We start from the raw sequence: 57,671 nt of genomic DNA, 5'->3' as shown, positions 1-57,671 counted from the left end.
CCGCATGAGTTTTCAGGGGGGCAGCGCCAGCGGATTTCTATTGCGCGTGCATTGGCGACGCGCCCGCGATTATTAATCTGCGATGAGCCGACATCGGCGTTGGATGTGTCGGTGCAAGCGCAGATTCTTAATTTATTAAAAGATTTACAAAAAGAGCTGCAATTAACCATGATATTTATCAGCCATGATTTGCCGGTTATTCGCCAGATGTGTGATCGAATCGGTGTTTTAAAACATGGGGATATGGTTGAAATTACCGAAACGGAGCAATTGTTTACGCATGCCGAGCATGAATATACGCGCCGTTTGATTGAATTAATGCCTATTTTTGCACAATCGGAAAGCACCGCGACCCCAGCGTAGTGCGATTCGATAATTGATTGACTTAACTATAAATAATGAATAATTAAAAAGAGGAGACTAAGATGAAATTAACGACAAAAATGAAAACATTAACCCTAGCGATTGCGATGAGCTTCAGCCTGCAAGCAGCAGACTTAACCATTGCGTATGACTCTGATCCCGTATCAATGGATCCAATGGAGCAGCTATCAGGCGCCACATTGCAAATGTCACATTTGCTGTTTGACCCGCTTGTCCGCACGAACAGCCAGTTGGAGTATGTGCCGCGGTTGGCCGAACGCTGGGAAAAAGTCAGCCCGACCGTGACGCGGTTTTATCTGCGTCAAGGGGTGAAGTTTCACTCAGGCAATGATATGACGGCCGATGATGTGATTTGGAGCTTTAACCGCTACCGTGAATCAGGGGATTTCAAAGCCGTATTTGAACCTTATGCTGAAATGGTTAAAGTAGATGACCATACCGTCGAGTTAATCGCCAAAGCCCCTTATCCTTTGGTCCTTGCAAATGCGACGTATTTGTTTGTGATGGATTCGAAGTTTTATACAGGACAGAGTGAGGATGGTAAGGCCAAAGATGCCATTGAGAAAAATACGGGCTCGTTTGCCTCAACTAATGTATCAGGCACAGGGGTCTTTAAACTAAAAAGCCGTCAACAAGGCGTAGAGCTTGTGCTAGAAAAAAACCCAGATTATTGGGGTGAGTCAGGTAATGTTGAGAATGTGAAATGGGTACCAATCAAAGAAAACGCCACCCGTTTGGCCGCACTCTTATCTGGTGGTGTGGATTTGATTTCTCCCGTCGCGCCAACCGATTTGGATCGCGTTGAGCAAAGCGACAATCACCATTTGTTAACGCTGCCTAGTGACCGCATTATCACGGTGCAACTGAATCAAAAAGTCGTGCCTGAATTTAAAGATGTGCGTGTGCGTCAGGCGGTTATTCATGCGATTAATAACGAAGGTATTGTCGATAAAATCATGCGCGGATTTGCAACGCCAGCGGGGCAAAATAGTCCTGTAGGTTACGCGGGGCATGATCCGAGTTTGACGCCGCGATTTGATTTGGATAAAGCCAAAGCATTAATGAAAGAAGCTGGTTACGAAGACGGCTTTACCGTGACGATGATTTCGCCCAATGATCGTTATGTTAATGATGAAAAAATCGCACAAGCCATTGCTGCCATGTTGGCGCGAATTAATATCAAGGTCGAGCTAACTACAATGCCCAAAGCGCAGTATTGGCCTGAGTTTGATAAATGTGAGAATGGTATTCAGTTGATTGGTTGGTCATCCGATACGGGTGATTCGGCGAATTACTCTGAATACTTGACGATGACGCGCGATGCTGAAACGGGGCGGGGGCAATATAATTGTGGGCATTACAGTAATCCTGAGATGGACGCACTGGTTAATGCCGCTAACCAAGAAACAGACGCAGAAAAACGTGCAGCGTTATTAAAGCAAGTGTCAAAAATCGAATACGACGATGCGGCGTTTGTGCCACTACACTGGCAAAATCTATCTTGGGGTTTGGCTAACAAAGTGACTAACTTAAAAGACTACGTCAATTTGAAAGAATTCCCCTTGTTAGGCGACTTGATTATTGAAGAATAATGGAGGTGATTGCTGGGCAGTCTGTGCTATTTTTGATGGTCTCAGGCTGTCTGGCAATCAATAAATTATGATAAAGTTTCTTTTTGCAAGGCTGCTACAGGCTAGCATCGTGATGCTGGTTATTTCGTTTATTGCGTTTGCGGTACAGAGCAAATTGGGCGATCCCGTGTCTCAATTGGTCGCCATTACCGCTTCTGCTGAGGAAAAAGCCACTATGCGCGATCAATTAGGGCTTGATGACCCATTTTTGATTCAGTACGGGCGTTTTTTGAAAAATGCAGTCCAAGGTGATTTCGGTACCAGCTACTTTTTTAAAGAACCGACAACAAAAGTGATTTTAGATAAGTTGCCTGCGACACTAGAATTGGTCTTTATCGCGAGCCTATTTATTGTGTTTGTTTCGATACCGCTGGGTGTTTATACCGCAATTCGACCAAATAGCGTGCTGACAAAGTTTATTATGGGGTTGAGTATTGTTGGTATTTCGGTGCCCGTATTTTTGACCGCTATCCTGATGATTAATGTGTTTTCACTCTATTTAGGGTGGTTGCCTTCTTATGGGCGTGGCGAAACCAGTGATACGTTTGGTTGGCAATCGGGGCTATTTACCGTGGATGGCTTGAAGCATTTGATTATGCCATCGTTGGCGTTGTCTTCGATTATGCTGCCACTATTCATTCGATTGGTGCGTTCAGAGATGATAGAGGCATTGTCCTCAGAATATATACGGTTTTCGTATGCCAAAGGTATCAAAGAAAAAACCATCTGGTATAGTCATGCGCTTAAAAACACCATGTTGCCGGTGATTACTGTTGGCGGTGTTCAATTAGGGATAATGGTGGCTTATACCATACTGACTGAAACGGTCTTTCAGTGGCCAGGGGTTGGGCTGATGTTTTTAGAAGCTGTCAATCGGGCGGATATTCCCTTGCTGACGACGTATATTATTTTTGTTGGGTTATTATTTGTGGTCACCAACACCATTATTGATTTGATTTATGGATTAATTGATCCACGCGTCAATTTGTTAGGAGGTAAATAGTCATGAGCGCTGGTAGCAATGTCATGTCGCAATTTTTCCAATCTGATTTTTTTTACTATTTTCGGCAAAATAAAACCATTATCGTTTCATTCTCCATTTTTTTACTAATGGTGATTGCCGCTATTTTTGCGCCTTGGGTCGCGCCACACGATCCTTATGATTTGGCGTCGATTGACATTTTGGATTCACAGTTACCGCCTAGCTGGATGTCAGGCGGCGATGGGCGCTTTTGGCTGGGCACGGATGAGCAAGGGCGTGGTATTTTTTCAACGATTATTTATGGTCTTCGTACTTCTTTGGCGATTGGTTTGTTAGCCGTTATTTTGCAAATGGTGGTAGGGATTGTCGTTGGATTGTTTGCGGCTTATTATGGCGGCAAACTCGATAGTTTATTGATGCGGTTCGCTGATATTCAGCTGTCATTTTCGACATTGATGGTGGCGATTGTGATTTCAGCAATTTTTAAGACGCTATTTGGTGCACAATTTTACAGTGAATATGCGCTACTACTACTGGTGTTGATTATCGGTATTGCTGAGTGGCCGCAATATGCGCGCACCATCCGTTCGTCTGCGCTGTCTGAAAAGAAAAAAGAATACGTCGAGGCGGCCAAAGTCATGGGATTTAAACCATTACGAATTATGTTTCGTCACATATTACCCAATTGCTTATCGCCCATTTTGGTGATTTCAACCGTGCAAATCGCCAATGCGATTATGAGCGAAGCGGCGTTGTCGTTTTTGGGGCTGGGTATGCCTGCCGAAAAGCCATCGCTGGGTTCGTTAATTAGTAATGGATTTGACTATATCCAGTCGGGTGAATGGTGGATTACGCTATTCCCAGGTTTGGTGCTGGTTTTGGTGGTGTTAATCATCAACTTGTTAGGTGACTGGCTGCGCGACGTGTTTAACCCCAAACTTTTTAAGGGGTAGTTAGCACACACACGTTAGCACACACGCGAAAGCACACATAAACGGTATGTAAAAAGCCGCAAGTTTTTGATGCTTGCGGCTTTTTATTTGATTTTTTGTTATGTGCCTTGCTTGTTATGTGCCTTGCGCTAAGTGATTCTATGGGTTGTTAATTTCAGCGTTTTATTTGTTGTGTTGGTGGCGCGATAATCTAGCGTGACGATTACTGGGCGTTTTCTGGGCGATTACTGAGGAGTTACTGCTGGGCGGTTCCTGAGGTTGCTTCTGACGCGCTGTTGTCAGGGGTATTGTCTTCGGGCGGGCTGTCTTCGGGTAAGCTGTTTTCAGGTGGGCTATTTTCAGGCTGACTTGTTGCTTCGCTATCAATCGCTTCGCTGCCAGCTTCATTACTGGTGCTTTCATCAACCTTCTCGTTGACGCCCTCACTCGCTCCCTCATTTGCGCTTTCATCCGTTTCTTGGTCGGCTGCCGCTGTGCTTGTGTCGGTTGCATCGTCATTAGCTGCATCGTCAGCGGCATTGCTACTATCACTATCACCGCTGTCATCGCTGTTATCATCAACAGGACGACCAGTAATGTACTGTACAACGAGTCGGAAGTCTTCATCGCTCAGCGTCACAGCACCGCCTTTGGCAGGCATATTGCCTTTGCCTGCAATGGCGCTGGCGACTAAATTGTCAAATCCGCCGATATCACTAATACGCTGCTCCCAGACGGCCGCATCGCCAAATTTTGGTGATTCTAATAGACCGGTGGTATGGCAAGCCGCACAGACAGATTGGTATGTTTCTTCGGGTGGTGGTGCGGCCGCGGCAACGAGGTTGGCTTGCCCCTCGCCAGGCAGGATGACTTTTCCAATCGGTTGCGTACGTGTCTCTTGTACTTGGAGATTTGTCGCATCTTCTAGTTCGGTATCGCCTAACCAAAAAAGGGCAATGGCGATGCCGCCGACAATTAAAGCCACTGGCATCAACAATGCCCAAAACACCATTTGTAGCTTAACTAGAGAAGAGACCGCAGGTTTATCACTCATTTTTTTATTCTCCAAAATGAATTCGTTCGTATCATTACATTACACTATATTTAACCATAAAATGCCAATGGAAAATAGTCCTTTTTGGCGTTGTTGTGCCGACAAAGCACAATATCACACGCAAGCTATTTTTTATATCCGTGTTATTGCCTGTGTTATTGTGATTGACAAAGTAGCGCGCCATTACCATAATGGCGGTTTAGGTGGACGCTAAAGTGGGGCTGCTATCGCTGTTGTCGTGTTGTTATGGCGGTGTTATGGCGATGTTGTGGCGGTTGTTATCATGCAGGGGAATCTGCGTAATTATCAGGAATTAATATGAACCCTTCGGTCTATTGGCTTATGCTGTGTTATGGTTTAGGGGTGACTGTCGCGGTTGTTTCTGTGACGGTTTCTGGGTTGATTGGTGCGGCACTGGCGCCGAATTTATTTTGGGCGACGTTGCCTTATGGGTTGCAATTTATTGGCGTGATGTTATCGGCCTTTGGTTCGTCTGCGTTGCAGGCGCATTTTGGACGAAAGCCTATTATCATCGGGGCTTGTTTGTTGCTCGTTTTGGCGGCTGTTTTGGGTGGAGTCAGTGTGGCCAAAGGTAGTTTTGTCCTGTTGTGTGCAGCCCATTTTTTAGTCGGCGTATTTTTAGCAAATAGTGCATTGCTTCGTTTTGCCGCATTGGATTTGACGCCCAAAAAACTACACGCCAAAGCCCTATCTGTTGTGGTGTTTGGTGGCACATTTGCGGCCTTGCTCGGGCCATTCATCTCGCGTAATGTCGGCAGCCTGTTGGCTGGCATGAACCCGTATATTGGTGTGTATTTGGCCATCGGTGTGATTGGTATGTTGCTCACGCTGTTGATTGTTTTTATCCCGTTTGTGCGTTATCAAGCCAACCCCCTGCCCAGTGATGAAGGTATTCAATCAGTGACGCAAGCATCGACATCAAAAGCAGCGGTAACGCCGCCCGTCACACGACAGGCATCGTTACAAGGAAACGCCGTTTTTTTGTTTGCAATTACCTGCGGCGGTATTGCTTATGGATTAATGAATATGATTATGATCAACAGTTCAATACAGATGAAAATCCAAGGATTTGATTTTAACTCAGTGACTTATTATATCCAAATGCACGTGCTCGCGATGTTTTTCCCTTCGTTGTTTAATATGAAAATACTCACCTATTTGGGTGTGCGGCGATTTATCATACTGGGATTTGGCTTTCAATGCCTCGCCAGCGTGGTATTTATTGCGAATCAAACCGCTGTCACGTTTGCAATTTCGCTCATTGCGTTGGGGTTGGCTTGGAATATCCTTTATACCGCTGCGTCTTATATTGTGGGGGAATTGTTTTCTGAAGGGGCGATTAAGTTCAAAGCGCAAGGCATTAATGATTTGGTGGTTGGTGTTTTTTCGGCAATGGGTGCGCTGTCTGCAGGTATGTTGTTACAGCTGCTGGGGTGGAATTGGCTACAAGGATTTGCGATTGTCGTGACACTTGCTTTGGTGCTGTTTTATTGGCGGGTCGCTAAACCGCTGGGTCAGGTGTCGGGGCAGGGGTCAGAAAAGGTATCGCCGCAATCGGCTTAATTGTTTAATTGTGCGCAATCAGTGAGGAATCAACGCGTAATCGGTGTGTAATCAACGGCTAACCTTTGACGTAATCAAGGCTACCCTTTGAGGTTATTAGACAAAAATTGTTTGACGCGCTCTGATTGCGTTTCATGGAAAAACTGATGCGGCGTGCCAGCTTCTTCGATTTTCCCTTGGTGTAAAAAAATAATCTGATCCGAAACTTCGCGGGCAAAGGCAAGTTCGTGGGTGACGATAATCATGGTTGAGCCTTCAAGCGCAATGTCTTTCATGATTTTCAGGACTTCACCAACGAGTTCGGGGTCTAGGGCAGAGGTGGGTTCGTCAAATAACAGGACTTCAGGATTCATCATCAAGGCGCGCGCAATCGCGACGCGTTGCTGTTGGCCGCCAGATAATTGAATCGGGTAGTGGTTAGATTTTTCTAGCATACCGACTTTGGTCAGTAAGGCTTGTGCACGGTCGATGGCATCCGCTTTTTTTAGTTTGAGGACTTGTATTGGTGCTTCGATCATGTTTTCCATAATGGTCAAATGAGACCATAAGTTAAAGCTTTGGAATACCATGGCCAAATTAGTACGAAAACGTGCCAGTTGTTTTTTGTCGGCCGCCTCTCTACCGTAGCGTCCATTCTTGAATAAGAGGGATTCACCATTGAGTATGATGTCACCTGACTCAGGCCGCTCTAACAAGTTAATGCAGCGTAAAAAGGTAGACTTGCCAGAGCCCGAAGACCCCAAAATACTAATGACATCACCCCGATACGCATCCAAGGAAACCCCTTTGAGTACTTGTAGGTCACCAAATGATTTATAGATATCACGAGCGGCAAGGACGGGCTGGTTATTTTCTTGTTGTTGTGTCGCACCAAACATAGCTTTCTTTTAGGGTTAGATTTATAATAAAGTGATTATATGATTTTTTTATTGTTTTAGCTATCCTAACATGGTCGACTGACTGAATTCAATAAAAAATTTAAATTAATGCGCATTAAGACTAAGACATAATCTTAATTGTGGTTTTTTTTAGCTGTTTTCCATTGGGTTAGCCTGTGAATGAAAAAGAATTACTCCTGAACTTGTTAGACAAACCATCGGTTACGCCTGATGATGCGGGCTGCTTTGACGTAATAGAAAGCTATTTATCTGAATTTGGTTTTCAAACAGAAATCGTCACCTTTGGTGCGGTAAAGAATCTATGGGCCGTACATGGTAATGGTCAGCCATTAACGGTCTTTGCGGGGCATGTTGATGTAGTGCCACCAGGGGATTTGTCAAAATGGACAACGCCACCTTTTGCACCAACAGAACGCGGTGGCTATCTGTATGCTAGAGGTGCGGCAGACATGAAAGCCGGCGTTGCGACAATGTGTCTTGCTGCGACAAATTTTGTAACCCAATATCCTGATTACCAAGGCAGTATCGCTATCATGCTCACCGCCGACGAAGAAGGTCCCGCGCATGATGGTATTAAACAGCTCATGCCGTATTTAGTCGAGCGCGGCGTGAATATGGATTATGTGATTTTTGGTGAGCCTTCATCGGACAAGGTGCTTGGCGATACCATAAAAAATGGGCGGCGTGGTTCTATGCACGTTCATTTGACTATTTTGGGGCAGCAGGGGCATGTGGCTTACCCTGACTTGGCAGCAAATCCAATTCATGCCTTAGGCCCAGTGATTACGCGTTTAGCGGATGAAATTTGGTGTCAAGGCAATGAATATTTTCCTGCAACGAGTAAACAAATTTGGGAATTATCTGGCGGTGCCGGCGCGTCAAATATTATCCCAGGAGAGGCAACCATCCGATTTAACTTTCGCTTCTCTAACCAGTTAAGCGCAGAGACAATTATCGAACGCGTGCATACCTTGGTCGCAGAGACGCTGCAAACGCTCGCGACCAATACTGGCAAGCGCTACACCTACGATTTGTATCATGAATTGGCGGGGGAGCCGTTTTTAACCCGCGAAGGTGACTTGACGCAAGCGATGCAAGCGGCTTGTCAGTCAGTATTAGGCCAGTCGCCTAAGTTATCGACAGGCGGTGGGACGAGTGATGCACGTTTTGTCGCACCATTTGGGCCGCAGGTGGTGGAATTCGGGCCAGTCAATGCGACAATTCACCAAGTAGACGAGTGCGTCAAAATCGATGATTTACCGCGGCTGACCCAAGTTTACCAACGAGTATTGATGACGCTTTATGGCAAAAATTAATCTCATTATCCCAGCGGCAGGCACAGGTCAGCGCATGCAGTCTGAGCAACCAAAGCAATATTTGCAACTCAATGGTCTGAGTCTATTGGGGCATTCGGTATCGCGTTTTCAGGAATGGGCAAGTCAATATCAGCATACGCTAAATACGGTGGTGGTATTACCCAAAGGAGATACCTTGCCTAGCGAGGTGGTCGGGGTGGTAACCTGTACGGGTGGTGCTTCGCGTGCCGATTCGGTTTTTGCGGGGTTAAAGGCGCTTGCGTCACTTGATGCCCTCAGCGAAGATTGGGTGATGGTGCATGATGCCGCTAGGCCACTCGTGTTAGCGACAGATATTGAACGGTTGTATCAAACACTGGTGGCGGATGAGGTCGGCGGGATTTTGGCAGAGCCGATTACCGCAACCGTCAAGCAGGCAAAGGCAAATGTCATTGAAAAAACACTAAATCGAGAATCGCTTTTTTTGGCGCAAACGCCACAGATGTTTCGTTTTGGCTTGTTAATGCAAGCGTTAATCGATTGCGACCGCAGCCAAATTACCGATGAAGCCGCAGCGGTTGAAGGCTTAGGGCTTTGCCCAAAGGTTGTTTTAGGCAGTCGCCAAAATATAAAAATCACCGTACCAGAAGACTTGGTTTTTGCACAAAGTTGGTTAAAACACCCGAGTGAGGATTAAATAATGCGAATAGGACATGGATTTGATGTACACCGTTTTGGCGTAGGCGATAAACTGATTATTGGTGGGGTCTCGATTCCGTTTGAATCGGGATTTGTCGCGCATTCTGATGGCGATGTGTTGCTGCACGCAATCTGTGATGCGTTGTTGGGTGCGGCTGCGTTGGGTGATATTGGGTCTCATTTCCCTGATGATGATGCGCGTTATGCGGGGATTGATAGCCGTGAGTTATTACGCCAAGTCAATGACAAAATTAGCCAGCAGGGGTATCGCGTTGGTAATGTTGATGCCACCATTGTTGCACAGGCACCCAAAATGCAACCCTATATTTCGGCTATGCGGCACCATATTGCGATGGATTTAGGCTTGGTTGATAGCGTGGTGAATATCAAAGCAACAACGACAGAACAATTAGGCTTTGCAGGCCGCCGAGAAGGTATCGCCGCACACGCTGTTTGTTTATTGTTTGCACAATAACGTTTGGCGCGCAATAACGTTGGCGCATAAAATCGCGCAACCGACATTTTCTCGATACGCAAATCGTAGTGAAAACGACACGCTTTGCTTTGCTGTCTTGCCAGTCAATTATATTGTGCTAGCATTGACGTAAGCTAAGGAAAAATTGATAAGTTTAATGCCAGCTGCGCTAATTGCCAGCGCAGTGGTTTCGGAGAGTGTCTATATGATTAAAAAATTACTCGTGGCTAACCGCAGTGAAATTGCCACCCGTATCTTTCGCAGCGCAACCGAATTAGGGATTAAAACGGTCGCCATTTACACCTACGAAGATCGCTACGCATTGCATCGATTTAAAGCAGACGAAGCTTATCAAATTGGTCAGCCAGGCGAACCCATAAAAAACTATTTAGCGATTGATGCGATTATTGCAATCGCGAAAGAAAACGGCGTGGATGCCATCCATCCAGGCTATGGTTTTTTATCCGAGAACCCTGATTTTGCCAAAGCGTGTGCTGACAATGGATTGATTTTTGTTGGGCCTGAGGTTAGCGTATTGACAGCATTAGGGGATAAAGTCAGTGCGCGCCAACTCGCACAAGCGGCGGGGTTGCCGACGCTAGAAGGCAGTAAAGCAGCCGTGATTGATTTTGCTGATGCTAAGGCTATTGCGGCGGTACAAGGCTATCCGCTGCTCATCAAAGCCGCACACGGCGGTGGCGGACGCGGAATGCGGATTGTGCGTAGCGAAGACACGCTAGCGCAGCAGCTACAAGAGGCACAGTCAGAAGCCAAAAAAGCATTTGGCAACGCTGCGGTGTTTATCGAAAAATTTATCGAAAAAGCCCGCCATATTGAAATCCAGTTATTGGGCGATAAACACGGTAACTTGGTGCATTTATTCGAGCGCGATTGCTCGGTGCAGCGCCGCCACCAAAAAGTGATTGAAATTGCCCCTGCACCGAATTTGGATAGTGTGTTACGGCAACAAATCTGTGACGCAGCGATTCGTTTAGGTCATCAAGTTGGCTATACCCACGCTGGCACGGTTGAGTTTTTGGTCGATGATGTAGAGAATAAGTTTTATTTTATCGAGGTCAACCCCCGTATTCAAGTTGAGCATACAGTGACCGAAGAGGTGACGGGATTAGATATTGTCAAAGCCCAGATTCTTATCGCTAGCGGTGAAAAACTCTCACACAATGCGATTGGTATCGATAATCAGCAGCAAATTGCCACCCACGGTATGGCGATACAGTGCCGAGTGACGACCGAAGACCCTGAAAATCAGTTTATGCCAGATTATGGGCGCATCGAGCATTACCGCTCTGCATCGGGGTTTGGCATTCGTTTGGATGCAGGGACCGCATTTTCTGGTGCCGTAGTGTACCCATTTTATGATTCATTATTGGTAAAAGTTACCGCAAGAGGGCGACACTTTGAAGAAGCAATCCAGCGGATGGAGCGTGCGTTAAAAGAGTTCCGTGTGCGTGGTGTCAAAACCAACATCCCTTTTTTGCTCAAGGTGTTGGCACACGATACGTTTATTCAGGGGGAATGTAAAACACGGTTTATTGATCAAACGCCTGAACTGTTTGATTTTCCACCTAAGCGAAACCGTGCCACCAAGTTGTTAAATTATCTATCAGAAACTATCGTCAATGGCAATCCAACGGTAGTGGATAAGCCAAAATCCAAACGCCTACATGCGGTTGAGATGCCACAATTGCCTCAAGCCAGCCTTGCTGAGATACCAGATGGCCTGCGGCAACGCCTACTCGCGCAAGGGCCTCAAGCGTTTAGTCAGTGGGTGCTGTCGCAGCCACAGGTTTTTATTACCGATACAACCCTGCGCGATGCGCATCAATCGTTACTGGCAACCCGATTACGTAGCCATGATATGCTGGCTATCGCTGATACTTATGCGCGATTGACGCCTGAGTTTTTTTCGTTAGAAATGTGGGGTGGGGCGACCTTTGATACAGCGATGCGGTTTTTAAAAGAATGTCCTTGGCAACGCTTGACTGACATGCGTGCCAAAGTCCCCAATGTGCTATTTCAGATGTTATTGCGTTCTTCTAGTGCCGTGGGGTATGCCAACTATCCCGATAATTTAGTGGATGCCTTTATCCAAGAATCGGCAGACGCAGGCATTGATGTATTTCGTGTGTTTGATGCACTGAATTGGCTGCCTAATTTGCAGATGGCGATGGAAAGTGTGCAAAAAACTAACGCAATCTGCGAAGCCACAATCTGTTATAGCGGTGACATCATTGACCCCAAACGCACAAAATACACGCTGCAATATTACGTCGATTTAGCTAAGTCTTTGGAGTCAATGGGGGCGCATATACTCGCGATTAAAGACATGGCAGGGCTACTAAAGCCAGATGCGGCCACGCTGTTAATCAAAACACTTAAGCAAGAGATTGGGATTCCGATTCATTTGCACACCCATGATACCAATGGTATGCAAGGTGCGACGCTGTTAAGCGCGATAAATGCCGACGTTGATATTGTCGATGCGGCAATGGCGCCGATGTCGGGGAATACGTCGCAACCCAATTTAAATAGTTTGGTGGAGCTGTTGCGATTGCACCCCAGGGGGAGTGGGTTGCGTGGTGAGGCAGTCGATAAAATTGCCGATTATTGGCGTTGTGTCAGAGATTTTTATACGCCGTTTGATAGCCAAAGTTACCCCGCCACAACGGATTTGTACGAACACGAAATGCCAGGTGGTCAGTATACTAACCTTTATCAGCAAGCGATTTCCTTAGGCTTGGCGGATCGCTGGCAAGCGGTTTGCCAAATGTATGCACGGGTTAACCAACTGTTTGGCGATATTGTTAAAGTAACGCCTAGCTCAAAAGCCGTCGGCGATATGGCGTTATTTATGGTGGCAAATGAATTAACTGAGGCGGATATAATCGATGCATCCCAGCAATTGGCAATCCCAGCGTCGGTTAAGGATTTAATCAGTGGCAAAATGGGGCAGCCTTACCAAGGATTCCCCGAGGCGGTGCAGCGCGCGATACTAAAAAACGAAAAACCACTTGAAAAAAGGGCGGGTGCATTGCTAGCGCCTGCTGATTTTGCAAAATCAAAAGCATTGCTTAATGCATTAATTGGTGAAGCGCCCAGCACAAAAGCGATTTTGTCGCATTTGATGTATCCGCAGGTCAGCGAGGATTTTTATACCCACCAAAAGCATTACGGTGACACTAGCCTATTGCCGACGCCCGTGTTTTTTTATGGGCTGGCCATCGGTGAAGAGATTGCCGTTGATATTGAGCAAGGCAAGACCCTAATCATTAAGCTCATCGCGGTGGGCGAGGTGAACGACAAAGGGCAGCGCAAAGTTTTTTATGAGTTAAACGGTCAGGCGCGAGAAATTATCGTATCGGATGCGGCGATTGAAGCGGTTAGCACGGCTTTTGTAAAAGCCGATGTGCAAGACCCCAAACAAATCGCCTCGCAAATGCCAGGCATGGTCGTTAATGTCTGGGTCGAGGCAGGGCAAGCCGTGAGCGCAGGACAAAAATTACTGAGCTTAGAGGCGATGAAAATGGAGTCAACCATTTCTGCACCTGTTTCAGGCACCGTCAAAAGCGTATGGGTCAAAGCAGGGCAATCAATTACGGTGAATGAGTTACTGATTACGCTAGCGTAGCTGGGATAAAATAAGCTGGGTGTCTAGTAAGTTGGATAGTAGTTGGTTAGTGCTTGGTTAGTAGTCGGTTGTCGGTAGCAAATTAGCACAACGATAGCGACTAAGGTATAATAACACTTTAATCATTACGCGTTTTATGTAGAGGAGTAAAGCATGAGCCAGCCTATTAAGTTAAAATTTTATCCCGTTGATAATATATATCATCTAACAAAACCTGAGGAAAACTCTCAATCAAATTTGTCTTCTAGTGCGTTAGATATTTTTACCGATTTTACGCGGTATCGTCCCATCATGATCGAATCCAATGCGTCACTAGATGAAGCGCAGACTTTAATGGAAAAAAGCCATACGACGTTGCGTCTAGTCGTCAATGAGCAAGAAGAGCTAGTGGGTCTGATTAGTCGGGCTGACTTGTCAGGGACTTTGGTGATGCAGCAAGTTAATCGCGGGCTGAAGCGGGACGAAATTCGCGTGAGCGATTTAATGGAATCAAGAAAAAATTGCAAAGCAATCAGCTACGAAGAGCTAGCTCAAGCAAGCGTCTCTGATGTGATTGATGCCTTAAGTGCAGAAGGTAAGCACCACTGTCTAGTCATTGACAAGCCCAACGGGCTAATTCGTGGCGTGATTTCAGCGAGTGAAATTGCAAAGCTGGCTCATCTGTCGATTAGCATCAATAACCGCCCAACCTTTGCAGATATTTACCAAGTGCTGCAACGATAATACGACCAGCGTGGCTGGGCCTAACTGGGCGTGTTATGCTTATGCTGGTTGGTATTGCTGTAGAAAATAAAGCATAACGCGTCCAGCGACATCCAAATCTTCTTGGCTAACAGACTCATCAGGGTGATGGCTGATACCGCCTTTGCAGCGGACAAATAACATGGCAATGCGTGTCAGTTTGGCCATTGCTTGACCATCGTGCCCCGCGCCGCTAAATAAGTGAAGGGGGTTGTGCCCAGTGCGTTTAACTGCTGCGGCGAGGGCTTGGCTCAAAGACGCGTCGCAGGTGGTTGCCTCAGATTGATAGACTGTTTTTGCGGTAATTTTGACGTTGGCTTCGTCAGCAATCGCTTTGAATTGTGCTTGAAAATGGTCGCTGGCTTGTTGGCGAATTCGTGTTTCAGGGGAGCGAAATTCTAATGAGAACTGTACTCGGTTTGGAATAACATTCACACTGCCAGGCGCTGCGCTAATTTCACCAACGACGCCGACTAAGTCTGTGGTTTGTTTTAAGTAGGTATCGATCGCCACAATAGCTTTGCTGGCTGCGACCAGTGCGTCTTGGCGACTATCCATGGGCACCGTGCCAGCGTGCCCTGTTTCACCTATTATTTCAATGGCTTGCCTTTCTATTCCTGTGATGGCAGTGACGATGCCGACGGGTAGGTTGTGTTGCGCTAATAGGGGGCCTTGCTCGATATGCGCTTCTAGGTAGCCCAGTATGGATTGGGCGTCTAGCGCGCAAGCGGGAATATTATCTGGATTGAGCCCAAATGCTGTCATGGCCTCTGCCATGGTAATGCCATTTTCGTCAACCCTAGCAAGCGATGTCGAATCAAAGCCGCCTGCCAGTGCTTTGCTGCCGATCATTGAGTCTTGGAAACGGCTGCCTTCCTCATCGCCGAAGGCGGCAATCATGACGTGGTATGGTAGCGAGCGTCCGCTGTCATGTAGTGCCTGGATACAACTGATGCCTAGAATGACACCCATGATGCCGTCAAATTTACCGCCTTGTTTAACGCTGTCGATATGCGAACCGATAATCAGTGTTTTGCCTTGTGGGTTGTCACTGTAGTAGTAACCTCGTAGATTGCCAGCATCATCTAGTGTCGTTGACATGCCTGCCGTTTGCATCCATTCGGTGAGTAGTTTAAGCACCGCACGGTGCTCTGGCGTTAAAAATAACCGAGTAACACCGAAGTTTTTGGTGTCGGCATTTGTCGTGCACCGTGCGGCCGCGTTGATTCTCTCTAGCGTGAGTTGGCCAAAATCAAAATCAAAATCAAAATCAAAATCAAAATCAAAATCAAAATGGGTATCAATATTCATTAAGGGTTTCCTTTGAGTAAGCGTTTTAACGGGGCGTTAGTTTGTTTGGGTAGGCTGCGTAAAAATTGTTGATAGGTGCTGCTTTGTGTTTTTTGATAGAGCGTTTGCAGGTCGGTGATAGGGGTTTGGCTGTAATCAACGCGCAAATCAATTGGAAAATGATTGCCGTCATCCATTTTGATTGCTGTTGAAAATAAGCCGCGACTATCTCCACCGATTTCATCTGCGCTGGTTAGGCAGCTTATTAGGCGGTCAAATAATGGACGCGCTATGTTTTGTTGATAAGCGTTTAATATGGCCGGTAGCACCCCGTCATGACTGAGCCAATTGCCTGAGATTGCAACATGATCGTCAATTAAGATGCCTTTTTCAGGTAAATTATCGATGCCCGTATAGCCCCAGCTTTGGCCATGTCGATTCATCACGGTAATTTGTGCGCCTTGGTTGAGGCGGTTATCGGTGATGGTGCGCCCAATGGTCTGTTGAAAGTCTTGTAAATCAGCGTTTTTGGCCAACTGTTGTAGGCACTGCCAGACCAGTGTAGGGTTTGGTGTGCGACCTTGTGAGGCAACAGCGCCAACACCATGAATGCAATGTGGCACAAATTGTCCGACCAACAAGTTGCCCGTGGCGGCAGCGACCGCGATGGTATCGGTATTGGTGTCATAGGCGATAATCGAAAATGTCATCGTGATTTAATTTATCATTAATAATTAGTTTAAAAATACAATTTATCATGATAGTATGGGTAATACAAATTTCTTTTATGCTTTTTATTGATAGCAGAATTTGATAGATATAAACACTAACACAAACCACCAATTTAATACCGTAGGAGAATCATAATGTTGAGAAAAATAGTTCAAAAAACCTTAACCGCGGTTGTCGTGACGATGACGATAGGCGGGATGAGTTTGGTACAGGCACAGATACCCAAAGAGGTCCTTGTTGTCGGTCAGATCGCCGAACCGAAATCACTGGACCCTGCCACCGTAACCGCGGTGAATGACTTTAGAATACTCGTTAACGCCTATGATGGGTTGGTGCGCTATAAAGATGGCACGCTATCCGTTGAGCCAGCATTGGCCGAATCATGGACCATTAGCGATGATGGTAAAACGTATACCTTTACCTTGCGAGAAGGGGTGACGTTTCATGATGGCAGCGAATTTAATGCAGAGGCCGTTAAATTTAACTTTGACCGTATGCTAGATGAAAACCATCCGCAGCATGATACGGGTCCGTTTCCATTGTCTTTTTTCTTTGGCTCGGTTGACAACGTCACCGTGGTTGACCCCTTGACCGTTAAATTTGAATTATCGGAGCCATACGCCCCCTTTTTATCTAATTTGGCGTATCCAACAGGGTTGATTGTGTCTCCTGAGGCGGTTAAGAAACACGGCAAAGATTTCGGGCGCAATCCATCGGGGACTGGTGCTTACCAGTTTGCCGAGTGGGAGAGTAATTCTAAAGTCGTATTGACGCGCAATGAAAATTATTGGGGTGGTGCACCCGCGCTAGAAGCGGTGATTTTTCGCCCGATTACCGATGCCAATACGCGCGTAGCGGAGATGTTGTCTGGTGGTATTGATATTATGGTTGAGGTTCCGCCCGATAATCTGCAAAACTTTTCAGGCTCAGATAATTATGTGATTCATGAGCAAGCAGGCCCGCACTTGTGGTTTTTGATTCTCAATACCAAAGAAGGCCCGTTTAAGTCTAAAGCGATGCGCCAAGCAATTAACTATGCCATAAATAAACAAGCACTGGTTGACAATATTCTACAAGGCACAGCCGAAGTGGCGGCAGGCCCTATTGCCCCTGCGTTTGCTTGGGCGTTCAACGAATCTCTGTCACCTTATCCCTATGACCCTGAAAAAGCCAACGCATTGATTAAAGAAGCAGGTCATGAAGGTGCAGAGTTGACGTTTTATGTAACCGAAGGTGGTTCTGGTATGCTAGACCCTATTTCCATGGGGACAGCCATTCAGTCTGATTTAGCAAAAGTTGGATTAACGGTCAACATTGAAACCTACGAATGGAATACGTTTTTAGGTAAAGTCAATCCAGGTCTTGAAGGCAAGGCGGATATGGCGCAAATGGCGTGGATGACAAACGATCCTGATACACTACCGTATTTGACGTTACGAACAGAAGCGTGGCCTGGCGAAGGCGGTGGTTTTAATTCGGGTTATTACTCAAATGCCGAAGTAGACGAATTGCTCACGCAAGCACGCCAAGAAACCGACCAAGAAAAACGTGCAGCGCTCTATAAAACGATGCAAGAAGTCGTCTATGAGGATGCGCCATGGGCATTTGTTGCGAACTGGAAGCAAAACGCGGTAACGAGTTCAGCCGTTAAAAACTTCAAGCTACAACCATCGTTTTTCTTGTTGTTGCATGAGGTGAGTAAGTAACTGCGATTGATTGCGCGTACTCACATGCGTTGTGGGCACGCGCTTTTATTGGCAAATTAACAGGTGCCTGTTTTTTGTTCGGTTTTTCATTTAATGTCCTGTTGAGTACCTTATTGAGTACCCGAATTACTGCCCTAATTTACTGCCCAAATTTAGTTATCCACCCATTTTGTGAATATCCAGAGGAGTCATTGCTATGCTACAGCGCCTTTTTGGTCATGCCATATTCCGCTATACGTTAAAACGGCTGTTCGCCTTAATCCCTGTCTTGCTAGGGCTGTCTATTATCGTGTTTTTTATCATGTCGCGGATTGAGGGCGATGCGGCAACTGCGCAATTAGGTGCCTTTGCAACGGATGAAAATGTCGCCAAATTACGCGCAGACTACGGGTTAGATAAGCCGTTGCCAGTACAGTATGTTATCTGGCTGGGCAATGTGCTGCAAGGCGATTTGGGGCGCTCATATAGTCTCAATCGGCCTGTATTAGATGAGGTGCTAGAACGCTTTAATGCGACATTAATTTTGGCGGGTACATCGCTATTTATTTGCATTATTTTTGGTCTCGTGGGTGGTGTTTTCTCTGCAATTCGACAATATGGATGGACGGATAAGATACTGACTTTTTTTGTGCTAATTGGTATTTCGGTGCCTTCGTTTTGGTTGGGGCTGATTTTGATCTGGATTTTTTCGGTTAAGCTCGGGGTGTTGCCCGCGAGTAATATGTATTCGATTTATGGTGGCGGTGACTTGCCTGATTTGTTGCGGCACTTATTATTACCAAGTATTACCTTAGCCATTGTGGCAACGGGGGTTGTCGCGCGGTTGACACGCTCGAATATGCTAGAAGTCCTGCGCCAAGATTACATTCGAACGGCAAGGGCCAAAGGCGTCAAAGAATCTCGTGTCATCATAAGCCACGCTTTTCGAGCCGCATTCGTCAACATCGTCCCTGTTATTGGTATTCAGGCTGGGTTTGTTTTGGGTGGCGCGGTTTATATCGAGACCGTGTTTCAATGGCCTGGAATCGGCAGTATGCTGGTCAAAGCCATTTCAACGCGCGACATTATGCTAGTGCAGGGCGGCGTGTTGTTTGTGGCGGCTAGCTATGTTTTATTTAATTTGTTTGCTGATGTTTTGCAGCATATTTTAGACCCACGGTTAAGAACGTGATGGAGAAGCAATCATGACAACAGTGACGCAACAACCCAACCATCCACCCGCTAAAAAGTCCGCGTCTGGGCGACCGACTGCTTGGCGATTGCTGCGCAAAAACCACTTGGCAACAATGGGTTTAGTGGTGCTGGTGCTGGTTATTTTGGTGGCGCTATTAGCCCCGATTTTACCGTTACAAAATCCAAACGAAGGCGAGCTGGCTAATCGATTGTTGCCTGTTTTTTCGGATGGGCACTGGCTTGGTACGGATCATTTGGGGCGCGATGTATTATCACGGTTGATTTGGGGGACACGCGTTAGTCTGTTAGTGGGTATTTCGGCTACTTTAGTTGCAGCGCTGGTGGGTGGTTTGTTAGGTATTATATCGGGTTACTTTGGTGGGTATGTTGATAACCTGTTAATGCGAGGTATCGATATGTTGATGGCCTTTCCTTATATCTTATTGGCGTTAGCTATCGTGGCGGCTTTAGGTCCTGGGTTGATGAATGCCCTGTATGCGATTGCCGTAGTGAATATTCCGTTTTTTGCGCGCAATATTCGTGGGGTAACGCTGGGCATTGCGCATAAGGAATTTATTGAAGCGGCAAAGCTATCAGGCAAAGGACATATCAGTATTTTGGCGACCGAAATTTTACCAAATGTGCTGCCTATTATTGTTATTACGATGTCGACGACGATTGGCTGGATGATTTTAGAAACGGCGGGGCTGAGCTTTTTAGGCTTAGGTGCGCAGCCACCGCAGGCGGATTTAGGCTCAATGTTAGGCGAAGGCCGAAAACAGATGCTAAATGCCCCTCATGTCTCGATTATTCCAGGTATTATGATTTTTTTAATTGTTATGAGTATGAACTTGCTCGGTGATGGGATTCGCGATGTATTAGATCCGCGGTTGAAATCGGGTGCGCTGGCGCGTCCTGCAAGCCGAACAAAAGTCAATATTCCGTTACATGCTGATTTACAGGATGACGGTAGAAATCAAACCAATGCAGCGCAAGACGTTGCACCAAGTAATTTGGTCTCTGATTTAGCTTCTGATGCAGATGGGCAGACTGACAACGTACTAGATGTTGTCGGGTTGGATACGCGATTTTACGTTGGGAATAGTGTCTACCGTGCGGTTAATGATGTCAGTTTTAAAGTCGCTGCGGGGCGTTGCATCGGTATTGTGGGTGAATCGGGCTCTGGAAAATCGGTGACAGCGATGTCTTTATTGGGGCTGGTGCCTTCGCCGCCAGGTGAGGTTGTGGGTGGCAGGGTTTGGTTTGCGCCGTCTAATAAACAAAAATTAACGGCGGATAAAGCATCTATTAATGAGGTGTCTGACGGTGAGCCTGTTGATTTGATGCAAATATCGGATGAAGCGTTGCGGCAAATTCGCGGGGCAAAAATTGCGTGTATTTTTCAAGATCCCTTGGCAACCTTGCACCCGCAGCAGCGCATTGGTGAGCAGTTAATCGAAGCCATTCAAACGCATCAACGCCTATCTAGAAAAGCGGCGCACGACAAAGCTATTGCGTTATTAGAAAGTGTTCGTATACCTAATGCCAATGCAAGAATGCGAGCTTTCCCGCACGAGCTATCAGGCGGCATGCGACAGCGAGTTGGTATTGCTATGGCGCTGAGCAATGATCCTGATGTCATTATTGCTGATGAGCCAACGACCGCTTTAGATGTAACTGTCCAGGCGCAGGTGATTAAACTACTCAAAGCCTTGCAGGCGGAACGCAATGCCGCGTTGATTTTTATCACACATGATTTTGGCGTCGTGTCTGAAATTTGTGATGATGTTGCGGTGATGTATGCTGGGAAAATCGTTGAATATGGTGCGGTTGATGCAGTGTTAGATAGTCCAAAACACCCTTATACCCAGCGCTTAATTGAGTGTGTGCCTATTTTAGGGCAGTCATCACGAAAATTAAGACCCATTCCAGGTATGCCGCCCGTGGTAAATGACTTACCAAAGGGCTGTGCGTTTGCAGCGCGTTGTGACCGTGCTATGCCGCAGTGCCAAGAAGCCGCTATCGGGTTAGAAAGTATCGACAATCACCGATTAGTGCGTTGTATTTACCCAGTCGGAGAAGGAGGAAGCGAATGAACCCTATTTTAGTGGCAGAAAATGTCTCCAGAGAATTTGTGATTTCAACGTCTTTTTTGGGCAAGCCAAAACAAGTGGTGCATGCGGTTAAATCCATGTCGTTGTCGGTAGAAAAAGGGCAGACTTTGGGGGTGGTTGGTGAGTCAGGGTGTGGGAAATCAACACTGGCTCGTATGTTGGTCGGGCTGGATAAACCGACTGCGGGAAAAATTATGATTGGTGGCGAGGATATACTGGATTTACATGCAAGCGGCCAGCAAGCGTTAGCGCGTAAAATTCAGTATGTTTTTCAAGACCCCAATAGCTCGCTTAATCCACGAAAAACGATTGCGCAGTCATTAGAAGTGCCCCTGAAAAAATTGCGTGGATTGGATGCAAAGCAAATAAAATCCGAGTTGGCGATGCTAATGGAAACGGTTAATTTGCGTCCTGAATTCCTCAGTCGTTATCCGCATGAGTTTTCAGGGGGGCAAGCCCAGCGAATTGGCATTGCGCGCGCATTGGCTGCAAGGCCTGAGATTATTGTGCTTGATGAACCCGTATCGGCATTGGATGTCTCTATTCAAGCCCAAGTACTCAATTTGTTAGCTGATTTAAAACAGCAGTTTAATTTGACTTATGTGTTTATTAGCCATGATTTGGCGGTGGTTGAGGCGATTTGTGACAAACTGGTTGTCATGTATTTTGGTTCGATTGTTGAGGGTGGCGAAGCGCGACAAGTTTTTGCAAAACCAGCGCATCCCTATACTGAATTATTACTTTCTTCAGCGCCCGTGCCAGGTAAAAAAGGCATTACGGGTGAACAAACAGTGACCGAGCTGCCTGATCCGCTTTCTCCGCCGCCAGGTTGTGCTTTTGCGCCGCGATGTGCGTATAAACAAATGGATTGTGTTAAAAGCACCCCAAATCAGCTACAATGTGGGTCGGAAAAAGCCGCGCACGTCGTGTTATGCAATTACCCATTGAATCAATCGGTTGGTTAGGTTTTTTATTATTTATTCATGAGTTATTACGCATTAAGTCAATGACAAAATACACTGAGTCACCTAAGCCTGCGTTAGCTATGCGACGAACCACGGTGGTGGTTGATGCAATTAAGACTTGGATTGTTGAAAATTCCTTAGCCCCAAATGACCGTTTGCCAGGCGAAAAGGCGTTAATCGAGCATTATGGCGTCAGTAAAGGCACCATTCGAGAAGCCATGCGCGTTTTGGAAGCTCAGGGCATCATTCAAACGAAAACAGGACCAGGCGGCGGCTGTTTTGTCGCTGAACAAAATATGAATGTGCCTTTGGAAGCGTTAGGGCATTATTTTTATTTTCATCCATTGACGATGGCGGATGTGTATCAGTTGCGAAAATTACTCGAGCCAGAGTTGGCTGCCAGCGCAATCCCGTATCTTGATGCCGAGGATATTGAGCAGGCAAAATCCATTATGCGTGACTATAGTTTTCCTGCGCAAAATCGCAAAGAATGGTTTAAGCAGCTGGTGAGAAGTATTGATTTTTATGATGTTTATGTGGAAAAATGTCCGAATGTGCTATTGAGTTTTTACTGTCGTTATCTGCATACGATGCTCAAAGAGCTGACTACTGTACAGTTACAGCAAAGCGATTTTGATGACCATCTGCGGCGCAAAGGGTTTGATAATCAGTTGCTCCTGCTAGAGGCGATGCGGGCAAAAGACGTTGAGACCACGAGGCGCTTAATCTCAACGCATATGACTTTTTTGCACCAATACATGGAAAAACACGCCGCAACCCTTGATAATCAATTTTTACAAGTCGCTAAATAATATCGTGATTCATTAGCCAATTGGAGACTTCATCGGCATGACAATAGACAATCTTATTCGCAAGTACCTTACTGAATTACTGGCCATCCCTAGCCCAACAGGCTATACAGGCGAAGTGGTTGCTTATTTATGTAAACAACTAGCCACGCTATCGGTAGATTATCGGGTAACGAATCGTGGTGCGGTTATCGCTAGCGTAGGAGGCCCGCCAAAAACAGATGAGGTTAATGCCAGTGTTAGTCGTGCGATAATGCTGCATGTAGATACTTTGGGCGCGATGCTATCCGAGATAGAGGCCGATGGAACGCTGCGGCTGGCTATGCTGGGGAGTTGGTCGGCGCGATTTGCCGAAGGCGCGCGCGTTAGTTTGATTTCAGATCAGCGTGTTTTCCGTGGGACGATTTTGCCACAAAAGGCTTCTGGTCATGTGTATGCCCATGCTGTCGATAGTCAGCCAGTTGGCTGGGATAATTTACGGCTGCGATTGGACGAACGAATTTATTCAAAAACTGATGTGGTTGCCTTGGGTATTCGGTTAGGCGACGTGGTTGCCGTTGATAGCGTGCCTGAGTTCACAGACAACGGCTTTATCAATGCACGCCACCTCGATGACAAAGCGGCGGTTGCGGTTGTTTTGGCGATATTGGCTACCCAGGCACAACAACAAGCACAGCAGTCTAGCGCACAAGCGGCCATTCAGCCGTGCGACATTATCTTTACGGTATCTGAGGAAATCGGCACGGGCGCACAGCATGCCATTTCACCGACGATAAAAGAGTGTCTTGCAATTGATATCAGTACAGCCGATTGCAAGCAAAATACGTGCGATGGTGGTGTTACGCTGGTTTACAAAGACGCATCAGGGCCTTACGACAGACAGCTAACTCAGCAGTTAGAGGTGATTTGTCAGCGTCTGGGCATCGCTTATTCTCGTGATGTCTTTCGTTATTACCGCAGCGATGCCTCGGCCGCAATTGAGGCGGGTCATGATATACGGTGTGCGCTGGCGTGTTTTGAAGTCGATGGTTCGCATGGCTATGAACGAACGCATATGGATTCGCTGCTTGCACTAGCCAGTTTATTACAAGGATACTTGCGACAAAATAGCGCTTAATTGATGAGGCGCTTACGAGTTTGGGCGGTTGTGAGTTTGAATGGTTGTGAATTTACGCTTAGTCTAACCTGATTTTAGCCTAATTTACGAATACAGTTAATCACGACGCCCCAGATATGTAGGTCGCATTCTGGTGTGACGGGGATTGGGTTAAATTGTGGGTTTTCAGGCAATAAATAGGTCTTGCCATCAGCCTGGATTGATAAGCGTTTGACGGTTAGTTCGCCATTTAAAGCCGCGATAACGATTTTTCCGTGTTTGGGCGGGATACTGCTATCAACAATAAGCGTGTCATCGTTAAAAATACCGACATCAATCATTGAATCACCCGTCGCTCGGACGAGAAAGGTTTGTTTAGGTCTAGGAATGAGTAGTGAGTTTAGGTTGACAATCCCTTCAATGTAGTCGTCTGCGGGTGCTGGTATGCCCGCTTGAATCTTACAAGAATACAGCGGTATTTCGTACGACTCGCTTTCAATGACCGCCATGACATCTCTGACTTTCCCGACAGGGATACGCATCACTTTTGTTTCTTCGCCTTTGGGCCTGCCTGCCCCTGTTCTTGCTCCGCCTCTTGCCATTGCAAACCTCTTTTGAAAATTGTAACTTAATTCAAATAGTAACAGAAGTCGGCACAGACTGCAACAAAATCTCATTTTTTGAGTGAGTAAGGGAAAAAATGATGAAGGACGACGAATCCCTTAAGCAGATAATAAGACTTTGTTTGATAAATTTGGCTTTTTGGCTGCGCTAAAATCTGTTATATTATCCTATCATTTTCTTACTACAATTGACGATAATGTTTGATTTTTTTCTGCGGTTTGCCAAAGTATTCGCGGTCCTATTGGCGATTGCGATGATTTTGGCTAGTCTCTTAATCGTCGCGTCGCAGTGGCTAGGCGAGTCAGGATTACAGGGAAATAAAACGGGTAATTCTAGCGCACAAGTGACAGGAAACGCCTTGTTCGCATCGTCCGAAGCTCCCTTGACCGAAGCCCCCTCACTACCGGTGATTGAAAATCAACTGCTATCTGATTTTAATCAATTAGCAGAAAAAACGCAGCAACGGCAATTGGCGTCAATTTTTTTGGCGCGACAAGAGGTGATTGATACAACGCTAGGCTGGCAAAAAAATGAATTTCTAGCGTGCATAACAGCCAAATCAAAAACACTGGATAGTCGATTATTCACGCTAGGGGATGCCGCAAATGCCTGTATGCAATTATCAGCGAAAGACTGGATGGAAAGCACGTTGGGCGCTACCGAGTCAAAAAAACCAACTGCGCCACCAACCGCACCAGCGACACCAACCGCACCAGCGACACCAATTACACTCGAATCAGCTGAGGATATTGATAATTAGTCGATTTGCCGTTTTGTCTGCTAACGCCTTGTGTGCTAGACTGCCTTACGGATTCTTTGCTTACTAACTTTTTGCTACTGGCGCTTTGCTTGCGGCATCGCCTTTGAAATTATTTCCGAAATAGCGGCCGAAACCACCGTTAGAAAAGAAAAGCGGGGGGCGTTATTAATGACTTACTAGGCGAAATTTAACGTGCAAGATTTAACATGCGGGATTTAACAAGCAGGATTTACCATGCTACATTTGATACTAGACTCGGCTTTGCTACAGGGTTTTTTGCTAGGCGGTAGCCTGATTGTTGCAATTGGTGCACAAAATGCGTTTGTGCTGACGCAGTCACTGCGTGCGCAACACGAATGGAAGGTGGCAACTGTCTGTGCGCTGAGTGATATTCTGTTGATTGCCGTGGGTATTGCTGGCGTTAGTGTGCTGGTTTCTCAATACCCTATGCTGACGCAGTGGATTGCGGGTTTTGGTGTGGTTTTTTTGTTTGTTTATGGTGCGTTGTCTTTTCGTCGGATGTTTTTTCCGCAGCGCATGGGTACCACGACAGCCGCACCCATGAGCGCTAAAAAAACCATTGCTATTGCGTTAGGATTGACGTTTTTAAACCCCCACGTTTATTTAGATACCATGTTATTGATTGCCAGTATCGCCAATGCAAGGTTTCCTGACACGGTCTGGCTTTTTGCGCTGGGTGCAATGATGGCGTCGCTGGTATGGTTTTATGGATTAACCGCGTTTGCTAAATTATTGGTGCCGTTATTCCAGCGCCCCCTCACTTGGCGTATTTTGGATGGCATGATTGGTTGTGTGATGTGGCTTATTGCTTATTCGTTGTTAGCGCTGTTGCGATAATTTTCTATAATGGTTGCCTGCAACGTATTGATGAGCTGGTTTCTTTGTGTTGCTGAATAAGCCTGAAAAGCCGATTTTCCCCAGACAGGCTCAGGCCAAGCAAAATCGCCCTTATGCCGACCGATAACATGGATATGTAGCTGTGGAACGACATTGCCTAGCGATGCAATATTGAGTTTTTCAATTTGCGGTAGTGCGTTGGTATAGTGCCCAACCGTTTCAATCAATTGGTAAATCGTTGATTTTAGTGCTGGTGAGCAGTCGATTAGCTCACGTGCGTGTGTCTTGGGAACGATGATTAACCAAGGTACTAAGGCGTTTTTATGTAGCCGCAGCCAATAAGCCGCATTTTCCACGACAGCAACGGTGTCTTTTGCTAATTGTGGGTGCAGAGCAGGAGGGAGTGAGGTTTGTCGAGTTTGAGCCGTCATTTTGTGGGGTAGTTAGGTCGATTAATTCGTGGCTAAGGCAATAATTTGGTCGTAATAGTCAGCCAAATAACGCGCAAAGGGTTTGGCGGCGGAGGCTGCAAATAGCGCCTCCGCGCTGTCGTATGATTGTCGGGCATCGGTGTCGCGTTGGCGGATTTGCGCAGGCGTTAATTCAATTTGATGCATTGCTTGATACTGCGTCTGGCTTAGCGAGGTAATAAAATGGTGATAGCTAGTTGGTGCGTGGCTTTTGTCCCCTTGAAGCGTTGCTAAAATATGCGCTGCAGGCGTGCGTTCGGCGTTATCGAATTTGGCTTTTTGCTCGTTTATTGCATCAATAAATGTGTTGCCTTTGTTGGCTTCATCCAAGGCAATCGCAATAGGCAGCATTGCGTCAAGTAGGCGATTACCCCATTCTGGCACCGTTGTTTGTTGGTCTTTATCGGTTAATGTTAAACTCGGATCGCGGCCACAACAAGCGACCTTGGATAGGTTGGTTTTGGCGTGGTGTTCTTGCTCGACAGTCAGTGCAGGCGCGGGGTTGAACAGGCAGTAGACCATAAAAACGGTGAGGAAATCTAACTGCGCTTGGCTGATGCCATTGGCTGCAAAGCAATTAATGTCTAGCGTGCGTAATTCGACATAGGCAATGCCCCTGCTTTGTAGCGCGTGTAGCGGCGCTTCACCCGGTTCGGTGATTTGTTTGGGGCGCGCTGCGGTGTAATATTCGTTTTCAATCTGTAGTAAGTGGGTATTCATTTGTTGCTGTTTGCCATCGGCACCAAATAGCCCGAGTGCGGCAAATGTTGGCGATGGGGTTAATACCGATCGACGCAAATCATGCAGATAGTCGTCAAGGCGGTTGGCGCGTACGATGGTATCGGTTTTGCTTTGGTAGCCAATATCAGACAGGCGCAATGAGGTGGCATAAGGTAGGCACAGCGTGTCGCCATCGAGTGATTCTAAACAGTGCGATTTACCGCGTAAAAACGAGGCGTCAAGCGCAGGCGAATGACCAAATAAATACGCCGTTATCCAGCCAAATTGGCGAATGTTTCGAATGACATTGAGATAAGCATTGTCAACAAATTGGCGGTCAGCGACAGTGCCTTGAGATTGTGCATAGGTATCTAGTAACGCATCAGAAAAAGAATAGTTATAATGGATTCCTGCGATAAGTTGCATGGCTTTGCCGTAACGTATCGCAAGGCCTTGGCGGTACAGACGCCGCATTTTGCCTGAGTTTGATTCGCCGTAATAACCAATAGCAACAGATTCGGGGTCATCTAAATACGCAGGCATTGAGCCGTTTAATAGGTAATCAGCTTGGCTATGTGCCAAAATATGGTGCAGGTTGTTTAGTTCGGTTAATGCGGCGGTGCTCGTTTTCATGGCGGGCGTGACAAGCTCTAACAAGCTCTCAGCAAAGTCGGTGGTGAGTCGCTCGTGCGTTAACGAGTGCCCGAGAATCGTAGGATGAGGGGCGGTGGAGAGCTGGTGTTGTTGTGTATAACGCAGTCCTTCTTTTTCGATGCCGCAGCGGCCTGAGCTGAGTTGGTCGAGTTTTTGATGTGCTGTAAAAAAATCAAGGGTTTTCAGGATGCTCATCATAAGGTTTTTTTGGGTTCGGGTTCTTTGGTTCGGTTTTTTTTTGGGTTTGTCCGAATTTGTTGACGTTTGTTTATATCCACTATACCGTAATTTGTTAGATTTTGTTATAGTGAAGGTGAAATTATTGTTTGGTTTTGTGGGTTGGTTTTAGACTGAATTATTTAAGGGGATAGTCAATTGAAGATTGGAATTTTGATGGATGCAGTTGAGGAAATTAAGCCTTACAAGGACTCGACTTTTGCCATGATGCTCGCTGCTCAAGCGCGAGGACATGCGCTGTATTATTTTCAGCAACAGGATTTATGGGCAGAAGATGGTATCGCAATGACTGCTTGTCAAGCAATCACGGTTAGCGACACAGCAGGGCATTACTTTGCTTTGGATGACGCGATAAGTTGTCCGTTGCATGCGTTTGATGCGATTTTAATGCGTAAAGATCCGCCCTTTGATATGGAGTATATTTACAGTACGTATTTTCTCGATATGGCTGTCGCACAAGGTACGTTGGTGGTGAATCCACCCAATGCGTTGCGCCAAGTCAATGAGAAGTTTTTTATTACCGACTTTCCCGAGTTAGCCCCGCCGACGTTGATTAGTCAGGATATTGGCCGTATTAAAGCCTTTATTTCAGCGCATAAGCAGGCCGTGTTAAAGCCTTTGGATGGCATGGGTGGCAAGGGGATTTTTAAAATGACACAAGGTGAGCCTAACACCAACGCCATACTAGAAGCATTAGGCAATGGTCAGCAAACACTGATGATTCAAGCCTTTTTGCCCGAAGTTTGCGCAGGTGACAAGCGTATTTTACTCGTAGATGGCGAGCCAGCAGCCCATGGATTAGCGAGAATTCCCAGCGACGCTGATTTTCGTGCTAATTTGGCTGTCGGCGGACGTGGCGAGGTTCAGCCGCTCAGTGCTCGCGAACGTGCGATTTGCGAAGCGATTAAGCCGCGCTTGCAGGCGTTAGGGTTATTGTTTGTCGGTTTGGATGTAATCGGGGGTTATGTGACTGAAATTAACGTGACCAGCCCAACGTGCATTCGCGAAATAGAGGCCGCAACAGGCGAGCAAATTGCCGACCGCTTGATTGCTAAAATCGAATCGATGGTGTTGGCAGGGTGATGGTTGGCTTTTTTGCGGCGTTGCTGTCTGTTACGCAGCTAATGGGCAGGTTGCGATTACGGCAATTACGGCTAGCACGCCTGTTGTCATTGCCGCGATTATCTCGATTGCCACCGTTATTAATATGGTCACTGCTTTGGTTGAGTGTGCCAAATAATGCGCTGGCGAATACTTTGCCCGACCGTGTGCAGGTCAAAATTAACGATATTGAGAATGCATTGAGTTTTCGTGAGGAGTCTGATCTCGCAAGAATCATACAAAAAATAATTGGGTTTCATGGGTTGCATGCGCGCTATGAGCGCGAAGTGGTCTTTCCCTTACGCGTGTTATCTGTTGCCGATTATGAAATCTTTGCCGATAAACACCCTTTTCGTTTGGATAAAAATACACTAGGTTACTATATCCCAATGAATAATGAGTTGATTGTCAAAAAAACGCCTAACTACGCACAAACCATTATCCACGAAGCGCAACACTTAATTTACGAACACTATACCAATAATGCGCCATTATCATTGAACGAAGGGCTGTCTGAGTTTTTTGAATTGGCGGAGGTCAGCAATGCAAGTGTGGTTGTCTATGTGTCAGATAGTAAACTGGCTATTTTGCGAGAATGGGCTAGGCGTGACAAATCGATGGTTGATATGGCGACTTATTTGCGCATCCCTGATCAGCAATGGGCTTTGCTAGATCAGCAGTCGGGTTATCAATTGCGCTATATTAGCTGGGGGATTGTGCACACCATGATGGGCAGTGAGGGTGGTCGTCAGGCGTTGGCAAAAACCTTGCATTCGGTGACAAATACAGGCATGGATATTGTTGATGCCCTCGATTTGCATTATGGCTTGGCACGGCTGCAGATTGATTTTGAACGGCTGCTGGCGTCGGGTTGGCCGTCACGGATTTTATTATGAGATGATGGGCGCTTTTTATGGGAGCTTTGTGCTGGCGGTGTGTTATTTCAGGGCGATGTCAATTTCAGTTGCGACGCCAATTTCAGTTGCGACGCTAGGCGGCTTTCGGTAGACTAGCATTTTTTCTTGGCTTGACGTACATGCATTCACTGAATAAAACCTATACGGCTTTACCTTATACTTTATCTGATTTTGATTTTGAGTTGCCCGCGGATTTGATTGCACAATTCCCTGCAAAAGAACGTAGCGCCAGTCGATTACTACAAGTCAACGGCGAAAATGATTTTTGTGATGGGGTTTTTGCCGATATTGTGCGTGAGTTTAATGCAGGCGATGTGTTGGTGTTAAACAATACCAAAGTAGTACCGGCGCGTTTACAGGGGAAAAAAATCTCAGGTGGGCAATTAGAGATTTTTGTCGAACGTATCCAGGACAACAACACTGCGCTTTGCATGATTCGTGCCAATCGTGCGCCAAAGCCAGGGGTGGAAATCGATATTGCGGGTCATCGCGCGATGGTTTCTGGTCGGCAAGGGGTGTTTTTTATCATTGAACTGATTAATGATGACAGCGATTGGGAGACCTTGATGCAGGCAAGCGGTGATATTCCGTTGCCACCTTATATTCAACGTGCGCCCATCGCAGAGGATAGTCAACGCTATCAAACAGTTTATGCCGAAAAAGCGGGTGCGGTTGCTGCGCCTACCGCTGGATTGCATTTCGATAATGCATTGTTAGCCAAGCTGGCGGATAAAGGCGTGGAAATTACTTACATAACGCTGCACGTTGGTGCGGGCACGTTTCAGCCGGTAAAAAATGAATGGCTTGATACCCACCAAATGCACTTTGAGTTATTTGAGATACCCGATGAGACGCGGCGAATAGTCAATGCGGCGAAAACAGATGGGCGCCGAGTTACCGCCGTCGGTACGACAAGCTTGCGTGCGCTTGAGTCCGCGGCGCAAGACCAGCGAATTGTGATGGCAGGCGGCGATACGGACTTATTTATTCGTCCAGGTTATCCGTTTGAAATTGTCGATCGTTTGATTACAAATTTTCACTTGCCGAAATCAAGCTTAATGATGTTAGTCAGCGCGTTAGCTGGTTATGAAACCATACGTAGTGCATACCAACACGCCATTAATCAGCGTTATCGATTTTTTAGTTACGGCGATGCAATGTTACTGAAAACTATCCACTTTAGAAACCCGTTATAATGGGGTTGGAACTAAACATTATCATAACAAGAGGAAGACAAAGATGAAGCGAAAAAACGTTTATCTTGCCATCGGGTTAGGCTTGGCGTTAAGTGGTTGTCAGTCACTAACTGATGGACAAAAAACTGCACTAGGTGCATTAGGTGGCGCGGCTGTCGGTGGCGTGATTGGGCACCAAGTGCATGACGAAAGAGGCCGCTATGTTGGTGCCGTGTTAGGGGCGCTGGCAGGTGGGACCATTACGCATTATATGAATCAACAGCAATCGCAGTTAGAAGATGCGGTCTCAGGCACGGGTATTACGGTCACCCGTATTGATGATTCGACAATCAAGTTAAATATTCCGAATGCGATTACCTTTGATGTCAATCAAGCGAATTTAAAACCCACTGCGCAAAGTGCGTTGACACAGGTTGCTGGCGTGATTAATCAGTACCCTGAAACAGCCGTTCATGTGCTTGGTTTTGCCGATAGCACTGGTCAAGCGGCGTATAACTTAGACCTATCACAACAGCGTGCGACGTCTGCAGGCAATTATTTAGCAAGCCAAGGTGTTGTGTCTGGTCGTATTGTTGCGCGTGGTTATGGTGAGCAGTTTCCCATTGCCAGCAATGACAACGAAGCAGGTCGTGCGCAAAACCGCCGTGTAGAAGTCTTTATACGCGCCATTCAGCAAGGCAACGAGCAAGCAGCGTATAGCCCAATTTACTAATAAGGCTTGCGATTAAGCACAGACTACACTTGACGAAAAGGCGTGAGGGTTTCTCTCATGCCTTTTTTGCGCTAGCAGTTAAAGTCGGGCAGTTAAAATCGGGCAGTTAAAATCGAGTCGGTTAGGCTAATACGGTTAGATGTGTCACTGAGGTAGGCAGCAAAATCATGTCCCAAGAAAATATCCAAACAGATTGTTTTAAGCGGTTGTTGGTTACCTTGTTTTTACGATTAGGTTTTTCGCCGTGTCTTTAATTATTTGGCTTGGTTCGGTTATTTTGGCGTTTTTCACCATTCCTGCGGATAGGTTGGATCAAACACCCGAAGCGCATGTCAAAGCCCTTGGAAAGGCCAATAATTTGATGCGGCCATTTTGGTCTAAGGCAATCAGAGAAAAACATGTATCAGCAGAAATACGGGCGGCGTTTAAAGAAGCGACTGCGATTTATCGTCGCGTGATTGCGCAAAATGATGACGCGTGGGAGGCTTATTTGTATCTTGGGCGTTCTCAGCGTGCTTTTCAGCGACCAATGGAGGCATGTCAGACGCTTACGAAAGCGTATGAATTAATGCCTGAAAATTTATCGGTTATCAGCGAATATGTATTGGCCTGTTTGGAGGCTAATGATATTAAAACAGCCTACCAAGTATTAAAACCCGCAGCCAAATCATTTCCAGATGATTATCTGCTTAAAAAGCAAATAATCTACATTCTTATTCTGTCGAAGCAGCCGCAAATGGCACTGACGGCTATAGATAATTTAATCCGTCAAATACCAAGTCATAGTAAGAATCATGCGCAATTTTTGGCAGAGGTGAATGGTTTGCGTGAATTCTGCGTCCGCTTGTTAGCCAATCAAGTGATGCCACCAACAACGATTTATCAGCTATTGAAAAAAGCTGAGCAACTAACTGTTTTTGATGTTAATAAAATATTGGCGACGGCGTGATTTGGCGGTGTATGCTAAAACCACGGCAGGTTTTTAAATCTGTCAATGACAATTCGGGATTGACTCGGTATAATGACAGCCTTTATTAACTCGTCTTAGATAAGGAATGAATACGTTAGTTAGAAACCCAGTAGTGAGAAATAGAGTAATAGGTGGTTTGGTTTTGTCCGTTGCGGCATTACTGTTTATTCCTGCCATATTGACACCCAAAAACGACACATTGCGTAATCCTGATTTTCAGGTGAGCATCAACCCACCGAACGCGTCAACAAACCAGGCGTCAACTAGCCAAGGTGGTGTGGCGCAGCCTGAACTGTCGATCAACGAGAGCGATAACGCGATAGCGCAGCCTAGTCTCACCTTAGAATCGTTGGCAACGGCGGATGCAGCAAGTAATGCAGCAAATAACCCTGCAAATAACGCTGATGGCAATAAAGCAGATAACCTAATTCCCATTGCGTTGGAAAGCTTGGGTGATTCAGAAAGTGGCAGTACAACGAATAGCACAACGAATAGTGCAACGAATAACACCGCGAGTAATGCAACAAACAATTCAGCGGCTACTGCAGCCGCTGGGGTAACGGCTGGGAACTCAAGCGCATCGGTTTCGCGTCCAATTAACCAAGCCCCACAAACGCCAATTGATTCATCACAGGTTGATGCAGAAATTACTTGGGTTAGGGTCGGTAGTTTTGCGGATTTAGAAAATGCGACAAAATTAGCCTCAATGCTAAAGCGACAAAACTTCCCCGTTAAAACAGAAACCACCGCCGTTGACGACCAAACCTATCAGCGCGTGTTGGTTGGCCCGTTCACGGATGACAAAGAAATGCAAAAGGCTTTTGATAAAATCAAAGCCAATGGCTACAATCCAACGATTCAGCGCTAAGGGAGATAACCGATGGGATTTTTAGAAACAGTAGGTCTGCTGGACGCTATTTTTATTGGTATTTTGGTGATTTCTGTCATCGTGGGGTTAATCCGTGGCGGTGTTCGTGAGATTTTATCTTTGGTTGGGCTTGCGCTCGCGATTTATTGTGCACTGACGTTTTCTGAGGCGCTGTCTAATCAGTATGTCTCGCAATTTTTTGAGCAACCACGCGTAAGCTATATCATTACCTTTGCATTGATTATTATTGGTGTGTTGTTTTCGGTTGCGCTGGTCAATTTGCTCATTAGCCAGTTGTTAAAGGCAAGCGGCTTGTCTTTTTTGAATCGTTTTTTTGGTATGTTGTTTGGTATTGTTCGTGGCGCGCTGATTTGTTGTATTGTTGTGTTTGTCTTGGGCTTTATCCCCGGGGTTGCCGAGAAAAATTGGTGGAAAGTCTCGACAACGGTACCTATCTTTAAGGTCATTACAAAAGAGCTATTGACCTACCTACCCAAAGAGATTGCGGACTATTTTGAAGCGAGTAAAGACGAGGTTGGGAAACTAACAGAACGACTTGCCCCGACAGCCGAAGGCGGCGATGCCACAGAGGCGACTTCAAACACGTCAGGAACAGCAGCTCGAACAGCAACCCGCCCAGACCCTCTGGCGGAAAAAATGCAGGCCATTGATGAACAAAATAAGCCAGTCGATAGTGAGACGCAGCAAGCAATCTTAAACTCTATCGCTGAAGACGCGCCAGCCATTAATTTGGAATCAGCGAATGAGGGCAACTCAGCCTCAGCGCCTGATAATCCCGCCGTCACCCCAAATACTGAGAATGCGGAGAATACTGATAAAGCGGAGCTCATCCTCGAGTCATACTCACAGTAGTGGAGGTGGCGCTTGGGAGGTAGTGGACAATGATCAGTGGACAGTGAGCAGTGAGCAGTGAGAACACCGCTAAGAACAGCGATAATAAAATAACAAAAAAGCAGCAAAAAGTGACTGGCATATAGCTAAGGCAGAAAACACATGAAAACATTACGATTAGGTATTTTAGGTTATGGCACTGTGGGTCAGGGCATTGTTGCATTGCTGCAGAAAAATCAACTATCTTGGCAGGATAAAACAGGCTGTAACGTAGTTGTCACTGCCATAGCCAAAAGAAATTGGGATGGTATTGATAAGCCAGTAGGTATCGATTGCATCAATGACGCGACAGCGATTGTCAATCGTGATGATGTTGATGTGGTGTTAGAGTTAATCGGCGGTGAAGAAGCCGCTTATGAGTTGATTTTGCGTGCAATTGAAAACAACAAGCACGTTGTTACCGCCAATAAAGCATTGATTGCCAGCAAAGGTCGTGAGATTTTTGCGCGTGCTGCTGAAAAAGGCGTGCAAGTTGCCTTTGAAGCCAGCGTTGCGGGTGGGATTCCGATTATTAAATCCCTTAAAGAAGGGCTGATTGCCAATGAAATTAATTCGGTCGCGGGCATTATCAATGGGACGAGCAATTACATCTTGACCGCGATGCGTAACGAAGGCCGTGCCTTTGGTGAGGTGCTTAAAGAGGCACAGGATTTAGGTTATGCTGAATCAGACCCGACATTTGATGTTGAAGGGATTGATGCGGCACATAAGCTGACGATTTTAGCGTCCATTGCTTATGGCGTGGCGCTTGATTTAGACAAAGTGGAAATTGAAGGGATAAGCCACATTGCGCCTCAGGATGTTCGCTATGCCGAGACATTAGGCTACCGAATTAAGCACCTTGGCGTTGCGTTACGCCGACCAGAGGGGATTGAAATTCGTGTCCATCCGACATTAGTACCCGAAACGGCGCTGATTTCAAAAGTTGATGGCGTAATGAATGCCGTTAGGGTCTTTGGTAATGCGGTTGGTGAAACGCTATTTTATGGCGCGGGCGCAGGTTCATTGCCGACCGCTTCAGCGGTAATGGCTGATGTGCTTGGCTTGGTTACGAACTTGACGGCAGGTCATGTGTCGCCGTTAGGCTACGCGAATAACAGCAACCATTCGACACGCGTGTTGCCCGTTGCCGAACACCAAAGCGCCAATTATTTACGATTTTCCGTTGAGGATAAACCTGGCGTGTTGGCTGATGTGACAAGAATTTTTGCGAATCAATCCATTAGCATCGAAGCGTTATTGCAACAAAAAGAAAGCGATAATGCGGTCTACGTCCCTATCGTTATTGTCACGCCGGTGGTGAATGAGGCCGATTTGCAAACGGCAATAACGCAAATTGCTCAGCTAGATGCGGTGCAAGGTGATGTCCATCGAATTCGAGTTGAAAAATTTTAACAAGTTAATTGATAAAGAATTGATTTGATAAAACGATAGCCGCGCGTGAAATTACAAGATAACCCCTGTTATATTGAGCTAGATAACTACCCTATCGACTTTTCTCCCTGTCACCGCCGTGTGTTATCTGGGCGTCAGATTGATACAGCAACGCTAAAAAAACCACTAACTGATTTATATTCAGTGTCACAGTTGTCTCAGGCTAAGTCCGCTGCCATACGACTTTATGACGCAATACAGGCAGGGCAGCAGATTGTCTTAGTCGGGGATTATGATGCCGATGGTGCGACGTCAACTGCGCTGGTGCTGTCTGTGTTGCAGCCATTGGGTGCAAAGGTAGTGAGTTTTATTCCTAATCGGTTTGAAATGGGGTACGGGTTGTCGCAAGCGGTGGTCGATGCGGTGTTACCATTGACTCCAGATATCGTTATGACCGTTGATAATGGAATTACCGCGAATGCAGCTGTTGATAGCCTAAAGCAACACGGTGTGGCGGTGATTATTACTGACCACCATTTGCCGACGCATTGTTTGCCTGATGCCGATGTTATCGTCAATCCGAATCAACCCAGTTGCGATTTTCCCAGCAAATGTTTGGCTGGGGTTGGTGTGGCGTTTTACGTGATGCTCGCGCTACGCCAAATTTATCGAGAGCGCGGCGATGCACGCATTGATGCGGTTGATTATTCAGCGTTGCTTGCGTTGGTGGCGATTGGCACGATTGCGGATGTGGTCGAGTTGGATTATAACAATCGTATTTTGGTCGAGCATGGGTTGAAACAATTGCGCCATAATCGCGCAAGTATTGGCATCAATGCGTTATTAGAAGTCAGTGGTTGCGATAAAAAGACACTGAGTGTTGAAGAAATTGCGTTTCAAATTGCCCCGAGATTAAATGCAGCAGGGCGTGTGGCCGACATGCAGTTGGGCGTAGATTGTTTGTTGGCCAAAACCCCAATGTTGGCCAAAGACTACGCGCTAGAACTAGATCGTCTCAATCGTGAACGTAAAGCAATAGAAAACGAGATGAAAGCCCAGGCGCAAGTATGGATCGAGCAGATACCCACAGCCAATCAGCCAGTGATTTGTTTGTGTGACGAGACGTGGCACGAAGGGGTGATTGGTATTTTGGCGGGACGGCTAAAGAGTCGTTATCAAAAAACGGTGTTTGTTTTTACCCAAAATAATGGCTTGCTCAAAGGTTCTGCTCGTGCAGCAGAAGGTGTCAACTTGGTGCAAGCACTCAATGCGATGGCAAGTGACTACCCTGAAATGATTCGTCATTATGGCGGGCATGCCAAAGCCGCAGGGCTTTCTCTGTTGCCTGCGCATTTTGTACAATTTTCAACCCTTATTAATCCGATTATTGACGCGCAATTAACGGCAAATCCACCCAAGCAGGTCGTCTTGACCGATGGTGAACTGTTGCCTTATGAGATGAATGTTGATAATGCAATCTTTCTGAAAACGTTGGAAGTTTGGGGGAATGGCATGCCGATGCCACGTTTTCGTAATACCTTTTTTATTGATGCGATTCGAGGTGTTGGTGATAACCATGCACAATTATCATTAATTGAGCAACAAAGCGGACGGCACTTCAAAGGCATTGCTTTTGATAAATTTAAAGATTATTATAAATTTAGACAAAACACCCATCAAATTGCCTATCAGTTAAACGTTAATCATTGGCAGGGTAAGCACCAGCTGTCCTTGCAAGTAATTCATATTGAGGAATAAAGACAAATGAAATATGTTAGCACACGCGGTAAAATGCCACCGCAAACGTTCACCGAAACGCTCGTTATGGGGATAGCGCCTGATGGTGGTTTGGCGGTGCCAGCGGTTATCCCCCGTGTTGATAGCGAGACATTGACGCGCTGGGCTGGATTAAGTTACCCAGATTTGGCTTTTGAGATTTTTTCGTTATTTATTGATGATATTCCATCCAAAGATTTGCGAACCATCGTAAACCAAGCCTATAATGCGGATAATTTTGGCGATCAAGCCATTACGCCACTACGTTTTTTGGATGAAAAAACCGCCATTTTAGGGCTGTCTAATGGGCCAACATTGGCGTTTAAAGACATTGCGATGCAGCTAATCGGACATTTGTTTGAGTATGTATTGGCGCGTAATAATCAGCGTCTAAATATTATTGGCGCAACCTCGGGTGACACGGGTTCAGCGGCTGAACATGCCATGCTGGGCAAGCAGCGAGTGAATGTTTTTATGCTGTCTCCGCACGGGCGGATGTCACCTTTTCAACAAGCGCAAATGTATGGACTTGACGAGCCCAATATTTTTAATATTGCGATTAAAGGGGTTTTTGATGATTGTCAAGATATCGTCAAAGCCATTAATGCGGACGCGGATTTCAAAGAAAAATACCACATTGGCGCGGTGAATTCGATTAATTGGGCGCGAATCATGGCGCAGACGGTCTATTATTTTAAAGGGTACTTTGCTGCCAAAGCGGCAGGCGTTGACGAGCCGATTTCTTTTTGTGTGCCATCGGGTAATTTTGGTAATGTCTATGCGGGTTTTGTCGCCAAGCGGATGGGGTTGCCGATAAATAAATTAATTGTTGCGACCAATGAAAATGATGTATTGCATGAATGCTTGCAGACAAAGCAGTACCGAGTGAGAACCGCTGCGCAGGTGCTGGAAACCTCTAGCCCGTCGATGGATATCGGTAAAGCATCTAATTTCGAGCGCTATGTCTATCATATGTTGGGCGATGATGCGGGTGAATTAGCCGCACATTGGGCGGTATTAGCCTCGACTGGTGTATTGGATTTGAGCGATTTGTCAGCATCAATTGAATCATCAGGCTTGGTGTCGGGGCAATCGTCTCACGACAATCGGCTGGCAACCATTCAATCGGTCTATCAGCAATCAAACGATTATATTGACCCGCATACCGCTGATGGGGTTTATGTCGCTAAAACGTTAGCAGCTCCTGGGGTGACGATTTGCCTTGAAACAGCGTTGCCAGCCAAATTTGAAGACACCATGCAGGCGGCCTTGGGTAAAATACCACCAAGGCCCGCAGGGTACGAAGGCATTGAGACGAAAGCAAAACAGGTGATTGTTTTGGAAAATGAGGTTGATGCGGTCAAAGCGCTGGTGATGAACAATGCCTAACGAAGTGACATGACTAATACTAGTAGCGTAACAGCGTATCCGTGTGGGTCGTTTGTTGGGGTGGTTGCTTGGTTAGTCGTAATCGTGGCCGTGATTGTTGATAGAGCAGTATTAACACAGTAACTAGGGTAACTAGGATAATAACACAATAAGGATTTCTCGTCATATGGCTAACCAAATAATTGCTAATGAATGCAGCCGGGCAGCTCGCTTGAGGATTAGCCTAGCCATAGACATGAACAAAAAACGCGGTATCAGCCTACTATGCACTATCGTGGCGTTAGTTGGTATGATATCGTCTGCCGCCGCCACAACAATAGCGCCTGGCGTATCATCGGCTGAAAGCACTGCGACAACTGGCGCCGCCAGTGATGCGGTAAAGCAATCAGTCGACCAACTAGCTGTGCAATCAGCCGAGCCACTAGCCGAGACATTAGCGCAGATAGAAAATGCCGCCGTGATGGCCATCGATAGGCGGTTTTTGACGGTCATTCAGCTATTTAATCAGCAATTTCCTGACGCCCCCCCCGTTAATCTGGTGTTTCAAGATAATCAATACGCGCTACAACAACAGCAGCGAATCATTGCTCGGTTTGAGGACTTAGGATTTTATACGCTGCACGAAGGACTGCGATTAACGGCGGCAGCATTGATGGGCACGCAGTCTAAAATTACCCAACGGATTAATAGAGATTTGTCGCAGTTGCCACTGACTATTAATGAGTTAATTGCCAAAGCGATAGCGCACAATACCCAAGCACAAACTGATGATGAATCCTTGGCAACGGTGGCGCAACACCTGGTGCTGATGAATTTTTTGGTAGAAGATACGCTAGATGCGATGGATATTGTGCAAGCCAATAGTTGGATGCTCGTGGCGTGGCTAGAGTCTCGTACAGGCGTTAGAGATGATGGGCTATTAACGCTACTGGCGCATAATTTAGGATATACCGTTTTTGCCGAGCATACCGCTGCAAAGCTGGGTGACCACCCATTGACCAATTTTTATGATACCGAGGCGATTACAGGCAATACGCCGATTGCGACGTTGTTTCGAATTAAAAAAGCCGCGCATTACCAAGATGTTGCCGCGTGGCAAGATCAAGTCTTGGCGTTACAGGGCAAGCCAGTGAGCCTCACCCACATATTGTATGGATTAAGGCATCTCGATGCCTACCAAATTCGTTCGAAGTATCTTTTGTTATATCCGCTGATGGTTTATCACGATTTTTTGGGTAGCAAGGAAATGAATCACTTGGTTTATCAATCAGGCAGCTTGCGCTTGGATATTGACGCGATAGATGAAATGAGCCATGCTTTAGCAAAGCCAGTGGATTTTTCCCCGAGTTTGTTGATTAATCATTTCGAGCAAGCAATTCATAAGCAAACGCCGTTGCCTGTGGGTGGTGTTTTGCATGAAGCGGTATTGATTAATTATTGGCAGTCTCGTTTGCTTAATGCCTATTACGACATGGCGGTATATTTGACTGAAATTGAGTCGAATCAGTTGTTGGCAGAGCGGTTGCTGCGTGTTTTTGCTGAAAATGCGCATTCGCAAACGGGATTGTTGTTGTACCGCTGGTTTAGGGTGATGGCGGCTCAAGAAGACACTTATCAGCAGGCCGTTGACCAGTTTATTTTGATTGCGGATTCGCCGCTTGCCTCAGTGCCAATTTTGACCGCATTGTTAGATAGGCAATACTACTTGCGCCCGACGGTGACTGCGGCTTATTTGGCTGGGCGCGAGACGCTATTTTCGCGGCTGGATTCACGCTATCACCACCAAACGAAACGGTTTAGAATTAACGCACAGTCAGGCGGTGAATTACTTTTTTCACTGAAAAAGAATCACTATCGGTTGAATCAAGACGTGCTAATTGGGTTAAATCATCTGGGGGATGTGGCGTTAATTCAGCAAGCATTAACCTATAGCGAGCAACCCAATGACCGTGTGGCATTGTTGAATTTGTTGTTTCAATACGGTGCCGGCGATGCGCAGGCGCTGACCGAGCTAAAAAAACACTATGAGGAAAAGGGCTCATTTTTCATGCTAAAAAATTATGTGGATGCACTGCTAATGCAGTCAACCCGCTTGGTAAATGACTCTGCAAGCGACTCGGCAAGCGGCTCGATAAGTCACTCCGAAAGCCAGGCAACAGTGGCGCGCGAGTGGCAAAAAACACAACAATCCCCTCATCAAACGAGCAATAATTACGCGGATGAAGCGATTCAAGCATTGGATGAATGGATTACACAACGGCGCGATATCTCGCGGCGCGATTATTTAGAGTTGATTAGCCTAATTGCCCGTGCCAAAGCCGCTGATGGGGATTTGAGCAATGCATGGCGAGCAATATTCCCTACATTGGGTTATCGCTATCCGCCTGCCATGCGTGTAGCCGCTGATGTGAGCTTGGCGCAGAAAAAAATCACACAGACGCAGCAAATTATTGCGGATTATAAACGCCTACACCCGTCGACATTATCGTCTTTGGCGTATCAATTGCGCAGCCTGTTACTGCAACAAAAATATGACAGCGCGTTGGATTTAGTGACAAATTGGTACTTTCCCCTGAGTGCAAAACAGTTTCAGCAATATGTGATTCATCCTATTCGCACTATGCCGTTGACCGATGCCGAGAAAAAAGCCCTGTCAGCTATAGTGTCCAATAGCACCATTAGCCATGAGCGCAAAGCGCAACTCAGTGCAGTGCTGCAATGAAGCGTTACAATGAAGCGCTACAATGAAGTGTCAGCGCCATCGCGATGCGATTGATAACAGATTAATAACATTAATCACGCAAAATAATCAGTTGCAGTTTAGTGTGTTATCGGTATAATAGCTGCTCTCCTTGCCACTGAATACTCAGTGGCTGTTTAACTAATATCCGTAAGGGGCTTTAAATGAGACATTATGAAATTGTATTTATGGTGCATCCTGATCAAAGCGAGCAGGTACCAACCATGGTCGAGCGTTATACATCGATTGTCAAAGAAAATGGTGGTGCTATCCACCGCGCAGAAGACTGGGGTCGTCGTGTGCTAAGTTATCCCATTAACAAGATTGTTAAAGCGCACTATATGCTAATGAATGTAGAGTGTGATCAAACATCGCTAGATGAAATTGAAAATGCATTTAAATTCAACGATGCGATTTTGCGACATTTGATTGTTCGCCGCGATGAGGCCATTACTGAGCCTTCTCCATTGGCGAAAACTGACAAAGATAAAGCATAATTGGGAGGATAACATGGCTAAAATGAAACGAAACCAAGCAGAAAATATTGATTACAAAGAGCTAGATGTACTGAAAAGCTTTTTGACAGAAGCTGGGAAAATTGTCCCAAGTCGCGTCACAGGCGCATCTGCTCAGCAACAAAAACGAATTGCCAAGGCGGTTAAACAAGCCCGATTTTTGGCGCTAATTCCTTACACAGATAAGCACTAAGGAGCTCACCATGCAAGTTATTTTACTCGAAAAAATTGCCAAATTAGGTGGGTTAGGTGACCAAGTAAGCGTTAAGCCTGGGTACGGAAGAAATTACTTAATCCCCAAAGGAAAGGCAACGCCAGCAACCCCTGCGAATATCGAAAAATTCGAAGCGCGTCGCGCTGAGCTTGAAAAGGCGGCGCAAGCGCTATTGGATGCTGCACAAGCCAAAGCCGATGCGGTTGCCGATAAAACAATCATTATCGAAGCCCAACAAGGTGGCGAAGGCCGTTTGTTTGGTTCGGTAACCTCGATTGATATTGTCGAAAAAGCAGCAGCCATGGGACTTACTATCGAACGTAATGAAATTCGTATGCCAACGGGTCCTATTCGTCAGACAGGTGAGTTTATTATTCCATTGCATTTTCATGCAGACGTTGATGCTGAAATTACCGTACAAGTGATTGGTATTGATTAATTCCATTGATTAATTTCATTGATTGAATTAGTCTTGCCTGTGTATCTCAATGTAGTTATACACTAGCGCGTAATCCACGCTAAGTATTGCGTTGAGTGTCACACTAAGTGCCACCTTGAATGCAGGTTTAGACAACAAAAACCCCGTCGCCGACGGGGTTTTTGTTGTCTAAACCAGAGAGATGAAGTACAATTTTTATTTAGTTTATTTAGATGGAATAAGGAGTTTTGTGATGAAAAAAATAGCTGTTGTTTTGTTTTATTTGTTGGCGAGTTTTTCGTTACTTCCCTCTGCTAAAGCGGCTTTTTATGCGGTGAAAACAGCACTCACTAATCCGACTACAGCGGCACAGAACTCAGTCCTCATAACGATTGATGATAGCGCTTTGCCGTTGACGGTAAGCACTGCGACGCGAATTACGCTGTCAGGGTCTGGCGCGACAGTTTTTTTGGATGGGCTTGCACTAACCACGGCAGGGCAGTTATTCGGATTTGTCAATGCAAGCTTAGTGTTGGAGAATCCACCTGCCACCGCTACTAGTCAATTAGTGCGCATAGACCCTGTTACCGCCATTGCGACACCGATAGGTTCGCCGATTGCTGCTGCAAGTATTAATGGCGCTGCATTTGATCGTAGCGGACGCTTGTATGCTATTAATGTGGTTGATCAGAATTTGATGGAACTTGATCCTGCAACAGGTGCGGTGCTTTCTTCGTTGCCATTGCCAGCATCCCTGACGCCCACCGATATGCGTGACAGTGATTTGGCGTTTGATTTGAATAATAACGCCTATATTGCAGAACGAAGTGTCGGTATTTATCCGTTAGATGTTGCTACTGGTACATTAGGCGCGGTGGTGCCAGGTTTGATTGATGCTTATAATGGATTGGCTTTTTTAAATGGTAACGTGGGTGTTTATTTAGAAGAAACAGCTGCTGACGAGATTGGTGTTTTTTGTGGCATCAACGATCCTATTTTACTTGGGCCTAAATTAAATTTGTCTGCACCACCTGTGTCGACATTAGTAGGGAATGCTGGCCCAATGGATTTAGCGGGGATGCCTACTTCGGTATTTGGTTTATGTTCTCCACCACGCATTGCTAACGTACCTAGTTCAAATATGGCGACCTTGCTAATGTTGTTCTTAAGCTCAGCGCTGGTCGGGTTGTTTGTGCTGACAATACGGCGCCGTCAATTGATATGATTTTGTTGTCGGATACTGCTGAGAAATACGATAACCCTGGTAACATCGGGCTTTGACCAGTTTTCGCTATTTTTCTTTATTGTTGATTGATGGGTATTCTGGCATAAAAGCGCTATAATGCCCTATCTTTTGATAAAATAACCAAACAGGTTAAACAATGCAAGTAGCGCCGACAAACCCATGAATGAATCCGTATTTTCTAATGCCGCTGAAAAGCGTCTAAGCCAATTAAAAGTGCCGCCTCACTCTGACGAGGCAGAGGCTGCCGTGATTGGTGCACTATTAATTGACAATAATGCTTGGGATAAGGTCTCGGAAGAAGTATCCTCGAACGATTTTTACCGCCAAGCGTATCGGATGATTTTTCGCGCAATCGAGGATTTGGTCGCTAAGTTTCAGCCCTTTGACCCTGTGACGGTGATTGATGCGTTACGCGCTAACGAAGACTTGGCGGCGATTGGCGGCGAGGGCTATATACTCGAAATTGTCGAGCGCACGCTTTCCAGTGCAAATGTCGGTGTCTATGCCAAATTAGTCCGTGAAAAGTCCATTTTAAGGCAGTTGATTGATGCCAGTAGCGATATCGCTGAACTTGGGTATTTTCCAGGTAAGCGTGAAACCAAGCACGTATTGGATTTGGCAGAGAAAAAAGTATTCGACATTGCCGAGCAATACGAAAGCAACAAACGCACCGGTTTTTTGCCAGTCAACCAAGTCGCGGCAAAAACGATAAAACGCATTCAAGCACTGTCAAAGATGGACAGTGTTATTACCGGTGTTCCCACGGGCTGGAAAGATTTAGACGAAACAACCTCGGGCCTAAATAAAGGTGACTTGGTCATTGTTGCGGCACGGCCATCGATGGGTAAAACCGCGTTTTGTTTGAACATTGCCACCAATGTCGCCTTGGAAAAACGTCAAAATGTCGCGTTTTTCTCGTTAGAAATGCCAGGCGAGCAGCTAACCATGCGTTTAATGGCCGCACTTGGACAAATCAATCAAACCCATTTGCGGACAGGCAAACTACAAGACCAAGAGTGGAACAAACTTCGTAATGCGGTTCATTTGCTCTCAGACGCACCCATCTTTATTGATGATAACCCAGGGTTAACACCGACAGAATTGCGCGCCAAATGTCGTCGTTTAGTGCGTGAGAACGGCGAATTAGGCCTCGTGATTGTTGACTATTTGCAGCTGATGGAAGTGCGGGATAGCAACGAATCGCGGGTAACGCAGGTATCTGAAATTTCGCGCTCACTAAAAATGCTGGCCAAAGAGTTTGACTGCCCCGTGATGGCGTTGTCTCAGCTAAATCGAAGCCTGGAGCAGCGACCCAATAAACGCCCCGTGATGTCAGATCTGCGTGAATCAGGTGCAATCGAGCAAGATGCGGATATAATCGCCTTTATTTATAGGGATGCAGTTTATGCAGGTGAGAACGAACAGGATCGAGCGCGTGATCGAACCGCAGAGATTATTATCGGCAAACAGCGTAATGGTCCCATTGGTACCGTTAAACTCACGTTTATGGGGGAGTATACACAGTTTGTCGATTACGCGCCAATGACGAATGATGTCCCGTTTGAATAATGCCACGTTTGAATAATGCCTCGTTTGAATGTTACTTGTATAAACTGAGACTCATCTGATGCGTGCCACAACAAAACACATTAATTGTCGTAACCTAACCCATAATTTACAGGTGTTGATGGCACACGCGCCCAATAGCCAATGTGTTGCGGTAGTCAAAGCCAATGCCTATGGTTCAGAGGCCACTGCCGTGTATTCTGCGTTAGCGTCGGCGCATTTGTTTGCGACTGCCTCGATTGAGGAAGCCATGGCGCTTAGAGCGGCAGGTGCGGATAAGCCGATTCTATTGCTAGAAGGCCCTTTTGAACCATCTGATATTGTTCTGGCTGATGAACACGGGTTTGAGTGCATGGTGGCAACAGCGACGCAGTTGCATTGGCTTGTTAATGCATCGGTGACTTTTGCACGGGTTTGGTTTAAATATGACACGGGCATGGGGCGGTTAGGGTTTCAGGCGCAGGATGCTGAGCAAGCGATGTCACAACTGCTAACGCGGTATGCACCATCGCAAATTGTGCTATCAACGCATTTTTCTAGCGCTGACCTGCCCGATGCGGCAATCACTGCCGTGCAAATCGCACGATTTGATGCCTTTGCAAAGCAATACCCTGACTGCAAGCAAAGCCTGTGTAATTCGGCAGGTATTTTGCGGTTTCCTGAGGCGCATCGAGATTTTATTCGACCGGGAATCGCCCTGTATGGGGCTTCGCCCTTTGCAGAAACGCAGGCCAGCGACCATGATTTACGCCCTGTGATGACGCTGAAAACGCGTGTGTTGTCGGTAAAACACTTTTTGGCCAATGACCCCATCGGCTATGCGCAAACCTATCGTATGCCAACTGACGGGTATATTGCGATTTGTGAAATCGGCTATGCTGACGGGTACTCGCGTTTTATCCCCACAGGCACGCCCGTTGTCATCAAAGGGAAGCAGTACCCGCTGGTTGGGCGAGTTGCGATGGATATGATTGCGGTGTTGGTCGATGATTCGGTTGGTGTTGGCGATGCGGTGATTTGTTGGGGAGAGTCCTTGCCGATAGAGATTGTTTGCGAACACGCGGGCACCATACCGCATCAGCTGCTGACAACGGTAACTGAGCGGGTGAAAAAATGTATCCAGACCGCGTAATAAAACGCGTTTATCATCGTTAATTAGCGGCATATAAGCGGTATATAAGCGGGGCGTATTGATTGTTAACCACCAAAAAAAGGTCATCATAGCGACATGAGTAAAGCAAAAACACAATACCGCTGCCGAGAATGCGCAGCGACCTATCCGAAATGGATGGGGCAATGTTTGGATTGCAAAGCATGGAATAGCCTAGATGAAGAGCAGGTCAGTGCAGCGCAAAGCAAACCATCGCGTGGCGGCGGTTATACGGGCGGTGCAAGCCAAGCCATCGTGACGCTGGATCAAGTCAAGGGCCAATCGCATATCACGTACTCTACTGATATGGGCGAGTTTGATCGAGTATTGGGGCAGGGTGTGGTCAAAGGCTCAGTGGTGCTTTTGGGGGGTGATCCAGGGATTGGTAAATCGACGTTATTGCTGCAAGCCATCGCGAATTTATCCAGCCGCATGAAAACCCTTTATATTTCAGGTGAAGAGTCAGCGGAACAAGTGAGTCTGCGCGGCCAGCGTTTGGACAAAGATTTGTCTCAGTTTTCGTTTTTATCCGAGACGGAGGTAGAGAAAATACTCGCTACCTTGCAATCCTTTGCCCCCGATGTCTTGGTTATTGATTCGATTCAAACCATTTTTACGGCGACACTCAGCTCAGCGCCAGGTTCTGTGTCACAAATTCGCGAGAGCGCGGCCGCTTTGGTGCGCTATGCCAAACAAAGCGGCTGCACGGTGTTTGTTATCGGGCACGTGACCAAGGAAGGCGCGATTGCCGGGCCACGTGTATTAGAGCATATGGTTGATACGGTGTTGTATTTTGAAGGGGAAGCCGCGTCTAAGTTTCGGCTGTTGCGGGTGGTTAAGAATCGCTTTGGTCCTGTCAATGAATTGGGGATTTTTGCCATGACCGCGACAGGCCTCAAAGGCGTGACTAACCCCAGTGCGATTTTTCTTACAGGGCGAGAAACCGCCGTGGCGGGCTCGACAATTATTGTTGGCTGGGAAGGCTCACGCGCTATCTTGGTTGAGTTGCAAGCACTGGTCAGCGATGCGCTGGGACACCCCAAGCGCGTTGCGCTGGGGTTGGATCAAAGCCGCCTGACGATGTTACTTGCTGTGCTGTCTCGCCATTGCGGGATTGTAATGGGCGACCAAGATGTCTATGTGAATGTAGTGGGTGGCGTAAAAATGCCTGAGACGGCAACGGATTTGGCGGTGGTGCTCGCGTGTTTGTCTAGCTTTAAAAATCAGCCTGTTGATCATAAGACGATTGTTTTTGGTGAGATTGGGCTGGCGGGCGAAATTCGCCCTGTGCCGAATGGCGAAGACCGTGTTATTGCTGCCGCGAAACAAGGGTTTACCCGTGCCATTATTCCAACAGCCAATGCGCCGCGTAAAAAAATTAATGGCATGGAAATTGTCTGTATCAAACGAATTGAAGAGGTCCTGGCATTAATGTGAGTTGTAAATTGTGGTAGACTGGTATCGAACGACCAAACGTTGAATCCAAGCGTTGAATTTTTAGTTTTTTAACTGATGGTCAGATGAGTTGTTTGAGCGATTTTTGATTGGCTGGTTTTTAATTGAGGATGCGTGATGGATTGGTTTTTTAGCACGGTAAATAACCCGTTTTTTGAATTTTCTGCCATATTGGCCATTGCAGCGCTGCTTGGAATTTTGGGGCAATATCTTAAACAGCCATTAATCGTTGTTTTTATTGCGCTAGGCATTATAGTTGGCCCCTCAGTGCTTGACATTGTGCATTCACACGAAAAAATCCACTTACTCGCTGAGATAGGCATTGCCCTTTTGCTGTTTATTGTTGGGCTAAAGCTGGATTTGCGCATCATAAAATCGGTCGGCAAAATTGCCCTATTGACAGGGCTGGGTCAAGTCATCTTTACCTCATTCGCAGGTTATGTTATCGCGATACTATTAGGGTTTAGCAGTTTACATAGCCTTTATATTGCAGTTGCATTGACTTTTTCGAGTACAATCATTATTGTCAAATTGCTGTCAGATAAAAAAGAAATTGATGCATTGCACGGACAAATTGCAATCGGATTTTTGATTGTACAGGATATAGTTGTCATTTTAGCTATGATTGTACTTTCCTCGATGCAGCAATCAGACACAGTTTCGCTGACAACAGACATGATAAAAACCTTAGCCTCAGGTATTGGGCTGCTGGGTTTTACGGTGTTGATTTCCAAAATCGTAATACCTAAGGTAAGCCACTTAGCGGCAAAATCACAAGAATTACTAGTGCTTTTTGCTATTGCTTGGGCAGTTTCTTTGGCTTCTATCGGTGAGGCGATTGGCTTTAGTCGCGAAGTTGGTGCTTTTTTGGCGGGAGTTAGCCTTGCCTCAACAGCGTATAGGGACACGATTAGCCTTCGACTGACCAGCTTGCGCGATTTTTTGTTGTTATTCTTTTTTGTCCATTTGGGGGCAACACTGAATTTATCGTTAATTGGCGGACAATTATCTGCCGCACTGCTACTATCGACATTTGTATTAATTGGAAACCCACTCATCGTTCTGATTATTATGGGGGTTATGGGGTATAAAAAGCGCACATCCTTTCTTGCAGGTTTAACCGTTGCACAGATTAGTGAGTTTTCATTGATTTTTGCGAGCCTTGGGTTGAGTCTGGGGCATATTAGTGACGAAGTGGTTGGTTTGATTACCTTAGTTGGGCTTATTACCATTGGGCTGTCGACCTATCTTATCCTGTATTCTCACCAGATATACCATGCAATTTCACCTGTGCTTAGCATTTTTGAACGTCAACATTGTATCGAACCTGAGTGTTTTGATAAGCACTCAGGTCAATATGATATTATTATTTTTGGTTTAGGCCGTTTTGGCGATAGGTTGGCGGATAGGCTAGACGAACATCCTAGTATTCGTTATTTAGGTGTTGATTTCGATCCGAATGCAATCAAAGCATGGCGAGAAAAAGGTCGGCAGGTTATCTACGGTGATATGGAGGACGCCGAATTGTTTGAGGAAATACCGTTTAAAAGTAGTGCCTATATTATTAGTACGATACCTGATATTGAGCGATCTTTGAGTTTGATTAATGCGCTAAAAGAAAGCGATTACAGTGGCGAAGTGTTTGTGACGGCGCTGACCGAAAAAGACCACATAAAAATGCAGCACAACAAAGTAAAAAATATCTTGCGGCCACACCAAATGGCTGCGGCTTATTTCTATGAATTTTATATTAAAAACAAATAACCTTAAGAGAAATATAATATTTTACGAGAATTCAGGTTTTTATTAAGTAGTTTATTTTGTTTTTTCATCGCTATCTATGTGCTCAATGTCATCAATTTCATCGTTTGTGTCTGTGTTTTTGAGAGATTCTTGCGATTCTTCTTCAAAGACGCTAGACAACGCTGTCATCGTTGGCGTGACAGAGACCGAGCTTTCGGAGTCGCTGACAATCGGTGCATCGGATACGGCCATGCGATAAGCACAAAACAAGGTCAACACCGCAAAAATTGACAGCGTGAGGTAAAAATACGCATTCGGGCCAAAAAATGCAATGGCTTTGCCCGTTAATAGCGGGGTAATAATCATACCAACGGAATAAACAAGCACCAAAGTAGCGCTTGCGCTAATCATTTGCTTAGGCGCTAGCCAGTCATTCATATGCGCCACGGATAAGCTATAGGTTGGTAAGACCATTGTGCCGATAATGGCGAGCCAAATGTACAGACTGATTTGGCTCATGTCGGTAATCAATAGCGCCATAATGGTAAATACACATCCAAAGATAGAAATCACAAGCAGCACTTTACGTCTATCGTATTTGTCGGAGATTAAGCCACTAAAAGGAATGGCGAAAATACCTGCCGCAATGATGATGCTGGCAATGGATGCGCCAAAATTTTGTTGCGCTGGGAATACACTAACGGCAAATAAGCTACTGGAGTAGATGAAGTTACCGTGAATGCAACCTGCTAAAAAACAACCCACCAGCCCGACGGGAGAAATTTTATACAGTAATTTAAGGCTGACCGTATCGGGGAAGCTAAAATCAGGGACAGATTTTGCTGACATTAATATTGGGATAGCCGCCATAGAGACAAAAATGGAACCTAGTATAAATAATGTATTCGATTCGGCGGGAATAAACCACAATAGAAAATTCCCGAGGATTGGTGCGCCCCAACTAAACATCATATATAGGCTGAGGTTTTTACCTCGGCTTTGATTGTCAGACATTTCGTTTAACCAACTTTCGGCAATGATTAAGATGACTGCTGCTGCAAACCCATTGATTAGACGTAATATAAACCAACTGTAGTAAGTCGGCTTGATGTATCCCTGTGTTTTACCCAGTCCAATGGTTTCAAAGAACTCAGGTACCATAAATAAGAGTAGAAAAATCACAGACGCAGCAGAGGCGAGCGCGCCAAATACACGCACATGTCCTACTGAGGCGATAATTTTCATACCTCGCCAAGAGCCGACAAAATAGCCCATAAAATACGCAGACATGAGAAAGCCTAATTCAACCGTAGAAAAGCCTTCTAAGCGGCCGCGATAAGTAACGAGCGTATACAGTAGGCCTTGTCCACCGAAAACCAACCCAAGGCCAAGAAACAATGACCAAGACCGAAAAAACAATTGTAGCCAAATCATAAAAATACCTTTGTTGTTGGGTGGTTAACAGTGGTGGCAGCACAACGCAATCTAAAGTTGCGACTTAGGTCGTTGGCAGGCTCGCGACTAATTAGGTGTTTTGACTAATTAGCCCGTTAGCTGCTTATTGGCGTTGATAGCCTGCTTTGATAAGCGCGTTGGTAATGCTGTCATCACCATAGACGTGCAACGCGCCAACGGCGACAAAAAGCGTTGGATTGGTCTTGTTGAGGGTGATGATTTTTTTCGTCATTTGTTGGTTTCTGTCGATGACAAAGGATTGAAATAACACAGGCGTTTGTTCTCGCATTTCGGATAGTAATTGGTTGGTTAATTCATCGGCGGTTGGACTGCCTTGGTAAATGTCCACTAGGTTGTCGAATTGTGTTTTGTTTTTATCCGTATCGTTTGCCTGTGAAATACTGTCGATAATTTCTGACTCAGGTATTTTTAGAAACCCTTCGATCTGCGAGGAAAATGTCTCTAGTCCAACAACAGGGAGTTGCTTTTCGCTGGCCATGTCAGCAATCGCTAGGTCAATACCCAGCTCAGTCATTCCATAGTCGCTCGCTAGCTTTGTACTTAACTCCATCATCACCATCCAAGGACGAAAATGTGTCATGCGGTTAACGGCGTCTTCGCCAAATAGGTCATTCAACGCGGCAAGGGGTTGTGCGGGTAGCCAATCGCTAATTTCGCGTGAGGTGTCAATGCCTTTGCTGGACATTAGCGCGATTAGTTCAAGCATTTGTGCATCGTCTGTTAAATCAACCTCTAGTGCCAGCGCGTCAGACTGCTGCAAATGCGCTGCAATAGCGGGCGCGAGTGGGTAAAAATCGGGTTTGGCAAAATGGATGGTGCCAAACAAATAAAGCGTCTTTTCGTCTTTTTTTAGCTCAATAATTTGGTTAGATAGTGCCGGTGATAACAGGGCTAAATAGCTGATGAGTAGTAAGCCTATTTTTTTCATAATGCCTCGTGGTTGATTTTTCTGTTGTTGTCTTTTTGACTGTGTTTTTTTGTCTGGGTTAAGTGTGCTTGTTATCGGTCAAAGTAATGTTAGCAGTCAATAGGTATCTACGATAATTGTGCTATAATTTTCGGTATAAAGCTATCGGTGACAGCTTATAGTGATAATAAGTGGCGATAGTGAGCAATAGTGAGCAATGCGTCATTTTTATGTGTCATCCTCCTTGCTGGGCTGTCGGTCACAGACAGCTTAAAAAAGAGAGGTAAAGATAGACAGGTAGCGCAAGCAGTCAAGCAGCGCAATTAACAAATTTTCTACAACCGACTAGACTTTTATGGAACAAGCAGAATTTGCATTTATTGGTGGCGCATTTATTGGTGGATTAGCTGCCATGTTACTGAGGTTGCCGCCACTCGTGGGATTTTTGGCGGCAGGTTTTGCCCTTAATTATTTAGGTTTTACGTTAACCCCAACATTGGAAACCATATCGAATTTGGGGGTCACGTTGTTGCTGTTTACCATCGGGCTCAAATTAGACGTCCGAACACTACTGCGCGGTGAAGTATGGCTTGGGGCGACTAGTCATATGATTATATCGAGTGCAATTTTGGTGCTTTTATTGTCGTTACTTAAACTAACAGGCATTGCTTTATTGGTGCAAAGTGATTGGCAGACCTTTTTGCTATTGTCGTTTGCCTTGGCTTTTTCAAGTACCGTATTTGCGGTAAAAGTATTAGAAGAACGCAGTGAAATGCAATCGTTCTACGGGCGGTTAGCCATTGGTGTGCTCATCATGCAGGATATTTTTGCGGTCTTGTTTTTGAGCGCCTCAACTGGGAAATTGCCGAGTATTTGGGCGTTGGGCTTGTTCTTGTTAATTCCGCTAGCACCGTTTTTACGGCGCTTGCTCAATATGGTTGGGCATGGCGAAATGCAAATTCTTTACGGTGTTTTATTGGCCTTGGTCCTCGGCTATGGTTTGTTTGATTTTGTTGGTGTAAAAGGCGACCTTGGTGCACTGATTATTGGAATGCTGTTAGCCCCGCATAAATCATCGCACCAACTGGCCAAATCATTGTTTCATTTAAAAGAATTTTTATTGGTTGGGTTTTTTCTGTCGATTGGTTTAATCGCATTGCCGACGATGGAGTTACTGTTGTTGGCTATGTTGTTGCTGTTGTTGATACCAGTCAAGAGCATTTTGTTTTTATTGATATTTAATCGCTTTCGTCTGCGCAATCGCACCTCGACGTTGGCAACGCTCAGCCTCAGTAATTACTCGGAATTTGGATTGATTGTCGCGGCACTAGCCGTATCGCAAGGCTGGTTTCACGAGTCGTGGCTGGTCGTGCTGTCGATTGCTGTTGCCATGAGCTTTGTGTTGGCATCGCCCATCAATAGCGCAAGCGAAAAAGTGTATTTGTATTTGGATAAGTTTTTACCGAACATCCCGATTGAAAAACTCCACCCTGCTGATAAGCCCGTTACCATTAGTAACGCTGATGCCATTGTCCTGGGTATGGGGAAAATTGGGCGGGGTGCGTATAAGCGCCTTGTGCAAAACTATGATTTGGATGTCTTAGGTATCGATAATAATATCGATAAAGTAAATGAAATTCGTGAACAAGGGTATCAAATCATTCATGGCGATGCGAGTGATTCGGATTTTTGGGATAAATTAGTCAGTAATCAAACGACGCAAATGATATTACTCGCCATGCCCAGCCATTACGGAAACGTCCATGCGATGGAGCAATTGGGGAATCGTGGGTTTGATGGCAAAATTACCGCAATTGTTGAATATGCGGACGAGATTGAAATACTCAAATCATTAGGCGTTGACCAAGTTTTCCATGTCTATGACGAAGCGGGTATGGGGCTCGCCGATAGTGCAATTATGGTTGCGGGGATTCGGAGCGACAGCTAATCTGTCTTTGCGTTAGGCGGTGCTTCGTTTTCGGTTTTAGCGTTGTTGCCATTGCCGTTGTCATTGTCATTGTCATTGCTATCGTCGTCTTTATCGTCGTCTTCGGTGTCCGCGTGAGACACATCTTTTGGTTTTTCATTGGGCGATTCTTCATTAGGCGCCCCTTCATTGGGCGACCCTTCGCTTTTAGGCGCTTCGTCAGCGCGATACGCGTTATCAACGTCATGGGTGTTTTCTTTCGTGTTTTCCGCGATACTTTCCGCTGTATTTTCTGCCGTATTTTCGTTGATATTGGTATCGTAATGACGCTTGCTAAAGACGAGTTTGCGGGCAGGGCTTTGAAAGGTAAAGGCAACAAAGCGCCGTTTGTGCGTGCCTTTTCTGGGGCGAATTATGATGCGTAAGAAAGCATAAGCGGCAAAAACCAAGGTAACAATCGCAATTACGCCAAAGACCAGCTGGTTGTTTTTTTGCATAAAAAAGCTGGTCATAATGGGGCCGATAACCGCGCCAATACCATAAAACATTAATAGTCCGCTAGAGGTCTGTGTTCTTTCATGGGCAGGCGCTAAGTCGTTGGTGTGTGCAACACAGATTGCATTCATCGAAAAACCAACGCTGCCGTAACAAATCGCCAGAAAGTACAGCCATGCAAGCGATTGACCTTCAGTAAAAACGAGAAAACTACTGACAATGGCCGTCATCACACCAGAAAAGACCAACACCCAGCGACGATCGATATGATCAGATAGCTTGCCTAGTGGGAATTGCAGTAGCATCCCTGATGCGATGCCCAAACCAATAAAAATTGCCGTTTGATTCGAATTAAGCCCCAAACTAATGGCATAAATAGGGGCGAGTGCGTAATAAATACTATTTACCATGCCAACAACAAATGAGCCAATCATACCGACAGGAGAGACTTGGTATAGCTTGCGTATATTCGGTCGGTGCGGTGAGCTAGGGGTAGGTGTTTTGGATTGCGTGGTTAGAATCGGCAATAAGGCAAAAGAATACAAAATAGACACAATTAAAAACAGTTTAAATCCTGTAGGGCTGTCGAGCAGCATAATTAATTGTCCAAATCCTGCAGAGCCGTAAGTGGTAATCATGTACAGAGCGAGAATCGTCCCTCGATTTTTATTGGTTGCGCGGTCATTAATCCACCCTTCGGTGACAATAATCATCCCGCCCATGCAAAATCCTGAGATAAATCGTAAACTCCCCCAAAATACTGGGTCAACCCATAATAAATGCGCTAAGGCGGCGCTGGATGCAATCGATGCAAAGGCAGCAAACGCGCGGATATGTCCAAAGCTGGCGACTAATCTAGACGCATAGAACGAACTCAGCAATAACCCAAGAAAATACGCGGCTAATACCACACCGATGACAGTCTCAGGGAAGGCTTCGCTTTTGGTGCGAATCGAAATGACCGTGCCAAAGAGGCCATTAGCGACAAGGAGCAAGCCAAAGCTAGCCAATAACGGAATTAACGCACGAAAAGTTGACATGACACATCCTGATTGAAAACCTTGTTTAGCGTAAGGAAAATTCACGAGAAACACAAGCAGATTTATCTATTATTTTACGGTGGCGGTAAAAACGGTCCCAAAGCGACTGGAAAACGATTGCAAAACGATTGAAAAGCAACTGAGAAGCAGCTAAAAAGCGAAAAAATAGTGCTTGCACAGATTGCGCTTCGTGTTGGCTGATGGTAACCTGATAGGTAATGATTAGTCCGTTTATACTGGTGGTTAATGCAATGACAAACGAGTTTACAATAGCGCAAACACAGCAATCACAAACACAGCAATCGCAAACACAGCAGCCAACAGAGCAATCCACACAGCGTGAGGACATGCTAGAGAATACCGTCTTTCAAGCGACCTTGGGCGGTGGTTGTTTTTGGTGTTTGGAGGCATTTTTTCAACAGCTCAAAGGCATTAGCGATATTCAGCCGGGTTTTTCAGGCGGGCACACAGAGAATCCAACGTACCGACAGGTCTGTCAAGGTGATACGGGGCATGCAGAGGTTATTCAATTCACCTACCAGCCAGACATTATCAGTTATATTGATATTCTTAAGTTATTCTTTACCGTGCATAACCCCACGACGCTTAATCAACAAGGGCATGATGTCGGTACGCAATATCGTTCGGTCGTTTTTTATCACGATGACTACCAGCAATACGTCGCGCAATCGATGATTGCTTACTTAGAAAGTGAAAAAATCTGGCAATCGATTGTGACAGAAGTCGCCCCGTTTGCCCATTTCTATCCTGCCGAGCCTGAGCATTTCGACTATTATCGCAATAATCCGCAAAATCGTTACTGTACGGCAGTGATTCAGCCTAAATTAGAAAAATTCAAATCCCTGTTTGCCGATAAGCTGATTTCTTAACGTGTGAAAATTAAATTCGCGTGGTTTTCCAATAGTACTTTTCCCAATAAGGATTAGAGAGTGATGAAATAATCACACCTTTACTCGTGCTGGCGTGCATGAACTGGTTATCACCGACATAAATACCAACGTGGCGAAGAT

The 57,671-nt window shown here is 46.0% G+C and carries 51 protein-coding genes (2 of these 51 running past the window's edge); 40 read left to right on the top strand and 11 right to left on the bottom strand.

What is annotated here, in order from left to right; genetic code table 11:
- From GCU85_RS02615 to GCU85_RS02600, 4 genes are all read left to right on the top strand, one after another.
- On the top strand, positions 1 to 363 hold the end of the coding sequence (locus GCU85_RS02615) for an ABC transporter ATP-binding protein (RefSeq protein WP_152809345.1). The gene continues 1,365 nt to the left of window position 1, outside the view; the window shows 363 of its 1,728 coding nt (coding positions 1,366-1,728); its start codon lies beyond the left edge, outside the window; the stop codon is at positions 361 to 363.
- A 62-nt stretch (positions 364 to 425) separates the two neighbouring features.
- Positions 426 to 1,976 (top strand): ABC transporter substrate-binding protein, encoded by a 1,551-nt coding sequence (locus GCU85_RS02610; RefSeq protein ID WP_152809060.1) that lies wholly within the window; start codon positions 426 to 428, stop codon positions 1,974 to 1,976.
- A gap of 67 nt (positions 1,977 to 2,043) precedes the next feature.
- Positions 2,044 to 3,018, top strand: coding sequence for an ABC transporter permease (locus GCU85_RS02605; protein ID WP_152809058.1), 975 nt, complete (start codon positions 2,044 to 2,046; stop codon positions 3,016 to 3,018).
- 2 nt (positions 3,019 to 3,020) lie between these two features.
- Positions 3,021 to 3,950 carry an ABC transporter permease gene (locus tag GCU85_RS02600; RefSeq protein WP_152809056.1) on the top strand — a complete coding sequence of 310 codons (930 nt, stop codon included), beginning with the start codon at positions 3,021 to 3,023 and terminating at the stop codon, positions 3,948 to 3,950.
- A gap of 235 nt (positions 3,951 to 4,185) precedes the next feature.
- Here the strand turns inward: GCU85_RS02600 and GCU85_RS02595 are convergent, their stop codons facing one another.
- Positions 4,186 to 4,983, bottom strand: a complete 798-nt coding sequence (locus tag GCU85_RS02595; RefSeq protein WP_152809054.1) for a c-type cytochrome — start codon at positions 4,981 to 4,983, stop codon at positions 4,186 to 4,188.
- Positions 4,984 to 5,044: 61 nt separating this feature from the next.
- On the opposite strand from GCU85_RS02595, the gene GCU85_RS09920 reads away from it, so the two are divergent.
- Both GCU85_RS09920 and GCU85_RS02590 read left to right on the top strand, forming a co-directional pair.
- Positions 5,045 to 5,197: a hypothetical protein gene (locus GCU85_RS09920; RefSeq protein WP_218110486.1), complete on the top strand. Its 153-nt coding sequence runs from the start codon at positions 5,045 to 5,047 to the stop codon at positions 5,195 to 5,197.
- Between the two features lie 104 nt (positions 5,198 to 5,301).
- Positions 5,302 to 6,567 (top strand): MFS transporter, encoded by a 1,266-nt coding sequence (locus GCU85_RS02590; protein WP_152809052.1) that lies wholly within the window; start codon positions 5,302 to 5,304, stop codon positions 6,565 to 6,567.
- An 80-nt stretch (positions 6,568 to 6,647) separates the two neighbouring features.
- On the opposite strand, the gene GCU85_RS02585 is transcribed toward GCU85_RS02590, so the two are convergent.
- Complete coding sequence (locus GCU85_RS02585) at positions 6,648 to 7,445, bottom strand: ABC transporter ATP-binding protein (RefSeq protein ID WP_152809051.1); 798 nt, start codon at positions 7,443 to 7,445, stop codon at positions 6,648 to 6,650.
- A gap of 176 nt (positions 7,446 to 7,621) precedes the next feature.
- On the opposite strand from GCU85_RS02585, the gene dapE reads away from it, so the two are divergent.
- The 5 genes from dapE to GCU85_RS02560 all read left to right on the top strand — a co-directional run bounded on the left by dapE (position 7,622) and on the right by GCU85_RS02560 (position 14,307).
- Positions 7,622 to 8,782 carry a succinyl-diaminopimelate desuccinylase gene (gene dapE / locus GCU85_RS02580; RefSeq protein ID WP_218110485.1) on the top strand — a complete coding sequence of 387 codons (1,161 nt, stop codon included), beginning with the start codon at positions 7,622 to 7,624 and terminating at the stop codon, positions 8,780 to 8,782.
- A complete protein-coding gene (gene ispD / locus GCU85_RS02575; protein ID WP_152809049.1) occupies positions 8,769 to 9,458 on the top strand; it encodes a 2-C-methyl-D-erythritol 4-phosphate cytidylyltransferase in 690 nt (229 codons plus the stop codon). The genes dapE and ispD overlap by 14 nt, the downstream gene beginning before the upstream one ends.
- A gap of 3 nt (positions 9,459 to 9,461) precedes the next feature.
- On the top strand, positions 9,462 to 9,935 hold the full coding sequence (gene ispF, locus GCU85_RS02570; protein ID WP_152809047.1) for a 2-C-methyl-D-erythritol 2,4-cyclodiphosphate synthase: 474 nt from the start codon (positions 9,462 to 9,464) through the stop codon (positions 9,933 to 9,935).
- A gap of 157 nt (positions 9,936 to 10,092) precedes the next feature.
- Positions 10,093 to 13,584: a pyruvate carboxylase gene (locus GCU85_RS02565; RefSeq protein ID WP_152809045.1), complete on the top strand. Its 3,492-nt coding sequence runs from the start codon at positions 10,093 to 10,095 to the stop codon at positions 13,582 to 13,584.
- Between the two features lie 153 nt (positions 13,585 to 13,737).
- Positions 13,738 to 14,307, top strand: a complete 570-nt coding sequence (locus GCU85_RS02560) for a CBS domain-containing protein (protein WP_152809043.1) — start codon at positions 13,738 to 13,740, stop codon at positions 14,305 to 14,307.
- A gap of 39 nt (positions 14,308 to 14,346) precedes the next feature.
- Here GCU85_RS02560 and GCU85_RS02555 read toward each other — a convergent pair whose 3' ends face one another.
- Both GCU85_RS02555 and GCU85_RS02550 read right to left on the bottom strand, forming a co-directional pair.
- On the bottom strand, positions 14,347 to 15,636 hold the full coding sequence (locus GCU85_RS02555) for an allantoate amidohydrolase (protein ID WP_152809041.1): 1,290 nt from the start codon (positions 15,634 to 15,636) through the stop codon (positions 14,347 to 14,349).
- A complete protein-coding gene (locus GCU85_RS02550) occupies positions 15,636 to 16,325 on the bottom strand; it encodes a DUF1028 domain-containing protein (protein ID WP_152809039.1) in 690 nt (229 codons plus the stop codon). The genes GCU85_RS02555 and GCU85_RS02550 overlap by 1 nt, the downstream gene beginning before the upstream one ends.
- A 204-nt stretch (positions 16,326 to 16,529) precedes the next feature.
- Between GCU85_RS02550 and GCU85_RS02545 the strand changes: the two genes are divergently transcribed.
- From GCU85_RS02545 to GCU85_RS02520, 6 genes are all read left to right on the top strand, one after another.
- On the top strand, positions 16,530 to 18,053 hold the full coding sequence (locus tag GCU85_RS02545; RefSeq protein WP_407944964.1) for an ABC transporter substrate-binding protein: 1,524 nt from the start codon (positions 16,530 to 16,532) through the stop codon (positions 18,051 to 18,053).
- 196 nt (positions 18,054 to 18,249) lie between these two features.
- A complete protein-coding gene (locus tag GCU85_RS02540) occupies positions 18,250 to 19,224 on the top strand; it encodes an ABC transporter permease (protein ID WP_152809035.1) in 975 nt (324 codons plus the stop codon).
- 13 nt (positions 19,225 to 19,237) lie between these two features.
- A complete protein-coding gene (locus GCU85_RS02535; RefSeq protein ID WP_152809033.1) occupies positions 19,238 to 21,322 on the top strand; it encodes a dipeptide/oligopeptide/nickel ABC transporter permease/ATP-binding protein in 2,085 nt (694 codons plus the stop codon).
- A complete protein-coding gene (locus tag GCU85_RS02530) occupies positions 21,319 to 22,305 on the top strand; it encodes an ABC transporter ATP-binding protein (protein ID WP_152809031.1) in 987 nt (328 codons plus the stop codon). The genes GCU85_RS02535 and GCU85_RS02530 overlap by 4 nt, the downstream gene beginning before the upstream one ends.
- Complete coding sequence (locus GCU85_RS02525) at positions 22,272 to 23,117, top strand: FadR/GntR family transcriptional regulator (RefSeq protein ID WP_218110484.1); 846 nt, start codon at positions 22,272 to 22,274, stop codon at positions 23,115 to 23,117. The genes GCU85_RS02530 and GCU85_RS02525 overlap by 34 nt, the downstream gene beginning before the upstream one ends.
- 37 nt (positions 23,118 to 23,154) lie before the next feature.
- Positions 23,155 to 24,231: an osmoprotectant NAGGN system M42 family peptidase gene (locus GCU85_RS02520; protein ID WP_152809027.1), complete on the top strand. Its 1,077-nt coding sequence runs from the start codon at positions 23,155 to 23,157 to the stop codon at positions 24,229 to 24,231.
- Positions 24,232 to 24,305: 74 nt separating this feature from the next.
- Here GCU85_RS02520 and GCU85_RS02515 read toward each other — a convergent pair whose 3' ends face one another.
- Positions 24,306 to 24,812, bottom strand: coding sequence for a LexA family protein (locus GCU85_RS02515; protein WP_152809025.1), 507 nt, complete (start codon positions 24,810 to 24,812; stop codon positions 24,306 to 24,308).
- A gap of 218 nt (positions 24,813 to 25,030) precedes the next feature.
- Here GCU85_RS02515 and GCU85_RS02510 point away from each other — a divergent pair, with 218 nt between their 5' ends.
- Both GCU85_RS02510 and GCU85_RS02505 read left to right on the top strand, forming a co-directional pair.
- Positions 25,031 to 25,594 carry a hypothetical protein gene (locus GCU85_RS02510; RefSeq protein WP_152809023.1) on the top strand — a complete coding sequence of 188 codons (564 nt, stop codon included), beginning with the start codon at positions 25,031 to 25,033 and terminating at the stop codon, positions 25,592 to 25,594.
- A gap of 234 nt (positions 25,595 to 25,828) precedes the next feature.
- Positions 25,829 to 26,452 (top strand): LysE/ArgO family amino acid transporter, encoded by a 624-nt coding sequence (locus GCU85_RS02505; RefSeq protein WP_152809021.1) that lies wholly within the window; start codon positions 25,829 to 25,831, stop codon positions 26,450 to 26,452.
- Here the strand turns inward: GCU85_RS02505 and GCU85_RS02500 are convergent.
- Positions 26,425 to 26,883, bottom strand: coding sequence for an HIT family protein (locus tag GCU85_RS02500; RefSeq protein WP_152809020.1), 459 nt, complete (start codon positions 26,881 to 26,883; stop codon positions 26,425 to 26,427). The genes GCU85_RS02505 and GCU85_RS02500 overlap by 28 nt on opposite strands.
- A 21-nt stretch (positions 26,884 to 26,904) precedes the next feature.
- Positions 26,905 to 28,494 carry a glutamate--cysteine ligase gene (gshA, locus tag GCU85_RS02495; RefSeq protein ID WP_152809018.1) on the bottom strand — a complete coding sequence of 530 codons (1,590 nt, stop codon included), beginning with the start codon at positions 28,492 to 28,494 and terminating at the stop codon, positions 26,905 to 26,907.
- A 177-nt stretch (positions 28,495 to 28,671) separates the two neighbouring features.
- Here gshA and gshB point away from each other — a divergent pair, with 177 nt between their 5' ends.
- The 19 genes from gshB to GCU85_RS02400 all read left to right on the top strand — a co-directional run bounded on the left by gshB (position 28,672) and on the right by GCU85_RS02400 (position 50,816).
- A complete protein-coding gene (gshB, locus tag GCU85_RS02490) occupies positions 28,672 to 29,616 on the top strand; it encodes a glutathione synthase (RefSeq protein ID WP_235896198.1) in 945 nt (314 codons plus the stop codon).
- The gene (locus GCU85_RS02485; RefSeq protein ID WP_152809016.1) at positions 29,616 to 30,530 is read left to right on the top strand and encodes a hypothetical protein; all 915 of its coding nucleotides are present in this window, start codon (positions 29,616 to 29,618) and stop codon (positions 30,528 to 30,530) included. The genes gshB and GCU85_RS02485 overlap by 1 nt, the downstream gene beginning before the upstream one ends.
- 140 nt (positions 30,531 to 30,670) lie before the next feature.
- Entirely contained in the window at positions 30,671 to 31,747 is a 1,077-nt protein-coding gene (gene queA, locus GCU85_RS02480) for a tRNA preQ1(34) S-adenosylmethionine ribosyltransferase-isomerase QueA (protein WP_152809014.1), read from the top strand.
- Between the two features lie 43 nt (positions 31,748 to 31,790).
- Entirely contained in the window at positions 31,791 to 32,459 is a 669-nt protein-coding gene (locus GCU85_RS02475; protein ID WP_152809012.1) for an OmpA family protein, read from the top strand.
- Positions 32,460 to 32,703: 244 nt separating this feature from the next.
- Positions 32,704 to 33,408, top strand: a complete 705-nt coding sequence (locus GCU85_RS02470) for a tetratricopeptide repeat protein (protein WP_152809010.1) — start codon at positions 32,704 to 32,706, stop codon at positions 33,406 to 33,408.
- Between the two features lie 106 nt (positions 33,409 to 33,514).
- A complete protein-coding gene (locus GCU85_RS02465) occupies positions 33,515 to 34,297 on the top strand; it encodes an SPOR domain-containing protein (RefSeq protein WP_152809008.1) in 783 nt (260 codons plus the stop codon).
- Between the two features lie 12 nt (positions 34,298 to 34,309).
- Positions 34,310 to 35,170, top strand: a complete 861-nt coding sequence (locus GCU85_RS02460; RefSeq protein ID WP_152809006.1) for a CvpA family protein — start codon at positions 34,310 to 34,312, stop codon at positions 35,168 to 35,170.
- Positions 35,171 to 35,311: 141 nt separating this feature from the next.
- Positions 35,312 to 36,604 carry a homoserine dehydrogenase gene (locus GCU85_RS02455; protein WP_152809004.1) on the top strand — a complete coding sequence of 431 codons (1,293 nt, stop codon included), beginning with the start codon at positions 35,312 to 35,314 and terminating at the stop codon, positions 36,602 to 36,604.
- Positions 36,605 to 36,649: 45 nt separating this feature from the next.
- The gene (gene recJ, locus GCU85_RS02450; RefSeq protein WP_152809002.1) at positions 36,650 to 38,341 is read left to right on the top strand and encodes a single-stranded-DNA-specific exonuclease RecJ; all 1,692 of its coding nucleotides are present in this window, start codon (positions 36,650 to 36,652) and stop codon (positions 38,339 to 38,341) included.
- 6 nt (positions 38,342 to 38,347) lie between these two features.
- Positions 38,348 to 39,748, top strand: a complete 1,401-nt coding sequence (gene thrC / locus GCU85_RS02445; protein WP_152809000.1) for a threonine synthase — start codon at positions 38,348 to 38,350, stop codon at positions 39,746 to 39,748.
- Positions 39,749 to 39,983: 235 nt separating this feature from the next.
- On the top strand, positions 39,984 to 42,470 hold the full coding sequence (locus GCU85_RS02440; protein WP_152808998.1) for a hypothetical protein: 2,487 nt from the start codon (positions 39,984 to 39,986) through the stop codon (positions 42,468 to 42,470).
- A 182-nt stretch (positions 42,471 to 42,652) separates the two neighbouring features.
- Positions 42,653 to 42,985, top strand: coding sequence for a 30S ribosomal protein S6 (rpsF, locus tag GCU85_RS02435; protein WP_152808996.1), 333 nt, complete (start codon positions 42,653 to 42,655; stop codon positions 42,983 to 42,985).
- A 13-nt stretch (positions 42,986 to 42,998) separates the two neighbouring features.
- Complete coding sequence (gene rpsR / locus GCU85_RS02430) at positions 42,999 to 43,196, top strand: 30S ribosomal protein S18 (RefSeq protein ID WP_152808994.1); 198 nt, start codon at positions 42,999 to 43,001, stop codon at positions 43,194 to 43,196.
- 10 nt (positions 43,197 to 43,206) lie between these two features.
- Complete coding sequence (rplI, locus tag GCU85_RS02425; protein WP_152808992.1) at positions 43,207 to 43,656, top strand: 50S ribosomal protein L9; 450 nt, start codon at positions 43,207 to 43,209, stop codon at positions 43,654 to 43,656.
- Between the two features lie 232 nt (positions 43,657 to 43,888).
- Positions 43,889 to 44,860: an NHL repeat-containing protein gene (locus tag GCU85_RS02420; RefSeq protein WP_152808990.1), complete on the top strand. Its 972-nt coding sequence runs from the start codon at positions 43,889 to 43,891 to the stop codon at positions 44,858 to 44,860.
- Positions 44,861 to 45,040: 180 nt separating this feature from the next.
- Positions 45,041 to 46,450 carry a replicative DNA helicase gene (gene dnaB / locus GCU85_RS02415; protein WP_152808989.1) on the top strand — a complete coding sequence of 470 codons (1,410 nt, stop codon included), beginning with the start codon at positions 45,041 to 45,043 and terminating at the stop codon, positions 46,448 to 46,450.
- A gap of 58 nt (positions 46,451 to 46,508) precedes the next feature.
- Positions 46,509 to 47,579 carry an alanine racemase gene (gene alr / locus GCU85_RS02410; protein WP_152808987.1) on the top strand — a complete coding sequence of 357 codons (1,071 nt, stop codon included), beginning with the start codon at positions 46,509 to 46,511 and terminating at the stop codon, positions 47,577 to 47,579.
- 96 nt (positions 47,580 to 47,675) lie between these two features.
- The gene (radA, locus tag GCU85_RS02405) at positions 47,676 to 49,034 is read left to right on the top strand and encodes a DNA repair protein RadA (protein WP_152808983.1); all 1,359 of its coding nucleotides are present in this window, start codon (positions 47,676 to 47,678) and stop codon (positions 49,032 to 49,034) included.
- Positions 49,035 to 49,169: 135 nt separating this feature from the next.
- Positions 49,170 to 50,816: a cation:proton antiporter gene (locus GCU85_RS02400; RefSeq protein ID WP_152808981.1), complete on the top strand. Its 1,647-nt coding sequence runs from the start codon at positions 49,170 to 49,172 to the stop codon at positions 50,814 to 50,816.
- A 51-nt stretch (positions 50,817 to 50,867) separates the two neighbouring features.
- Here the strand turns inward: GCU85_RS02400 and GCU85_RS02395 are convergent, their stop codons facing one another.
- Complete coding sequence (locus tag GCU85_RS02395) at positions 50,868 to 52,229, bottom strand: MFS transporter (RefSeq protein WP_152808978.1); 1,362 nt, start codon at positions 52,227 to 52,229, stop codon at positions 50,868 to 50,870.
- A 124-nt stretch (positions 52,230 to 52,353) separates the two neighbouring features.
- Positions 52,354 to 53,199: a TraB/GumN family protein gene (locus GCU85_RS02390; RefSeq protein ID WP_152808975.1), complete on the bottom strand. Its 846-nt coding sequence runs from the start codon at positions 53,197 to 53,199 to the stop codon at positions 52,354 to 52,356.
- 334 nt (positions 53,200 to 53,533) lie between these two features.
- Between GCU85_RS02390 and GCU85_RS02385 the strand changes: the two genes are divergently transcribed.
- The gene (locus tag GCU85_RS02385; RefSeq protein WP_152808973.1) at positions 53,534 to 55,126 is read left to right on the top strand and encodes a cation:proton antiporter family protein; all 1,593 of its coding nucleotides are present in this window, start codon (positions 53,534 to 53,536) and stop codon (positions 55,124 to 55,126) included.
- Here GCU85_RS02385 and GCU85_RS02380 read toward each other — a convergent pair.
- Entirely contained in the window at positions 55,123 to 56,640 is a 1,518-nt protein-coding gene (locus GCU85_RS02380) for an MFS transporter (RefSeq protein WP_152808970.1), read from the bottom strand. The two genes, GCU85_RS02385 and GCU85_RS02380, sit on opposite strands and share 4 nt — an antisense overlap.
- A 251-nt stretch (positions 56,641 to 56,891) precedes the next feature.
- On the opposite strand from GCU85_RS02380, the gene msrA reads away from it, so the two are divergent.
- Entirely contained in the window at positions 56,892 to 57,530 is a 639-nt protein-coding gene (gene msrA, locus GCU85_RS02375) for a peptide-methionine (S)-S-oxide reductase MsrA (RefSeq protein ID WP_218110483.1), read from the top strand.
- 10 nt (positions 57,531 to 57,540) lie between these two features.
- Here msrA and GCU85_RS02370 read toward each other — a convergent pair whose 3' ends face one another.
- On the bottom strand, positions 57,541 to 57,671 hold the final stretch of the coding sequence (locus GCU85_RS02370) for a C40 family peptidase (RefSeq protein WP_218110482.1). It continues 367 nt past the right edge of the window; only the last 131 of its 498 coding nucleotides appear in the window; its start codon lies off the right edge, out of view; it ends in the stop codon at positions 57,541 to 57,543.

Source organism: Ostreibacterium oceani (assembly GCF_009362845.1).
Taxonomy (GTDB): domain Bacteria; phylum Pseudomonadota; class Gammaproteobacteria; order Cardiobacteriales; family Ostreibacteriaceae; genus Ostreibacterium; species Ostreibacterium oceani.
This window is presented reverse-complemented; position numbering and strand designations above follow the sequence as displayed.

Coding starts and splice junctions, on each gene's coding strand:
- GCU85_RS02440 (WP_152808998.1), top strand. CDS start 39,984: ATGAACAAAAAACGCGGTATCAGCCTACTATGCACTATCGTGGCGTTA.
- dnaB (WP_152808989.1), top strand. CDS start 45,041: ATGAATGAATCCGTATTTTCTAATGCCGCTGAAAAGCGTCTAAGCCAA.
- msrA (WP_218110483.1), top strand. CDS start 56,892: ATGACAAACGAGTTTACAATAGCGCAAACACAGCAATCACAAACACAG.
- GCU85_RS02515 (WP_152809025.1), bottom strand. CDS start 24,812: ATGGCAAGAGGCGGAGCAAGAACAGGGGCAGGCAGGCCCAAAGGCGAA.
- GCU85_RS02610 (WP_152809060.1), top strand. CDS start 426: ATGAAATTAACGACAAAAATGAAAACATTAACCCTAGCGATTGCGATG.
- GCU85_RS02600 (WP_152809056.1), top strand. CDS start 3,021: ATGAGCGCTGGTAGCAATGTCATGTCGCAATTTTTCCAATCTGATTTT.
- GCU85_RS02510 (WP_152809023.1), top strand. CDS start 25,031: ATGTTTGATTTTTTTCTGCGGTTTGCCAAAGTATTCGCGGTCCTATTG.
- GCU85_RS02595 (WP_152809054.1), bottom strand. CDS start 4,983: ATGAGTGATAAACCTGCGGTCTCTTCTCTAGTTAAGCTACAAATGGTG.
- GCU85_RS02525 (WP_218110484.1), top strand. CDS start 22,272: ATGCAATTACCCATTGAATCAATCGGTTGGTTAGGTTTTTTATTATTT.
- GCU85_RS02545 (WP_407944964.1), top strand. CDS start 16,530: ATGACGATAGGCGGGATGAGTTTGGTACAGGCACAGATACCCAAAGAG.
- GCU85_RS02390 (WP_152808975.1), bottom strand. CDS start 53,199: ATGAAAAAAATAGGCTTACTACTCATCAGCTATTTAGCCCTGTTATCA.
- GCU85_RS02540 (WP_152809035.1), top strand. CDS start 18,250: ATGCTACAGCGCCTTTTTGGTCATGCCATATTCCGCTATACGTTAAAA.
- GCU85_RS02460 (WP_152809006.1), top strand. CDS start 34,310: ATGGGATTTTTAGAAACAGTAGGTCTGCTGGACGCTATTTTTATTGGT.
- ispD (WP_152809049.1), top strand. CDS start 8,769: ATGGCAAAAATTAATCTCATTATCCCAGCGGCAGGCACAGGTCAGCGC.
- GCU85_RS02550 (WP_152809039.1), bottom strand. CDS start 16,325: ATGACATTTTCGATTATCGCCTATGACACCAATACCGATACCATCGCG.
- thrC (WP_152809000.1), top strand. CDS start 38,348: ATGAAATATGTTAGCACACGCGGTAAAATGCCACCGCAAACGTTCACC.
- GCU85_RS02560 (WP_152809043.1), top strand. CDS start 13,738: ATGAGCCAGCCTATTAAGTTAAAATTTTATCCCGTTGATAATATATAT.
- radA (WP_152808983.1), top strand. CDS start 47,676: ATGAGTAAAGCAAAAACACAATACCGCTGCCGAGAATGCGCAGCGACC.
- GCU85_RS02505 (WP_152809021.1), top strand. CDS start 25,829: ATGCTACATTTGATACTAGACTCGGCTTTGCTACAGGGTTTTTTGCTA.
- GCU85_RS02585 (WP_152809051.1), bottom strand. CDS start 7,445: ATGTTTGGTGCGACACAACAACAAGAAAATAACCAGCCCGTCCTTGCC.
- GCU85_RS02605 (WP_152809058.1), top strand. CDS start 2,044: ATGATAAAGTTTCTTTTTGCAAGGCTGCTACAGGCTAGCATCGTGATG.
- GCU85_RS02385 (WP_152808973.1), top strand. CDS start 53,534: ATGGAACAAGCAGAATTTGCATTTATTGGTGGCGCATTTATTGGTGGA.
- GCU85_RS02565 (WP_152809045.1), top strand. CDS start 10,093: ATGCCAGCTGCGCTAATTGCCAGCGCAGTGGTTTCGGAGAGTGTCTAT.
- alr (WP_152808987.1), top strand. CDS start 46,509: ATGCGTGCCACAACAAAACACATTAATTGTCGTAACCTAACCCATAAT.
- GCU85_RS02520 (WP_152809027.1), top strand. CDS start 23,155: ATGACAATAGACAATCTTATTCGCAAGTACCTTACTGAATTACTGGCC.
- GCU85_RS02500 (WP_152809020.1), bottom strand. CDS start 26,883: ATGACGGCTCAAACTCGACAAACCTCACTCCCTCCTGCTCTGCACCCA.
- GCU85_RS02400 (WP_152808981.1), top strand. CDS start 49,170: ATGGATTGGTTTTTTAGCACGGTAAATAACCCGTTTTTTGAATTTTCT.
- GCU85_RS02555 (WP_152809041.1), bottom strand. CDS start 15,636: ATGAATATTGATACCCATTTTGATTTTGATTTTGATTTTGATTTTGAT.
- ispF (WP_152809047.1), top strand. CDS start 9,462: ATGCGAATAGGACATGGATTTGATGTACACCGTTTTGGCGTAGGCGAT.
- GCU85_RS09920 (WP_218110486.1), top strand. CDS start 5,045: ATGCCAATGGAAAATAGTCCTTTTTGGCGTTGTTGTGCCGACAAAGCA.
- GCU85_RS02455 (WP_152809004.1), top strand. CDS start 35,312: ATGAAAACATTACGATTAGGTATTTTAGGTTATGGCACTGTGGGTCAG.
- GCU85_RS02590 (WP_152809052.1), top strand. CDS start 5,302: ATGAACCCTTCGGTCTATTGGCTTATGCTGTGTTATGGTTTAGGGGTG.
- gshA (WP_152809018.1), bottom strand. CDS start 28,494: ATGATGAGCATCCTGAAAACCCTTGATTTTTTTACAGCACATCAAAAA.
- rplI (WP_152808992.1), top strand. CDS start 43,207: ATGCAAGTTATTTTACTCGAAAAAATTGCCAAATTAGGTGGGTTAGGT.
- GCU85_RS02465 (WP_152809008.1), top strand. CDS start 33,515: ATGAATACGTTAGTTAGAAACCCAGTAGTGAGAAATAGAGTAATAGGT.
- GCU85_RS02420 (WP_152808990.1), top strand. CDS start 43,889: ATGAAAAAAATAGCTGTTGTTTTGTTTTATTTGTTGGCGAGTTTTTCG.
- rpsF (WP_152808996.1), top strand. CDS start 42,653: ATGAGACATTATGAAATTGTATTTATGGTGCATCCTGATCAAAGCGAG.
- rpsR (WP_152808994.1), top strand. CDS start 42,999: ATGGCTAAAATGAAACGAAACCAAGCAGAAAATATTGATTACAAAGAG.
- GCU85_RS02535 (WP_152809033.1), top strand. CDS start 19,238: ATGACAACAGTGACGCAACAACCCAACCATCCACCCGCTAAAAAGTCC.
- GCU85_RS02475 (WP_152809012.1), top strand. CDS start 31,791: ATGAAGCGAAAAAACGTTTATCTTGCCATCGGGTTAGGCTTGGCGTTA.
- GCU85_RS02485 (WP_152809016.1), top strand. CDS start 29,616: ATGGTTGGCTTTTTTGCGGCGTTGCTGTCTGTTACGCAGCTAATGGGC.
- queA (WP_152809014.1), top strand. CDS start 30,671: ATGCATTCACTGAATAAAACCTATACGGCTTTACCTTATACTTTATCT.
- GCU85_RS02380 (WP_152808970.1), bottom strand. CDS start 56,640: ATGTCAACTTTTCGTGCGTTAATTCCGTTATTGGCTAGCTTTGGCTTG.
- GCU85_RS02395 (WP_152808978.1), bottom strand. CDS start 52,229: ATGATTTGGCTACAATTGTTTTTTCGGTCTTGGTCATTGTTTCTTGGC.
- GCU85_RS02530 (WP_152809031.1), top strand. CDS start 21,319: ATGAACCCTATTTTAGTGGCAGAAAATGTCTCCAGAGAATTTGTGATT.